This is a genomic window from Pseudomonas sp. M1 (genome assembly GCF_022760135.1).
Lineage (GTDB): Bacteria > Pseudomonadota > Gammaproteobacteria > Pseudomonadales > Pseudomonadaceae > Pseudomonas > Pseudomonas citronellolis.
In genome coordinates, this window is sequence record NZ_CP094343.1 from 4,256,938 (window position 1) to 4,313,294 (window position 56,357).

At 67.1% G+C, this 56,357-nt stretch carries 50 protein-coding genes (1 of these 50 running past the window's edge); 8 read left to right on the top strand and 42 right to left on the bottom strand.

Features of this window, described 5'->3' with window-relative positions; genetic code table 11:
* Positions 1-375: 375 nt before the first annotated feature.
* The 9 genes from sucD to sdhC all read right to left on the bottom strand — a co-directional run bounded on the left by sucD (position 376) and on the right by sdhC (position 11,705).
* A complete protein-coding gene (gene sucD, locus PM1_RS18615) occupies positions 376-1,257 on the bottom strand; it encodes a succinate--CoA ligase subunit alpha (RefSeq protein WP_009619384.1) in 882 nt (293 codons plus the stop codon).
* Positions 1,257-2,423: an ADP-forming succinate--CoA ligase subunit beta gene (gene sucC, locus PM1_RS18620; protein WP_009619383.1), complete on the bottom strand. Its 1,167-nt coding sequence runs from the start codon at positions 2,421-2,423 to the stop codon at positions 1,257-1,259. Before sucC ends, sucD begins: the two co-directional genes overlap by 1 nt.
* A gap of 161 nt (positions 2,424-2,584) precedes the next feature.
* On the bottom strand, positions 2,585-4,021 hold the full coding sequence (gene lpdA, locus PM1_RS18625) for a dihydrolipoyl dehydrogenase (RefSeq protein ID WP_009619381.1): 1,437 nt from the start codon (positions 4,019-4,021) through the stop codon (positions 2,585-2,587).
* An 81-nt stretch (positions 4,022-4,102) separates the two neighbouring features.
* Complete coding sequence (odhB, locus tag PM1_RS18630; RefSeq protein ID WP_009619379.1) at positions 4,103-5,338, bottom strand: 2-oxoglutarate dehydrogenase complex dihydrolipoyllysine-residue succinyltransferase; 1,236 nt, start codon at positions 5,336-5,338, stop codon at positions 4,103-4,105.
* 42 nt (positions 5,339-5,380) lie between these two features.
* Positions 5,381-8,212, bottom strand: a complete 2,832-nt coding sequence (locus PM1_RS18635; RefSeq protein ID WP_009619378.1) for a 2-oxoglutarate dehydrogenase E1 component — start codon at positions 8,210-8,212, stop codon at positions 5,381-5,383.
* 249 nt (positions 8,213-8,461) lie between these two features.
* A complete protein-coding gene (locus PM1_RS18640) occupies positions 8,462-9,169 on the bottom strand; it encodes a succinate dehydrogenase iron-sulfur subunit (protein WP_009619377.1) in 708 nt (235 codons plus the stop codon).
* Between the two features lie 11 nt (positions 9,170-9,180).
* Complete coding sequence (gene sdhA / locus PM1_RS18645; RefSeq protein WP_009619376.1) at positions 9,181-10,953, bottom strand: succinate dehydrogenase flavoprotein subunit; 1,773 nt, start codon at positions 10,951-10,953, stop codon at positions 9,181-9,183.
* 3 nt (positions 10,954-10,956) lie between these two features.
* Entirely contained in the window at positions 10,957-11,325 is a 369-nt protein-coding gene (sdhD, locus tag PM1_RS18650; RefSeq protein WP_009619375.1) for a succinate dehydrogenase, hydrophobic membrane anchor protein, read from the bottom strand.
* A complete protein-coding gene (gene sdhC, locus PM1_RS18655; protein WP_009619374.1) occupies positions 11,319-11,705 on the bottom strand; it encodes a succinate dehydrogenase, cytochrome b556 subunit in 387 nt (128 codons plus the stop codon). Before sdhC ends, sdhD begins: the two co-directional genes overlap by 7 nt.
* A gap of 356 nt (positions 11,706-12,061) precedes the next feature.
* Here sdhC and gltA point away from each other — a divergent pair, with 356 nt between their 5' ends.
* Positions 12,062-13,348, top strand: coding sequence for a citrate synthase (gene gltA, locus PM1_RS18660; RefSeq protein ID WP_009619373.1), 1,287 nt, complete (start codon positions 12,062-12,064; stop codon positions 13,346-13,348).
* A gap of 797 nt (positions 13,349-14,145) precedes the next feature.
* Here gltA and PM1_RS18665 read toward each other — a convergent pair.
* Both PM1_RS18665 and PM1_RS18670 read right to left on the bottom strand, forming a co-directional pair.
* Positions 14,146-14,754 (bottom strand): START domain-containing protein, encoded by a 609-nt coding sequence (locus PM1_RS18665; protein WP_009619372.1) that lies wholly within the window; start codon positions 14,752-14,754, stop codon positions 14,146-14,148.
* A 136-nt stretch (positions 14,755-14,890) separates the two neighbouring features.
* On the bottom strand, positions 14,891-15,145 hold the full coding sequence (locus PM1_RS18670) for a YkgJ family cysteine cluster protein (RefSeq protein ID WP_009619371.1): 255 nt from the start codon (positions 15,143-15,145) through the stop codon (positions 14,891-14,893).
* Positions 15,146-15,319: 174 nt separating this feature from the next.
* Here PM1_RS18670 and PM1_RS18675 point away from each other — a divergent pair, with 174 nt between their 5' ends.
* On the top strand, positions 15,320-15,661 hold the full coding sequence (locus tag PM1_RS18675) for a DMT family protein (RefSeq protein WP_009619370.1): 342 nt from the start codon (positions 15,320-15,322) through the stop codon (positions 15,659-15,661).
* 1 nt (position 15,662) lies between these two features.
* Here the strand turns inward: PM1_RS18675 and PM1_RS18680 are convergent, their stop codons facing one another.
* The gene (locus PM1_RS18680) at positions 15,663-16,535 is read right to left on the bottom strand and encodes an NAD(P)-dependent oxidoreductase (RefSeq protein WP_009619366.1); all 873 of its coding nucleotides are present in this window, start codon (positions 16,533-16,535) and stop codon (positions 15,663-15,665) included.
* Positions 16,536-16,668: 133 nt separating this feature from the next.
* On the opposite strand from PM1_RS18680, the gene PM1_RS18685 reads away from it, so the two are divergent.
* Both PM1_RS18685 and ppnP read left to right on the top strand, forming a co-directional pair.
* Entirely contained in the window at positions 16,669-17,208 is a 540-nt protein-coding gene (locus tag PM1_RS18685; RefSeq protein ID WP_009619365.1) for an exonuclease domain-containing protein, read from the top strand.
* 87 nt (positions 17,209-17,295) lie between these two features.
* Complete coding sequence (gene ppnP / locus PM1_RS18690; protein WP_009619363.1) at positions 17,296-17,577, top strand: pyrimidine/purine nucleoside phosphorylase; 282 nt, start codon at positions 17,296-17,298, stop codon at positions 17,575-17,577.
* Between the two features lie 315 nt (positions 17,578-17,892).
* Here the strand turns inward: ppnP and PM1_RS18695 are convergent, their stop codons facing one another.
* The gene (locus tag PM1_RS18695) at positions 17,893-18,903 is read right to left on the bottom strand and encodes an AraC family transcriptional regulator (RefSeq protein ID WP_009619361.1); all 1,011 of its coding nucleotides are present in this window, start codon (positions 18,901-18,903) and stop codon (positions 17,893-17,895) included.
* A 339-nt stretch (positions 18,904-19,242) separates the two neighbouring features.
* On the opposite strand from PM1_RS18695, the gene antA reads away from it, so the two are divergent.
* Genes antA through antC form a run of 3 tightly spaced genes read left to right on the top strand, consistent with a single transcriptional unit; the run spans position 19,243 to position 22,152 of the window.
* Entirely contained in the window at positions 19,243-20,637 is a 1,395-nt protein-coding gene (antA, locus tag PM1_RS18700) for an anthranilate 1,2-dioxygenase large subunit (RefSeq protein WP_009619359.1), read from the top strand.
* The gene (gene antB, locus PM1_RS18705) at positions 20,634-21,125 is read left to right on the top strand and encodes an anthranilate 1,2-dioxygenase small subunit (RefSeq protein WP_009619357.1); all 492 of its coding nucleotides are present in this window, start codon (positions 20,634-20,636) and stop codon (positions 21,123-21,125) included. Before antA ends, antB begins: the two co-directional genes overlap by 4 nt.
* A 10-nt stretch (positions 21,126-21,135) precedes the next feature.
* Positions 21,136-22,152, top strand: coding sequence for an anthranilate 1,2-dioxygenase electron transfer component AntC (gene antC, locus PM1_RS18710; RefSeq protein ID WP_009619355.1), 1,017 nt, complete (start codon positions 21,136-21,138; stop codon positions 22,150-22,152).
* Between the two features lie 250 nt (positions 22,153-22,402).
* Here antC and PM1_RS18715 read toward each other — a convergent pair whose 3' ends face one another.
* The 19 genes from PM1_RS18715 to PM1_RS18800 form a co-directional block, all read right to left on the bottom strand.
* The gene (locus PM1_RS18715) at positions 22,403-23,359 is read right to left on the bottom strand and encodes a LysR substrate-binding domain-containing protein (protein WP_009619353.1); all 957 of its coding nucleotides are present in this window, start codon (positions 23,357-23,359) and stop codon (positions 22,403-22,405) included.
* Positions 23,360-23,379: 20 nt separating this feature from the next.
* Positions 23,380-23,505 carry a hypothetical protein gene (locus tag PM1_RS31135; RefSeq protein WP_009619351.1) on the bottom strand — a complete coding sequence of 42 codons (126 nt, stop codon included), beginning with the start codon at positions 23,503-23,505 and terminating at the stop codon, positions 23,380-23,382.
* 68 nt (positions 23,506-23,573) lie between these two features.
* A complete protein-coding gene (locus tag PM1_RS18720) occupies positions 23,574-25,253 on the bottom strand; it encodes an arylsulfatase (RefSeq protein ID WP_009619349.1) in 1,680 nt (559 codons plus the stop codon).
* A gap of 47 nt (positions 25,254-25,300) precedes the next feature.
* Complete coding sequence (locus tag PM1_RS18725) at positions 25,301-26,641, bottom strand: MFS transporter (protein ID WP_009619347.1); 1,341 nt, start codon at positions 26,639-26,641, stop codon at positions 25,301-25,303.
* Positions 26,642-26,674: 33 nt separating this feature from the next.
* On the bottom strand, positions 26,675-27,937 hold the full coding sequence (locus tag PM1_RS18730; RefSeq protein WP_009619344.1) for an OprD family porin: 1,263 nt from the start codon (positions 27,935-27,937) through the stop codon (positions 26,675-26,677).
* An 87-nt stretch (positions 27,938-28,024) separates the two neighbouring features.
* Positions 28,025-29,020: an MBL fold metallo-hydrolase gene (locus PM1_RS18735; RefSeq protein ID WP_009619342.1), complete on the bottom strand. Its 996-nt coding sequence runs from the start codon at positions 29,018-29,020 to the stop codon at positions 28,025-28,027.
* Positions 29,021-29,210: 190 nt separating this feature from the next.
* The gene (locus PM1_RS18740; RefSeq protein WP_009619340.1) at positions 29,211-30,197 is read right to left on the bottom strand and encodes an amidohydrolase family protein; all 987 of its coding nucleotides are present in this window, start codon (positions 30,195-30,197) and stop codon (positions 29,211-29,213) included.
* The gene (locus PM1_RS18745; protein ID WP_009619338.1) at positions 30,194-30,766 is read right to left on the bottom strand and encodes a 3-hydroxyanthranilate 3,4-dioxygenase; all 573 of its coding nucleotides are present in this window, start codon (positions 30,764-30,766) and stop codon (positions 30,194-30,196) included. Before PM1_RS18745 ends, PM1_RS18740 begins: the two co-directional genes overlap by 4 nt.
* 20 nt (positions 30,767-30,786) lie before the next feature.
* Positions 30,787-31,212: a RidA family protein gene (locus tag PM1_RS18750; protein WP_009619337.1), complete on the bottom strand. Its 426-nt coding sequence runs from the start codon at positions 31,210-31,212 to the stop codon at positions 30,787-30,789.
* On the bottom strand, positions 31,209-31,997 hold the full coding sequence (locus PM1_RS18755) for a 2-keto-4-pentenoate hydratase (protein WP_009619334.1): 789 nt from the start codon (positions 31,995-31,997) through the stop codon (positions 31,209-31,211). The genes PM1_RS18750 and PM1_RS18755 overlap by 4 nt, the downstream gene beginning before the upstream one ends.
* A gap of 193 nt (positions 31,998-32,190) precedes the next feature.
* Positions 32,191-33,204: a 4-hydroxy-2-oxovalerate aldolase gene (gene mhpE / locus PM1_RS18760; protein ID WP_009619332.1), complete on the bottom strand. Its 1,014-nt coding sequence runs from the start codon at positions 33,202-33,204 to the stop codon at positions 32,191-32,193.
* The gene (locus tag PM1_RS18765) at positions 33,201-34,133 is read right to left on the bottom strand and encodes an acetaldehyde dehydrogenase (acetylating) (RefSeq protein WP_009619324.1); all 933 of its coding nucleotides are present in this window, start codon (positions 34,131-34,133) and stop codon (positions 33,201-33,203) included. The genes mhpE and PM1_RS18765 overlap by 4 nt, the downstream gene beginning before the upstream one ends.
* A gap of 148 nt (positions 34,134-34,281) precedes the next feature.
* Entirely contained in the window at positions 34,282-35,088 is an 807-nt protein-coding gene (locus PM1_RS18770) for a 2-keto-4-pentenoate hydratase (RefSeq protein ID WP_009619322.1), read from the bottom strand.
* 15 nt (positions 35,089-35,103) lie between these two features.
* On the bottom strand, positions 35,104-36,564 hold the full coding sequence (locus PM1_RS18775) for a 2-hydroxymuconic semialdehyde dehydrogenase (protein WP_009619320.1): 1,461 nt from the start codon (positions 36,562-36,564) through the stop codon (positions 35,104-35,106).
* Between the two features lie 177 nt (positions 36,565-36,741).
* Positions 36,742-38,001 carry an OprD family porin gene (locus PM1_RS18780; protein ID WP_009619318.1) on the bottom strand — a complete coding sequence of 420 codons (1,260 nt, stop codon included), beginning with the start codon at positions 37,999-38,001 and terminating at the stop codon, positions 36,742-36,744.
* A 199-nt stretch (positions 38,002-38,200) separates the two neighbouring features.
* Positions 38,201-39,400 carry a benzoate/H(+) symporter BenE family transporter gene (locus tag PM1_RS18785; RefSeq protein WP_009619315.1) on the bottom strand — a complete coding sequence of 400 codons (1,200 nt, stop codon included), beginning with the start codon at positions 39,398-39,400 and terminating at the stop codon, positions 38,201-38,203.
* A 281-nt stretch (positions 39,401-39,681) separates the two neighbouring features.
* Positions 39,682-40,611: a catechol 1,2-dioxygenase gene (gene catA, locus PM1_RS18790; protein ID WP_009619313.1), complete on the bottom strand. Its 930-nt coding sequence runs from the start codon at positions 40,609-40,611 to the stop codon at positions 39,682-39,684.
* A 54-nt stretch (positions 40,612-40,665) separates the two neighbouring features.
* Positions 40,666-40,956 carry a muconolactone Delta-isomerase gene (gene catC, locus PM1_RS18795; protein ID WP_009619311.1) on the bottom strand — a complete coding sequence of 97 codons (291 nt, stop codon included), beginning with the start codon at positions 40,954-40,956 and terminating at the stop codon, positions 40,666-40,668.
* A gap of 21 nt (positions 40,957-40,977) precedes the next feature.
* On the bottom strand, positions 40,978-42,099 hold the full coding sequence (locus PM1_RS18800) for a muconate cycloisomerase family protein (protein ID WP_009619309.1): 1,122 nt from the start codon (positions 42,097-42,099) through the stop codon (positions 40,978-40,980).
* 154 nt (positions 42,100-42,253) lie between these two features.
* Between PM1_RS18800 and PM1_RS18805 the strand changes: the two genes are divergently transcribed.
* Positions 42,254-43,126, top strand: coding sequence for a LysR family transcriptional regulator (locus PM1_RS18805; RefSeq protein ID WP_009619307.1), 873 nt, complete (start codon positions 42,254-42,256; stop codon positions 43,124-43,126).
* A 9-nt stretch (positions 43,127-43,135) separates the two neighbouring features.
* Here the strand turns inward: PM1_RS18805 and PM1_RS18810 are convergent, their stop codons facing one another.
* From PM1_RS18810 to PM1_RS18855, 10 genes are all read right to left on the bottom strand, one after another.
* Positions 43,136-44,482, bottom strand: coding sequence for an OprD family outer membrane porin (locus PM1_RS18810; protein ID WP_009619305.1), 1,347 nt, complete (start codon positions 44,480-44,482; stop codon positions 43,136-43,138).
* A gap of 46 nt (positions 44,483-44,528) precedes the next feature.
* Complete coding sequence (locus tag PM1_RS18815) at positions 44,529-46,034, bottom strand: amidase (RefSeq protein WP_009619303.1); 1,506 nt, start codon at positions 46,032-46,034, stop codon at positions 44,529-44,531.
* A gap of 81 nt (positions 46,035-46,115) precedes the next feature.
* Complete coding sequence (locus PM1_RS18820; RefSeq protein WP_009619301.1) at positions 46,116-47,444, bottom strand: MFS transporter; 1,329 nt, start codon at positions 47,442-47,444, stop codon at positions 46,116-46,118.
* Positions 47,445-47,609: 165 nt separating this feature from the next.
* Positions 47,610-48,383, bottom strand: coding sequence for a 1,6-dihydroxycyclohexa-2,4-diene-1-carboxylate dehydrogenase (locus tag PM1_RS18825; protein WP_009619299.1), 774 nt, complete (start codon positions 48,381-48,383; stop codon positions 47,610-47,612).
* Positions 48,384-48,619: 236 nt separating this feature from the next.
* Positions 48,620-49,633, bottom strand: a complete 1,014-nt coding sequence (benC, locus tag PM1_RS18830; protein WP_009619298.1) for a benzoate 1,2-dioxygenase electron transfer component BenC — start codon at positions 49,631-49,633, stop codon at positions 48,620-48,622.
* Positions 49,634-49,643: 10 nt separating this feature from the next.
* Positions 49,644-50,129: a benzoate 1,2-dioxygenase small subunit gene (benB, locus tag PM1_RS18835; RefSeq protein WP_009619296.1), complete on the bottom strand. Its 486-nt coding sequence runs from the start codon at positions 50,127-50,129 to the stop codon at positions 49,644-49,646.
* Entirely contained in the window at positions 50,129-51,493 is a 1,365-nt protein-coding gene (benA, locus tag PM1_RS18840; RefSeq protein ID WP_009619294.1) for a benzoate 1,2-dioxygenase large subunit, read from the bottom strand. The genes benB and benA overlap by 1 nt, the downstream gene beginning before the upstream one ends.
* Positions 51,494-51,853: 360 nt before the next feature.
* Positions 51,854-52,807, bottom strand: a complete 954-nt coding sequence (locus PM1_RS18845; RefSeq protein ID WP_009619292.1) for an AraC family transcriptional regulator — start codon at positions 52,805-52,807, stop codon at positions 51,854-51,856.
* Between the two features lie 232 nt (positions 52,808-53,039).
* On the bottom strand, positions 53,040-53,453 hold the full coding sequence (locus PM1_RS18850) for a type IV pilin protein (protein WP_009619290.1): 414 nt from the start codon (positions 53,451-53,453) through the stop codon (positions 53,040-53,042).
* An 11-nt stretch (positions 53,454-53,464) separates the two neighbouring features.
* Positions 53,465-56,357: the 3' portion of a pilus assembly protein gene (locus tag PM1_RS18855; RefSeq protein ID WP_009619289.1), read on the bottom strand. 1,463 nt of this gene lie beyond the right edge of the window; only the last 2,893 of its 4,356 coding nucleotides appear in the window; the start codon falls outside the window, past its right edge; it ends in the stop codon at positions 53,465-53,467.

Here is a 56,357-nt window from a genome sequence, read left to right on the forward strand (position 1 = left end):
CACGGCGCAGCCGCATCGGGGATGCCTGCGTTCATACCTGCACGGGAGATTGTTCTTGGAAGTCCGATAGCAGAGGTTTTCCATGGGCTCGTGGCCCCTTTGCTCCTGCATTCTGGTTGTCCCGCCATCCATGACGGTCCGGAATAGCCGCCGCTCCGGGTAGGAGTTGGCGGTTAGCACGCCTTCCCTTGTGGGGAACGCAGTGCTGGGGATAGTTGCTAGCCTAACGATCTATCCCGATGAACTGTACTGACGTATGTCAGCTCGTCGGCGGGATGAAAGGGCGTGTCGCCTGAACGACACTTCTTGCGACGCCTCGCCAAAACAAGAGGCCACCCGAAGGTGGCCTCTCGCGACGAGCAATAAGCGAAACGCTTACTTGGTCGCCCAGCCGGTCAGCTCGGCCAGGGCCTTGCCGATGTCGGCCAGGGAACGCACGGTCTTCACACCGGCGTCCTGCAGGGCGGCGAACTTCTCGTCCGCGGTGCCCTTGCCACCGGAGATGATGGCGCCGGCGTGGCCCATGCGCTTGCCGGGCGGTGCGGTGACGCCAGCGATGTAGGACACCACCGGCTTGGTCACGTTGGCCTTGATGTAGGCAGCGGCTTCTTCTTCAGCCGAACCACCGATCTCGCCGATCATGACGATGGCTTCGGTTTTCGGGTCTTCCTGGAACAGCTTCAGGATGTCGATGAAGTTGGAGCCCGGGATCGGGTCGCCACCGATGCCCACGCAGGTGGACTGGCCGAAGCCGGCGTCGGTGGTCTGCTTCACGGCTTCGTAGGTCAGGGTGCCGGAACGCGACACGATGCCCACTTTGCCCGGCAGGTGGATGTGACCGGGCATGATGCCGATCTTGCACTCGCCGGGGGTGATCACGCCCGGGCAGTTCGGGCCGATCAGGCGCACGCCCAGCTCGTCGCACTTGACCTTGGCGTCCAGCATGTCGAGGGTCGGGATGCCTTCGGTGATGCAGACGATCAGCTTGATGCCACCGAAGGCGGCTTCCAGGATCGAGTCCTTGCAGAACGGAGCCGGAACGTAGATCACCGAGGCTTCGGCGCCGGTGGCTTCGACGGCTTGCTTGACGGTGTCGAACACCGGCAGGCCCAGGTGGGTGGTGCCGCCCTTGCCGGGGGTCACGCCGCCGACCATCTTGGTGCCGTAGGCGATGGCCTGTTCGCTGTGGAAGGTGCCCTGCGAGCCGGTGAAGCCCTGGCAGATGACCTTGGTGTCTTTGTTGATCAGGATGCTCATTACTTACCCTCCGCGGCCTTGACGACTTGCTGGGCAGCGTCGGTCAGGCTGGTCGCCGCGATGATGTTCAGACCGCTTTCGGCCAGTACCTTGGCGCCGAGTTCGGCGTTGTTGCCTTCCAGACGGACGACAACCGGAACCTTCACGCCGACTTCTTTAACGGCACCGATGATGCCTTCGGCGATCATGTCGCAGCGGACGATGCCGCCGAAGATGTTCACCAGTACGGCAGCGACGTTGCTGTCGGAGAGGATGATCTTGAACGCTTCGGTCACGCGCTCTTTGGTCGCGCCGCCGCCAACGTCGAGGAAGTTGGCCGGCTTGCCGCCGTGCAGGTTGACGATGTCCATGGTGCCCATGGCCAGGCCGGCGCCGTTGACCATGCAGCCGATGTTGCCTTCCAGCGCGACGTAGTTCAGCTCCCACTTCTGCGCATGGGCTTCACGGGCGTCGTCCTGGGACGGGTCGTGCATGGCGCGCAGCTTGGGCTGACGGTACAGGGCGTTGGAGTCGATGTTGATCTTGGCGTCCAGGCAGTGCAGGTTGCCGTCTTTCTTGATCACCAGCGGGTTGACTTCGAGCAGGGCCAGGTCGTAGTCCTGGAACAGCTTGGCCAGGCCGACGAAGATGTGCACGAACTGCTTGATCTGGTCGCCTTTCAGGCCCAGCTGGAAGGCCAGCTCGCGGCCCTGGAACGGCTGGGCGCCGACCAGCGGGTCGATGGTGGCCTTGAGGATCTTCTCGGGAGTGTCGTGGGCGACCTTCTCGATGTCCACGCCACCTTCGGTGGAGGCCATGAAGACGATACGGCGGCTGGAACGGTCGACGACGGCGCCGAGGTACAGCTCCTTGTCGATGTCGGTGCAGGATTCCACCAGGATCTTGCTGACCGGCTGGCCATTGGCGTCGGTCTGGTAGGTCACCAGACGCTTGCCCAGCCAGTTGGCGGCGAACGCCTTGGCGTCCTCCTTGCTCTTGACCAGCTTCACACCGCCCGCCTTGCCGCGGCCACCGGCGTGCACCTGGGCTTTCACGACCCACTCGGTGCCACCGATTTTCTCACAGGCTTCTGCGGCCTCTTCGGGTGTGTCGACGGCGAAGCCCTTGGATACGGGCAGGCCGTACTCAGCGAACAGCTGCTTACCCTGATACTCGTGGAGATTCATGCTTGTCTACCGTTTTTCGTCTTGGGTATTGCGCATTCGGCGCAGCGCTCGTGGCGCCGCACCACCTGTGATTCCCGCGCCGCGGCGCGGGAATCCGGCGGGGTGGTCACGACAGCCCCTCGCGAATGACTGCCGCCCTGCCCCGCCGTGGTCCTACCGCCTCAGCGCTTCTTGCGGTTGGCGATGTGGATGGCGTGGCCATTCACCGCCAGGGCCGCTTCGTGCAGCGCCTCGGACAGAGTCGGGTGGGAGAAGACCATCATGCCCAGGTCTTCGGCGCTGGTGCCGAATTCCATGGCGATCGCGCCCTGCTGGACCAGCTCGGCGGCGCTCGGGCCGATCACGTGGACGCCCAGGACGCGGTCGGTCTTGGCATCGGCGATGACCTTGACCAGGCCGGTGGTGTCGTTGGCAGCCATGGCGCGGCCGCTGGCGGCGAACGGGAAGGTGCCGACGTTGACTTCGACGCCTTCGCCCTTGAGCTGCTGCTCGGTCTTGCCGACCCAGGCGATTTCCGGGTGGGTGTAGATGACCGACGGGATCAGGTCGTAGTTCATCTGCGCCTTGTGGCCGGCGATGCGCTCGGCGACCATCACGCCCTCTTCCGAGGCCTTGTGCGCCAGCATGGCGCCGCGGACCACGTCACCGATGGCGAACACGCCCGGAACGCTGGTCTTGCACTGGTCGTCGACGAAGATGAAGCCACGCTCGTCGAGGGTCACGCCGCTGTCGGCGGCCAGCAGGTCGGTGGTCACCGGGCGACGGCCCACGGCCACGATCAGCTTGTCGAAGGTTTCCTTCTGCTCGCCATTGGCGTCGGTGAAGGTCACGGTGACCTGCTTCTTCTTCACCTCGGTGCCGGTGACGCGGGCGCCCAGGCGGATGTTCAGGCCTTGCTTGGTCAGGACCTTCAGGGCTTCCTTGGCGATCTGCTCGTCGGCGGCCGGGAGGAACTTGTCCAGGGCTTCCAGGACGGTGACTTCGGCACCCAGGCGGGCCCAGACCGAACCCAGCTCCAGGCCGATGACGCCGGCGCCGATCACGCCCAGCTTCTTCGGCACGGCCTGGAATTCCAGGGCGCCGGTGGAGTCGACGATGATGTCGTCGGTCAGCGGAGCCGGCGGGATCTCGACCGGCTTGGAACCGGAAGCGATGATGATGTTCTCGGCTTCCAGGACCTGCACCTTGCCGTCCAGGCCGGTGATTTCGACCTGCTTGTTGGCCAGCACCTTGCCGTGGCCTTCGAAGGAGGTGACGCCGTTGGCCTTGAACAGGGTGGCGATGCCGCCGGTCAGGTTCTTAACGATGTTGGCCTTGCGCGCGACCATGGCCGGTACGTCGATGGTGACGCCCTTGGCTTCGATACCATGGACGGCGAAGGCTTCCTTGGCCTCGTGGTACTTGTAGGAGCTGTCCAGCAGCGCCTTGGACGGAATGCAGCCTACGTTCAGGCAGGTACCGCCGAGGGCGACCTTGCCCTCCTTGCCGATGTACTTCTCGATGCAGGCGGTCTTCAGGCCGAGCTGGGCGGCACGGATGGCAGCCACGTAGCCGCCGGGGCCGGCACCAATCACAACCACGTCGAATTTCTGGCTCATATCTCAATCCTTATTCCGGTGAAGCGGACGGCCCCTCGCGGGGCCGTCGTGTAGTACGGGGCCGTCAGGTGAAATGACGAATCAGACGTCCAGCAGCAGACGAGCCGGGTCTTCCAGCAGGTCCTTCATGGCGACCAGGAAGCTCACCGCTTCCTTGCCGTCGATCATGCGGTGGTCGTAGGACAGCGCCAGGTACATCATCGGCAGGATCACCACCTGGCCGTTAACGGCCATCGGGCGTTCCTGGATCTTGTGCATGCCGAGGATGGCGGTCTGCGGCGGGTTGACGATCGGAGTCGACAAGAGGGAACCAAATACGCCACCGTTGGAAATGGTGAAAGTACCACCGGTCATGTCTTCGATGGACAGCTTGCCGTCCTTGGCCTTCTTGCCGAAGGTGGCGATGCCGTTCTCGATCTCGGCCAGGCTCATGAACTCGGCGTTGCGCAGTACCGGTACCACCAGGCCGCGGTCGCTGGACACGGCGACACCGATGTCCTGGTAGCCGTGGTAGACGATGTCGTTGCCGTCGATCGAGGCGTTGACGCCGGGGAAGCGCTTCAGGGCTTCGGTGGCGGCCTTGACGAAGAAGGACATGAAGCCCAGGCGCACGCCGTTGTGCTTCTTCTCGAACAGGTCCTTGTACTTGTTGCGCAGGTCCATGATCGGCTTCATGTTGACTTCGTTGAAGGTAGTCAGCATGGCCATGGAGGACTGGGCTTCGACCAGGCGCTCGGCGACCTTGGCGCGCAGGCGGGTCATCGGCACGCGCTTCTCGACGCGGTCGCCGGCGGCGAACACCGGGGCCTCGGCGGCCGGAGCGGCCGGCTTGGCGGCGGCCGGAGCGGCTGCCGGGGCGTTCTTCTTGGCCTCGACGGCGGCAACCACGTCTTCCTTGGTCACGCGACCGCCCTTGCCGGTGCCGGCGATGCTGTTCGGGTCGATGCCGTTCTCTTCGGCCAGCTTGCGCGCGGCCGGCGAGAGGATGGCGTCTTCGCCGGCGGCGGCCGGAGCGGCAGCGGCAGCCGGGGCAGCAGCCGGAGCGGCGGCGGCCGGGGCCGGAGCGGCGGCAGCGGCGCCGCCTTCGCTCAGCTTGCCGAGCAGTTCGTTGGAGAGGACGGTGTCGCCTTCGTTCTTGACGATCTCGGCCAGTACGCCGTCGGCCTCGGCCAGCACCTCGATGACCACCTTGTCGGTCTCGATGTCGACGATCAGTTCGTCACGCTTGACGGCTTCACCGACCTTCTTGTGCCAGGTGGCGACGGTGCCGTCGGCAACCGATTCCGGGAAGGTTGGGGCTTTGATTTCGATAGCCATTCTGTGTGTTTCCTTAAATTCGGTATCTACTGCGCGTTGGCGTTAAACAGTGAAGGCGTCTTGCAGCAGTTTTTCCTGCTGCTCGGCGTGCATCGAAGCGTAGCCGCAAGCCGGGGCGGCCGAGCCGTCGCGGCCGGCGTATTCCAGGTTGAGGCCCTTCTTGTGCGCGGCGATGACACGGCGCATGTGGTGCTGCGAGCAGTACCAGGCACCCTGGTTCATCGGCTCTTCCTGGCACCAGACGATGTGCTTGAGGTTCTTGTACTGCGACAGGACCTCGGCCAGGTCGTCTTCCGGGAACGGGTAGAGCTGTTCCAGGCGGACGATCGCGATGTTCTCGCGGCCTTCGGCGCGGCGCTTCTCCAGCAGGTCGTAGTACACCTTTCCGCTGCACAGGACGATGCGGTCGACCTTCTTCGGATCCAGGCTGTCGATCTCGTTGATGACGGTCTGGAACGAGCCGTTGGCCAGCTCTTCCAGGGTCGAGATGGCCAGCTTGTGGCGCAGCAGCGACTTCGGCGTCATGACGATCAGCGGCTTGCGCAGCGGACGGATCACCTGGCGGCGCAGCATGTGGTAGACCTGCGCCGGAGTGGTCGGTACGCAGACCTGGATGTTCTGCTCGGCGCACAGCTGCAGGTAACGCTCCAGACGCGCGGAGGAGTGCTCCGGGCCCTGGCCTTCGTAGCCGTGCGGCAGCAGCATGGTCAGGCCGCACAGGCGCTGCCACTTGGTCTCGCCGCTGGTGATGAACTGGTCGATCACCACTTGCGCACCGTTGGCGAAGTCGCCGAACTGGGCTTCCCAGATCACCAGCGCGTTCGGCATGGTGGTGGCGTAGCCGTATTCGAAGGCCAGCACCGCTTCTTCCGAGAGGAAGGAGTCGTACAGGCTGACGCGCGGCTGGCCGTCGAACAGGTGGGCCAGGGGGATGTAGACCGAGTCGTCCTTCTGGTTGTGCAGCGCCGCGTGGCGGTGCGAGAAGGTGCCGCGGCCGACGTCCTGACCGGTCATGCGCACCGGGTGGCCTTCGAACAGCAGGGTGGCGTAGGCCAGGTTCTCGGCGAAGCCCCAGTTGATCGGCATGCCGCCGGCCGACATCTTGGCGCGGTCTTCGTAGATCTTCTGCACCTGGCGCTGCATGACGAAGCCGTCCGGAGTCTCCAGCAGCTTGTTGGACAGCTCCTGCAGGGTCTTCAGGTCGAAGCGGGTGTCGTGACGCGCGGTCCAGGCATGGCCGACGTACGGACGCCAGTCGACGAACAGCTCCTTGTTCGGCTCCTTGACCAGGCTCTTCACCACGTGCAGGCCGTTGTCCAGGGCGTCGCGGTATTCGTCGACCTTCTCCTGGGCCTGCTCGGCGGTCTGCACGCCGGCGGCGATCAGCTCGTCGGCATACAGGTCGCGGGTGGTGCGCTGCTTGGCGATCTGCTGGTACATCAGCGGCTGGGTGCCGCTCGGCTCGTCGGCCTCGTTGTGGCCGCGGCGGCGGTAGCAGACCAGGTCGATGACCACGTCACGCTTGAACTGCATGCGGTAGTCGACGGCCAGCTGGGTAACGAACAGCACCGCTTCCGGGTCGTCGCCGTTCACGTGGAAGATCGGCGCCTGGATCATCTTGGCAACGTCGGTCGCGTACTCGGTGGAGCGCGCGTCGTCCTGGCGGCTGGTGGTGAAGCCGACCTGGTTGTTGATCACGATGTGGATGGTGCCGCCGGTCTTGTAGGCACGGGTCTGGGACATCTGGAAGGTTTCCATGACCACGCCCTGCCCCGCGAAGGCGGCATCGCCGTGGATGGAAATCGGCACCACCTTGTCGCCGCTGCCGTCCTTGCGACGGTCCTGGCGGGCGCGTACCGAGCCCTCGACCACCGGGGAGACGATTTCCAGGTGCGAGGGGTTGAACGCCAGCGCCAGGTGGACTTCGCCGCCCGGGGTCATGACGTTGGAGGAGAAGCCCTGGTGGTACTTCACGTCACCGGAACCCAGCTCGACCAGCTTCTTGCCCTCGAACTCGTCGAACAGGTCGCGCGGGTTCTTGCCGAGGGTGTTGACCAGGACGTTCAGACGGCCACGGTGGGCCATGCCGATGACCACTTCCTTGACGCCGTAGGAGCCGGAGCGCTGGATGATCTCGTCGACCATCGGGATCAGGCTCTCGCCGCCTTCCAGGCCGAAACGCTTGGTGCCCGGGTACTTGGTGCCCAGGTACTTCTCCAGGCCCTCGGCCGCAGTCAGGCGCTCCAGCAGGTGGGCGCGCGCCTCGGTGGAGTACGCCGGACGACCGCGCACGCTTTCCAGGCGCTGGGCGAACCAGTGGCGCTGCTCGGAATCGACGATGTGCATGAACTCGGCGCCGATGGTGCTGCAGTAGGTCTGCTTCAGGGCGTCGATGATCTCGCGCAGGGTCGCCTCTTCCTTGCCGATGTAGAGCTCACCGGTGCGGAAAGTGGTGTCGAGGTCGGCGGCGGTCAGGCCGTAGTGATCCAGCGACAGGTCCGAAGGCGCGGTACGCACCCAGAGGCCCAGCGGATCGAGCTTCGCGGCCTGATGCCCACGCAGCCGGTACGCCAGGATCAGGCGCAGGACTTCGACCTGCTTCTTCTCGTGCTCGGTGCTTACGCTGCCGGCGGAAACGGGCGCGGCGCGGCGCTGGTTCTTGGCCAGGAGCACGAAATGATCACGGATGGAGGAATGCGAGACGTCGGGAGCGGGATTGCCGTCGGCGGGGAGCTTCTGGAAGTATGTGCGCCACTCTTCTGGCACAGCGTTCGGGTCGTGCAGGTAGAGCTCGTAGAGCTCTTCGACGTAGGCAGCGTTCCCACCGGATAAATGGGCACTGTTCCACATCCGCTGCATTACGCTTTCGTGCATGCTTGGTCACCCTCGGTAAGGGGACTCCACCTGATGGAACTCTCGGGGGACCCAGCCCTGTGCAGCGACTGGTAGCCACAAAGGTTCCCGCAGATAGTCCGGGTACCAGCCCGGATGCCCCTGCTGGTCATATATACGTTTTCGAGTCAGACCCCGGCTTTGTGGGCTGGGGCCCGTTGCAACCGCACCGCCGGACAATGTTCCGGCGGCACGGGTATTGCTCTTGTCGCACGCGACGGCGAAGTGGGATCAGGTCCCGCTCTGCAGCAGCATGTTGCGAATGTGACCGATGGCCTTGGTCGGGTTCAGGCCTTTCGGGCAGACATTCACGCAGTTCATGATTCCACGGCAACGGAACACGCTGAACGGATCGTCCAGGCTGGCCAGGCGCGCCTGGGTTTCCGTGTCGCGGCTGTCGGCCAGGAAGCGATAGGCCTGCAGCAGCGCAGCGGGGCCGAGGAACTTGTCCGGGTTCCACCAGAACGACGGGCAGGAGGTCGAGCAGCAGGCGCACAGGATGCACTCGTACAGACCGTCCAGCTTTTCGCGCTCTTCGGGGGTTTGCAGGCGTTCGATCGCCGGCGCGGCATACTTGTTCTGCAGGTACGGCTTAACGCTCTCGTACTGCTTGTAGAAGATGCGCATATCGACGACCAGGTCACGGATCACCGGCAGGCCCGGCAGCGGGCGCAGCACCAGCTTGCCGCCCTTCAGGCCGGCGGCCGACAGCGGAGTGATGCAGGCCAGGCCGTTCTTGCCGTTGATGTTCATGCCGTCGGAGCCGCAAACGCCTTCACGGCAGGAACGACGGTAGGAGAAGCCCTCGTCCTGTTCCTTGATCAGCGCCAGCACGTCCAGGACCATCACGTCCTTGCCCTGGGTATCGACGTCGAAGTCCTGCATGTAGGGTGCAGAGTCCTTCTCCGGGTTGTAGCGGTAAACACTTACTTTCAACATGACGGGCACCCTTAGTAAGTACGAACCTTGGGTTCGAATGCCGGAACGGTCTTCGGCGCGAAGTTGACGGCACGCTTGGCAACGCGCTTCTCACCCGGGAAGTACAGGGTGTGGCACAGCCAGTTCTCGTCATCGCGCTCCTCGAAGTCTTCGCGGGCATGGGCGCCGCGGGACTCTTTGCGGTTTTCGGCCGCAATGGCGGTGGCTTCGGCCACCTCGAGGAGGTTCTGCAGTTCCAGCGCTTCGATGCGCGCCGTGTTGAAAGCCTGGCTCTTGTCGTTGATCTTGACGGTGGCGATACGCTCGCGCAGGTCAGCCAGTTGAGCGATACCCTTCTGCATGTATTCGCCGGTACGGAATACACCGAAGTAGTTCTGCATGCACTGCTGCAGTTCGCGCTTGAGCGGGGCGACTTCTTCGCCGCTGGTGCGCTCGTTCACGCCGTTCAGGCGCTTGAAGGAGGCTTCCAGGTCGGACTCGGAGGCGCCGCGGTGCTCGATGCCCTCTTTCAGGGCCTTTTCCAGGTGCAGGCCGGTAGCGCGGCCGAAGACCACCAGGTCGAGCAGCGAGTTGCCGCCCAGGCGGTTGGCGCCGTGAACCGATACGCAGGCGACTTCGCCGACCGCGAACAGGCCTTCGACGATCTGGTCGTTGCCGTTGGCGTCCATGGTCAGGGCCTGGCCATGGATGTTGGTGGCGACGCCGCCCATCATGTAGTGGCAGGTCGGGATGACCGGGATGGGCGCGACCACCGGGTCGACGTGGGCGAAGGTCTTGGACAGCTCGCAGATGCCGGGCAGGCGGCTGTGCAGGACTTCCTCGCCGAGGTGGTCGAGCTTCAGCAGCACGTGGTCCTTGTTCGGGCCCACGCCGTTGCCGGCGATCACTTCCTTGACCATGGAGCGGGCGACCACGTCGCGGCCGGCCAGGTCCTTGGCGTTCGGCGCGTAACGCTCCATGAAGCGCTCGCCATGGGCGTTGATCAGGTAGCCGCCTTCACCGCGGCAGCCTTCGGTGACCAGTACACCGGCGCCGGCGATGCCGGTCGGGTGGAACTGCCACATCTCGATGTCCTGCACCGGTACGCCGGCGCGCAGGGCCATGCCCACGCCGTCGCCGGTGTTGATCAGGGCGTTGGTGGTGGAGGCGTAGATGCGGCCTGCACCGCCGGTGGCCAGGACCACGGCCTTGGAGCGGATATAGATGGTGTCGCCGGTCTCGATGTCGATGGCGATGATGCCGACCACGTGGCCGTCCTGGTTCTTCACCAGGTCGACGGCGTACCACTCATTAAGGAAGGAGGTGCCGTTCTTCAGGTTGGCCTGGTACAGGGTGTGCAGCAGGGCGTGACCGGTACGGTCGGCCGCGGCGCAGGTACGGGCGGCCTGGCCACCCTTGCCGAAGTCCTTGGACTGGCCACCGAACGGACGCTGGTAGATGCGGCCCTGCTCGGTACGGGAGAACGGCAGGCCCATGTGTTCCAGCTCGAACACGGCTTCCGGGCCGACGGAGCACATGTATTCGATGGCGTCCTGGTCACCGATGTAGTCGGAGCCCTTGACGGTGTCGTACATGTGCCAGCGCCAGTCGTCGTTCGGGTCGGCCGAGGCGATGGCGCAGGTGATGCCGCCCTGGGCGGAAACGGTGTGCGAACGGGTCGGGAAGACCTTGGTCACCACGGCGGTCTTGTGACCACCCTGGGCCAGTTGCAGCGCGGCACGCATGCCGGCGCCGCCGCCACCCACGATGATGGCGTCGAAGGAGAGAGTGCGAATGCTTGCCATGGATCAGTTACCCCAGAGAATCTGCACACCCCAGACGAAGAATGCGAACATGGCCATGCCGCATACCGCCTGGACGAGGAAACGCACGATGGTCGCGGGCTTGCCCAGCGCCATCTGAGTCAGGTAGTCGGTGGTGATGGTCCACATGCCGACCCAGGCGTGCACGCTCAGGGCAACCAGCGTGAGAAGACTGAAGATCTTCATCAGGCCGTGGGAGAACAGACCATGCCACTCCTCGTAGGAGATGTTCGGGTGTGCGATCAGGTAACCCAGCAGGAAAAGCACATAAGCCGCGAGAACGACCGCAGAAACGCGTTGGGCCATCCAGTCGTAGAGGCCGGAACGCGAGAAGTTTGTGACGTTAGTTACCATACCCAGACCCCCGCCAGAACGATCAGCACCACGGCAATGGCGATGACGATTTTCGAACCACGCTTGCCACCTTCCAGCGTCTCGCCGATACCTGCGTCCATGACGAGGTGACGAATGCCGGCTACCAGGTGGTACAGCAGCGCGGAGAGCAGGCCCCAGATCACAAGCTTGGCCAACGGATGGGCCAGACACGCCTTCACCTGCTCGAAGCTGTCTTCCGATGCGAGGGACTTGTCGAGCGCGAACAGCAGCACGGCAATGCCCAGGAACAGGATGACGCCAGAGATGCGGTGGAGAATGGACGTGTAAGCAGTGACAGGGAGTTTGATGGTCCTTAGGTCTAGGTTTACAGGTCGTTTGCTATTCACGGCTTTTTTCACACTGAGAGCCCTTCGAACTGCAGGGCTAGTTGTCGGGAGGTGCACTTGTCAGGTACCCATCACCTTCGGGAGTGACAACCGCCTGTGGAGCGAGGCCTGGAGGGCCCCGGCGGCTGGTCGCCGAGTATAGACAGTTAGGCTCCTAATGACAACGGAATCGCCTTCGCCTAAGGACTTATTGCCGCACCCCCATAAAAGGCGTAAATAGGCGATTTTTTTCGCCAAAACAGGCAGTTGGAGGGGCTGTCCGCTACCGATTCTTGCAAATTGACAATCGGATTTATCTCTCTATAGTGGTGCGGGCCCTGCGTGGGGGGTCGTACAGATGATTTCAAGCATTAATAGGAGGCCTAATCATGGCTGACAAGAAAGCGCAGTTGATCATCGAGGGCGCAGCCCCCGTCGAACTGCCCGTCCTCTCCGGCACGCTGGGCCCCGATGTAGTGGATGTGCGGGGTCTGACCTCCACGGGCCACTTCACGTTCGATCCTGGCTTCATGTCCACCGCCTCCTGCGAGTCGAAGATCACTTATATCGACGGCGACAAGGGCGTGCTGCTGCACCGCGGTTATCCGATCGAGCAACTGGCCGAGAAATCCGACTACCTGGAAACCTGCTACCTGCTGCTCAAGGGCGAACTGCCCACCGCCGAGCAGAAGGAACAGTTCGTCGGCACCATCAAGAACCACACCATGGTTCACGAGCAGTTGAAGACCTTCTTCAACGGCTTCCGCCGCGATGCCCACCCGATGGCCATCATGTGCGGCGTGATCGGCGCCCTCTCCGCCTTCTACCACGACTCCCTGGACATCAATAATCCCAAGCATCGCGAGATTTCCGCGCATCGCCTGGTCGCCAAGATGCCGACCATCGCCGCCATGGTGTACAAGTACTCCATGGGTCAGCCGATGATGTATCCGCGCAACGACCTGAGCTACGCAGAAAACTTCCTGCACATGATGTTCAACACCCCCTGCGAGACCAAGCCGATCAGCCCCGTGCTGGCCAAGGCCATGGACCGCATCTTCATCCTGCACGCCGACCACGAGCAGAACGCCTCGACCTCGACCGTGCGCCTGGCCGGCTCCTCCGGCGCCAACCCGTTCGCCTGCATCGCCTCCGGCATCGCCGCCCTCTGGGGCCCGGCCCACGGTGGTGCGAACGAAGCGGTACTGCGCATGCTGGACGAGATCGGTGACGTTTCGAACATCGAGAAGTTCGTGGCCAAGGCCAAGGACAAGAACGATCCGTTCAAGCTGATGGGCTTCGGCCACCGCGTGTACAAGAACTTCGACCCGCGCGCCAAGGTCATGAAGCAGACCTGCGACGAGGTGCTCAGCGAGCTGGGCATCAACGATCCGCAGCTGGAACTGGCCATGAAGCTGGAAGAGATCGCCCGCCACGACCCCTACTTCGTGGAGCGCAACCTCTACCCGAACGTGGACTTCTACTCGGGCATCATCCTCAAGGCCATCGGCATCCCGACCAGCATGTTCACCGTGATCTTCGCCCTGGCGCGTACCGTGGGCTGGATCTCGCACTGGCAGGAAATGCTCTCCGGCCCGTACAAGATCGGCCGCCCGCGCCAGCTGTACACCGGCCACACCCAGCGCGATTTCGTCGAGCTCGGCGCTCGCAAGTAAGTTTCGCCGGGATACGGAAAAGGCTGCTTCGGCAGCCTTTTTTGTTGCCCTCCTTTCTCACTCCGCAACTCAAACCTGTCATTCCGCGAACGCGGGACGCGGCTCCATCGCGAACAGCGCTTGCGCTGACCCGAAGGGGAATAATCCAGTTGCCTTGGCTTGGGTGTTTCTGCGCCGCTCCGAGTTTGCCCGACCGTCTTGTTTCGCCCCCTCGGGCGAGTCACTTCTTTCAAACGCCAAAGAAGTAACCAAGAAGGCTTGCCCCGACATACGGGCCCGACACAGTCGGGCTACCCTCACGAATTCCCCCGCCACGGAGGCCCGCCCCGAGGGTACGTCCCTGTAGCCCATCGGGGCTCTCGCGACATCCATGTCGCATGACCTCCTGAGCGCGGGTTTCGCTCGGCCTTCTGAAGGGGCACTCCGGTGCGCTCGGCTATTTCTCTGGAAGTCCAAGAGCAAACGCGCTTTTGCTTTTGCTCTTCGTAGGAGCGAGCTTGCTCGCGAACCGCCCGTCACTGGGTTATTCCCCTTCGGGCCAGCGCAAGCGCTGTTCGCGATGGAGCCGCGTCCCGCGTTCGCGGGAATGGCGAGGGGAAGTGAGGAGTATCAGGATGACTCTGGGCTTCCCGGCAGCTCAGGACAGCCCCCTCTCCCTTCAGGGAGAGGGTTGGGGAGAGGGCGCTCTTAACCCCAACTCCGCAGCCACCGGCAAACCCCATTCACGAGCGAGCCCTCTCCCCTCCCCCTAAACACAAAAAAGGCCGCCCAGGCGGCCTTTTCCATAACACCAAGCCTCAGCGCTTCTCCGCCGCCGCACGCAGCCCCTTCAGGGTATTCATCGGCGCATCCACCACGAAGCTGTTGGCCAGCCAGGACGGAATGCTGCCGCCCGGCTCGGTCTGCACCTGGTAGGTCACCTCGGTGACGCCCGCGCCCTTGGGCACCAGTTTCCACTCGCCGACCAGCTTGGGCACGCGGATCTCGCCCTTCTCTTCCGGGATGTAGGTCGGCTCGGCCTGCAGGTGGCGGATGAGGCCGCCGTCGGCGGTCTTCTCGGTGGTCACGTGGATCACCACGTCGCGGCCGGTCACGGGCCAGGGCATGTCGATCTTCGAGTAGGTCCAGGAATTGTCGCCCTCGCTCTTGAGCAGGCGCATCTCGGCGCAGGCGTGGATCCACTTGCAGGAGCCCTTCACGTCTTCCTGCAGGGCATTGATGCTGGCCACGTCGGCCTTGATGTCGACCACGCCGCGGTAGGCCTTGTACTTGGAGCCCGGGACGCTGCTCAGGTAGACCTTGACGCCGTCCTCGTCCTTGGCCAATTGCCAGTCCTCGGCCATGGCGGCGCCGGAGGCGCCCAGCAGGGCGGCGCTCAACAGGGTCATACGCAGGATGCCACGCATCGTCATCTTCCTCTGGTTATTGTTGGTCTGGCCGGGCCGGCGAAGGGCCGTACCCGTTGCAAATCCGCGATCCTGAGCGGTTCGGCAGTCAGGATGGGCGCCAGTATGGCCCCTGTAAACGTGACTTCCAAGTCACTCAGGCGGCGGTGATCCGTTCCCATTCGGCGAGGATGCGCAGCGCCTCCTCGTTGCTGCTGCCGCAAGCCTCGGCGTCGGCGTCGAAGGCCGCGCACACCGCCGGGCGCTCGGGCCGGCCGAACAGGCGGCAGAGGTTGCGCTCGTCCAGTTGCACGCAGCGCACGCCCGCGGGCTTGCCGCCGGGCATGCCGGGGATGGGCGAGGAAATCGACGGCGCCACGCAGCAGGCGCCACAGCCGGCACGGCATTGCATCGTTGCTGGGCTCATAAAAAGGCACGGAGGAAGATCGCGCACCGCAGGGCCGGTGCGCGGCGCGAAGGATAAGCCCAGCGACGCCCGCCGCCAAGGGCCTTGCATCGCCCTCCCCCTTGGCGGCGCGAGCGCGGCGATTTAGGCTGGCGCCCTCCTCACCTCCGGGAGCTCCCCATGCCGGTCTGGGCCCAAACCGCCACCCTCCTGGCGTTCTCCAACCTGTTCATGACCTTCGCCTGGTACGGCCACCTGAAAACGCTGAACACCAAGCCCTGGATCATCGCCGCCCTGGTCAGTTGGGGCATCGCGCTGTTCGAGTACCTGCTGCAGGTGCCGGCCAACCGCATCGGCTATACCGCGCTGTCGGTGGGCCAGCTGAAGATCATGCAGGAGGTCATCACCCTGGCGGTGTTCGTGCCCTTCAGCGTGTTCTTCATGCAGCAGCCGCTGAAGCTGGACTACCTGTGGGCGGGCCTGTGCCTGCTGGGCGCGGTCTACTTCATCTTCCGCAGCTGATTCACCCGCGCGGCTTCAGCCGGGTGATCAGGCTGGAAGTGTCCCAGCGCCCGCCGCCGGCGGCCTGCACCTCGGCATAGAACTGGTCGACCAGCGCCGTCACCGGCAATTGCGCGCCGTTGTGCCGCGCCTCGTCGAGCACGATGCCGAAGTCCTTGCGCATCCAGTCCACGGCGAAGCCGAAGTCGAAGCGCCCTTCCAGCATGCTCTTGTGGCGGTTCTCCATCTGCCAGGACTGCGCCGCGCCCTTGCTGATGACCTCGATGGCGGCCTCGCCGTCCAGCCCCGCGCACTGGGCGAAATGCAGGGCCTCGGACAAGCCCTGGAGCAGGCCGCCGATGCAGATCTGGTTGACCATCTTGGTCAGTTGTCCGGCGCCGCTGTGGCCCATCAGCCGGACCATCCGCGCATAGGCGGCGATCAGCGGCTCGGCGCGCCGGTAGAAGACCTCCTCGCCGCCCACCATCACCGTCAGCACGCCATTCTCGGCGCCGGCCTGGCCGCCGGAGACCGGCGCGTCGAGGAAGCCCAGCTCGCGCTCGGCGGCCTGCACCGCCAGCTCCCGGGCCACCGCCGCCGAGGCCGTGGTGTGGTCGACGAACACGCTGCCCGGCTGCATCCCGGCGAGGGCGCCGTCCGGCCCCAGCACCACGCTGCGCAGGTCGTCGTCGTTGCCCACGCAGCACATCACGAATTCCGCCTGCGCCGCAGCCTCGCGCGGCGTGGGCGCACTGCTGCCGCCATGCTCGGCGCACCACTGCGCGGCGCGCGCCGGGGTACGGTTGTAGACGCAGACCTCATGCCCCTTGGCCTGCAGATGCCCGGCCATGGGATAGCCCATGACGCCCAGGCCGATGAACGCGACTTTCGCCATGGCTCGGTTCCCCCTGTTGTCGATCGGGCTAGCCTAGCAGCGGTTTGCCGAGCCCCGAAAGGCCTTCCATACTGCATGCCAGGCGCCGCGCACGCGGTCCGGACCGTCCCACTTCAGCGCACGAGCAGGCCCTATGCCCCACTGGCTGGTGATCGACCTGGAAGCCACCACCGAGGAAGGCGGCTGGCCGGTCGAGGAAATGGAGATCATCGAGATCGGCGCGAGCCTCGTGGCCGCAGCCGACGGCCGCGAGCTGGACCACTTCCAGCGCTTCGTGCGGCCGCAGCGCCGCCCGCTGCTGACCAGCTTCTGCCGCGAACTCACCCACATCAGCCAGGCCGACGTCGACGGCGCCGCACCGCTCACCGAGGTCTGGCCGCAGTTCGAGCGCTGGCTCGCGCAGCACAGCCCGCGCCTGGCCGGCTGGGCCAGCTGGGGCGACTACGACCGCCGCCAGCTGGAACTGGAATGGCGCCAGCAGCACATCGACAGCCACCTCAGCCAGGTGCCGCACCTGAACCTCAAGCAGCGCTTCGCCCAGGCCCGCCAGCTCAAGCGCCCGGTGGGCCTGAACACCGCGCTGCAACTGGCCGGGCTGCACTTCCAGGGCCAGCAGCACCGCGCCCTGGAAGACGCGCGCAACACCGCCCGGCTGCTGCCGCTGGCGCTGTGACGGCCGCGTAGTGACGCTGCCCATCGCCTTGGGCATACTGGCGCTCCTTTTTTCGCCCTCCCTACCCCCTGTTGCAGGAGCAGCCCCATGTTCAAGGTCAACGAGTACTTCGACGGCACCGTCAAATCCATCGCCTTCGGCATGACCGAGGGCCCGGCGACCATCGGCGTGATGGCCCCCGGCGAGTACGAATTCGGCACCGCCCAGCTGGAGATCATGCACGTGGTCGCCGGCGCCCTGACCGTCAAGCTGCCAGGCAGCGACGAGTGGGAAACCTTCGCCGCCGGCAGCCAGTTCACCGTGCCGGGGAACAGCAAGTTCCAGCTGAAGGTCGCGGTGGATACTGCTTACCTCTGCGAATATCGCTGAGGTCGCAATTGCGCCACGAAGAACCGGCCCCTGAGGCCGGTTTTTTATTGGTGGCTTGAGGAGGGAGTTTACCGGTGGCTGTGGTGTATCGGGTTGACGCCTTTCCCTCTCCCCAGCCCTCGGCTGCGCGCCCCGCCCTGAAGGGAGAGGGAGCCGTTCGGTGTGCTCTGGTAGTCAGGCTTACGCCGGAAGTTGCAGGAGTGCGCTGATGCTTCGATTGGCAGAGGACGGTCCCCTCTCCCTTCAGGGAGAGGGTTAGGGAGAGGGCGCTCTTCAGCATGACACCACAGCCCCAACAAACTCCCTTCCCCCCTCCTACACTCCCCCCCTCCCACCAAGCCTCTGCAACCGCTGCTGCGTTGCACTGGGCGTCTCCCCGAACAACTTGCGATAGTCCCCCGCAAAACGCCCCAGGTGAGCAAAGCCCCACCCCATCGCGATCTCGGAAATGCTGCGCGCCCCGCCCGCAAGAATGTCCTCGCGCACCCCATGCAGCCGGTAATGCTTCAGATAGGTCATGGGCGCACTGCCAAAGTACTTGCGAAACCCCTCGAACAGCTTGAACCGCGATACCCCGGCCGCTGCCTCCAGGTCATCCAGGCACAGGGCCTCGCGCGCATGGGCATGGATGTGTTCGCGGGCGCGCAGCAGATAGTGCGGCACCTTCTCGGCCAGGCAGCGGCGCAGCGCCTCGCTGTAGTTGTTCGGCTGGGCGAGGATCAGCCCCTTGAGCAGCGCGCGCTCCAGGTCGCGGCTGAAGAAGGCCTGGCCGAACAGCTCGCTCAGCGCCATCTCCTCGTTCAGGTGGCGGACCATGCGCCACCAGGCGGCCGCCGCGCCGTCATGGGCGTCCATCTCCGGCTCGAACACCAGGGGCTGCTCGGCCGGGCGCTGGAGCATTTCCTCCAGGGTCCGGCGCATGGCCAGCAGCGGGATCACCACCTGCAGCTTGCGGCAGTCGCCGGTGATGTTCAGCTCCTGGCTCTGGTTGGGCGAGACGATCACCCCGCGCTGCGGGTTCGACTGCAGGTAGCGCCCGGCCACGCTCAGCTCCTGCTCGCCCACCAGCGGCAGGCTCAGGCTGTAGCTGTTGAAGCGCTCGGTCTCGACGATGCCGATGGTCACCTCGGTGCCGTACTCGATGCAGCCCAGGGTGGTGGACATGCCCTTGAGCACGCTGCCGCTGTGCTGGAAGCGCACCGCCTCGGGGTGGCCGGCATGCAGGCGGTGGGGCCCGCAGATGGCCGACATCCAGTTGCGGGCGGCGGCAAGGTCGAGGCGATCGGCGTGGATGTCACGGAAGTGACCGGGGTTCTTCGGATTCATCGCTGGGCACTCACGGCTTGTTCGGGGCGGCTCTGACGGCGCTTGCGCCCAGTGTGCAGCAAGACGCGTACCCGCGGGCCACGGATCGTCGGCAAAGCCTCAGTATGCGGATAGTGTTCGACCATTTTCCGGACCATTCGCACCCCGCCGGCGCCCCACCCGCCCCCTCCGCCGCCGCCCGGCGCAGCGCGGCTGGGCAGCTTCTACCCAGCCCCCGCACCGCGGTGTTACCCCGCCGCCGCCAATTTTGCGGATCGCCTTCCCCCACTGGGCGGATAGACCGCCATGGCGCGCCGGCCGTGAAATGGCGCCACCGATCCGCCCGATGGGACAACAACAATGAACGCACCAAGCAAGAGCCTTGCGCAGTGGCAGGACTACATCCGTGGCTGCCTGGATTTCCGCCCCGCCGAAGGGGTGTACCGCATCGCCCGGGACATGTTCACCGAGCCGGAACTGTTCGACCTGGAGATGGAGCTGATCTTCGAGAAGCAGTGGATCTACGCCTGCCACGAAAGCGAAATCCCCAACCCCAACGACTTCATCACCCTGCGCGCCGGGCGTCAGCCGATGATCGTCACCCGCGATGCCGGCGGCCAGTTGAACGCCCTGGTCAACGCCTGCCAGCACCGCGGCGCCACCCTCACCCGAGTGTGCAAGGGCAACCAGTCCACCTTCACCTGCCCCTTCCACGCCTGGTGCTACAAGAGCGACGGGCGCCTGGTGAAGGTCAAGGCGCCCGGCGAATACCCGGCGGACTTCGACAAGGCCAGCCGCGGCCTGAAGAAGGCGCGCATCGACAGCTACAGGGGCTTCGTCTTCATCAGCCTGGACGCGAGCGCCACGGACAGCCTGGAAGACTTCCTCGGCGATGCGAAAGTGTTCTTCGACATGATGGTGGCGCAGTCCCCCACCGGCGAGCTGGAAGTGCTGCCGGGCCGCTCCGCCTACACCTTCGAGGGCAACTGGAAGCTGCAGAACGAGAACGGCCTGGACGGCTATCACGTCAGCACCGTGCACTACAACTACGTGGCCACCGTGCAGCACCGCCAGCAGGTCAACGTGGAGAACGGCACGGCCAGCGGCACCCTGGACTACAGCAAGCTCGGCGCCGGCGACGCGCAGACCGACGACGGCTGGTTCAGCTTCCGCAACGGCCACAGCGTGCTGTTCAGCGACATGCCCAACCCCGCCGTGCGCCCCGGCTACGCCAGCGTGATGCCGCGTCTGGTCGAGGAACACGGCCAGGCCAGGGCCGAGTGGATGATGCACCGCCTGCGCAACCTGAACATCTACCCCAGCCTGTTCTTCATGGACCAGATCAGCTCGCAGCTGCGCATCGTCCGCCCCATCGCCTGGAACCGGACCGAAGTCATCAGCCAGTGCATCGGCGTGAAGGGCGAGTCCGACCAGGACCGCGAGAACCGCATCAGCCAGTTCGAGGACTTCTTCAACGTCTCCGGCATGGGCACGCCGGACGACCTGGTGGAATTCCGCGAGCAGCAGCGCGGCTTCCAGGGCCGCCTGGAGCGCTGGAGCGACATCTCCCGCGGCCACGGCAAATGGGTCGAGGGCCCGACGCCGAACAGCCGGACGCTGGGCATCGCCCCCGTGCTCACCGGCACCGAGATCACCCACGAGGGCCTCTACGTCAACCAGCACCAGCACTGGCAGCGCTTCCTCCTCGACGGCCTGGAACGCAAGGCCCTGGCACTCAAGGAGGTGCAGGCATGAACGCGCAACTGCAATACCGGGTGGAACAGTTCCTCTACCGCAACGCCGAGGCCTGCGACGCCCAGGACTGGGACGCCTACCTCGACATGTTCAGCGAGGACAGCGAGTTCCACGTCCCGCAGTGGGATTCCGAGCACGTCTACACCACCGACCCCAAGCGCGGCATGTCGCTGATCTACTACCCCAGCCGCGCCGGCCTGGAGGACCGGGTGTTCCGCATCCGCACCGGCAAGGCCGCCTCGACCATCCCCATGCCGCGCACCCTGCACGGCATCGACAACGTGCGCATCCGCGAACTGGACGGCGGCGAGCTGGAGGTACGGGCCAACTGGCACACGCTGTTCTACCGCCTGGAGACGCCCGGGCAGTTCTTCGGCCACGCCACCTACCGCCTGCGCCCCCATGGCGAGAGCTGGCTGATCGCCCGCAAGCACGTGCTGCTGCTCAACGACCGCATCGATTCGGTGCTCGACTTCTACCACCTGTGAGGATGGCCCGATGAACCACAAGGTCGCCTTCAGCTTCGCCGACGGCAAGACGCTGTTCTTCCCCGTGCAGGGCAACGAAATCCTGCTCGACGCGGCGCTGCGCAACGGCATCAAGATTCCCCTGGACTGCCGCGAGGGCGTCTGCGGCACCTGCATGGGCCGCTGCGAATCCGGCAGCTACGCGATGGACTATGCCGACGAGGAAACCCTCTCCGCCGAGGACCTGGCCCAGCGCAAGATCCTCAGCTGCCAGACCCGCGTGCAGTCCGACGCCGCGTTCTACTTCGACTTCGACTCCAGCCTGTGCAGCGCCGCCGGCCCGGCCAGCCACCGCGGCGTGGTCAGCGGCGTCGAGCAGGTCTCGGCGAGCACCGCCATCCTGCGCCTGCAGGTCGAAGGCCCGGCGCTGGACTACCTGCCCGGCCAGTACGCGCGCCTGCGTGTGCCGGGCACAGACGCGGTGCGCTCCTACTCCTTCGCCAACCGGCCCAACGCGCAGAACCAGCTGCAGTTCCTCATCCGCCTGCTGCCCGACGGCGCCATGAGCGACTACATCCGCGAGCGCTGCCAGCCGGGCGACGAAATCCGCTTCGAGGCGCCGCTGGGCGCCTTCTACCTGCGCCACGTCGAACGCCCGCTGCTGCTGGTGGCCGGCGGCACCGGGCTGTCGGCCTTCCTCGGCATGCTCGACGAGCTGGCCGAGGCCGGCGGCTGCGGCCAGCCGGTGCACCTGTACTACGGCGTGCGCCAGGCGGCGGACCTCTGCGAACTGGAGCGCATCGCCGGCTACGCCGAGCGCATCCCGGGCTTCGCCTTCACCCCGGTGATCAGCGATGACGCCGGCTGGGATGGAAAGCGCGGCTACGTCACCGAGCACTTCGACGCCGCGGCCCTGCGCGATGCGCCCTTCGACATGTACCTGTGCGGCCCGCCGCCGATGGTCGAGTCGGTGAAGGAATGGTTGCAGGCGCAGGGCCTGGAGAACGGCCGGCTGTACCTGGAGAAATTCACCCAGAGCAACAATTGAACCCGTGAACGCTGCGGGTGGGCTGGGCGTAGGGCGAATAACCGTTCGCGGTTATCCGCCGTTGGCCCGGAACACCGCGGCCCTGCATTGTTTGGTAGGAGCGGGCCCTGCGCGCGAAATCGCGGGCAGGGCCCGCTACAGTTCCAGGAAGCACGGTTTTTCGTAGGATGGCGTTGAGCGAAGCGATACCCATCACCATGGCCCCATGGGTATCGCAAGCTCAACCCATCCTACGAAAGCGGCGGTGACTTCAGCCTTCCTCGCCCAGCTCCTCGCTGGCGGCGCGCAGGCATTCGCGGAACAGCCGCGCCGCCGGGCCCAGTTCGCGGCCGCTGGGGTGGAAGCAGCCGATGTCGCCGAAGCGCAGCGCGATGTCCAGCTCGAAGGCGCGGACGCCGCCGCCATCGGCCAGTTGCCGGGCGGTTTCCAGGGGCAGCAGGCCGACGGTCTGCTGGTCCTGCATCAGGGCGACGTTGGTGAGCACCGATAGCGACTCGATGACGTTGCCCGGCAGTGCCAGGCCGGCCTGGGCGAACAGGTGGTCCACCGTCTGCCGCAGCAGCGAGCCGGGCGGCGGCAGCACCCAGGGGTAGGCGTGCAGCTCGGCCAGGCCCACCGCGCCGCCGGCATGCAGCGGGTGGCCATGGCCGCCGACGATGCACAGGCGCTCGTCGTAGAGCACGTCCACGCCCAGCGCCCGCGCCTCGCCGCGGGCCTGCCAGTCGTCCGGCACGCGGCCCACCACCAGGTCCACCTCGCCGCCGATAAGGGCCGGGAACAGCTGGTCGAACTGGCCGATGCGCACCGACACCAGCACCCGCGGCGCACGGCTCTTGAGCAGGCGCAGGGCGCGCGGCAACAGCGAGGTGGAAGCGGAGATCAGGGTGCCCACCACCACGTGCCCGGAAGTGCCGTCGCGGAAGGCCTCCACCTCGTCGCTCAGGGCCCGCAGCTCGGCGAGCATCGAGCGCGCCCGGCGCAGCACCAGCTCGCCCAGTTCGGTGACCTTCACCCCGCGGTTGCTGCGTTCGAGCAGCGGCGCATCGAAGTACGACTCCAACTCGTGGATGACCTTGGTCACCGCCGGCTGGGTCAGGTTCAGCACCTGCGCCGCGCGCAGCAGCGAACCGCTCTGCACCACCTGGTCGAGCACCACCAGCTGGTAGAACTTCAGCTTGCGCGCGACCGATACCACACTCGACTTCATCGACTACCCCGACATCCAACTCAGAAACGGAAAGTACCACGCATCGACAGGCAGGCCGTGCCGTCGCCAGCCCGGGTGAGCGCCGGCAGGCCCGGCCAGGGAGTGAACGGAGTGGTTTTCTTCGGGATGCGGGCGAGCATCGGCATGGGCGGTCCTCATGTCGGAAATGGCAACGGAGGTGGCCCGGCCGTAATGGCCGGGCCTGCAAAGGGATTCATCGGCTGCTGGCGGCTTCCAGCAGCTGCGGCACCAGCGGCCTGCCCTGCGCGTCCAGGCGCAGGTTGTTGCGCTGGGCATAGGCGCGCCAGTCGCGCAGCAGTTCGGCCAGTGCCTGGGGCCACTGCGCGGCCAGGTCGTGGCGCTCGCCCGGGTCCGTGGCGAGGTCGTAGAGGCGCCAGCGCGCCTGGGCGTCCTTGACGTCGTAGAGCAGCTTCAGCGAGCCCTTGCGCAGGGCGGCGTTGCCATTGAGCTCCCAGCCCAGCGGCTCGTCGGCGGCATGCACACGCGCGTCGCGGCCGAACAGCAGCGGCAGCATCGACAGGCCCTGCGGCGGAATGACCTCGCGGCCCCGGTAGCGCGGCCCGGGCTGCTCGGCGCCGGCCAGCTCCAGCAGGGTCGGCAGCAGGTCATGCACCCGCGCCAGCTGCGTGTTGCGCCCGGCGGCAATGCGCTGGGGCATGTAGGCGAACAGCGGCACCCGGTAGCCACCCTGGTAGGTGGTCATCTTGTAACGCCGCCCCGGCAACGAGCTGACCTGCGCCCAGGCGCTGCCCTGCAACAGGAAGGAGTCGCGCCGGCCGTAGTTTTCCAGGCGATTGTCGAAATGCTCCGCCACCCACCTGGCGTCCATGCTGTCGCGCCCTTCCGGGCCGTTGTCGGACATGAACAGCACCAGGGTGTTGTCCAGTTGCCCGCTGCGGCGCAGGTGGTCGAGCAGGCGGCCGACCTCGGCGTCGAAGGCCTCGACCATGGCCGCGTAGACCTCCATGGTGCGCGCCGACTGGCGCTGCTGTTCGTCGCTCAGCGTGGACCAGGCCGGCACGCCCTCCAGTTGCGCCTGCGAGGGATAGCCCTCGGGGATCAGCCCCAGTTCGCGCTGGCGCGCCAGGCGCTGCTCGGCGATGGCCTGGTAGCCGGCGTCGTAGCGCCCGCGGTACTTCGCCAGGTAGGCATCCGGCGCCTGCAACGGCCAGTGCGGCGCGGTGTAGGCGGCGAAGGCGAAGAACGGCCGGCCGTCGCCGGCGCGGCGCTCGATCATCTCGATCAGGCGGTCGGTGTACCAGGTGCTGGAGTAGAAGTCGTCCGGCAGCTCGATGCCCTGGCCGTCGTGCAGGTAGGTGGTGCTGTAGTTGGGCAGCAGCGCCATGTTGGCCTGCTTGAAGTTGGCCGCGCCGCCTTCCAGCAGCACGTAGGATTCCTCGAAGCCCCGCTTCTGCGGTTGCAGCTCCGGCTGCTTGCCCAGGTGCCACTTGCCGGCGATGTAGGTGTGGTAGCCGGCATCGCCCAGCAGCTCGGCGAGGGTCGGCACCCTGGCCGCCAGCACGCCCTCGTAGCCGGGGCGCAGGCGTTCGCGCTGCGCAGGTGGCAGGCGGCCGCGCCATTCGGCCATCATGCCGACGCCGACCAGGTGCGGGTCGTTGCCCGAGAGCAGCGCCGAGCGCGTGGTGGAGCAACTGGGCGTGGCGTGGAAGTCGAGGAAGGTCATGCCCTGGCGGGCCAGGCGGTCGAGGTTGGGGGTGGCGATTTCGCCACCCAGCGCGCCTATGTCGGAAAAGCCCAGATCGTCGGCGACGATCAGCAGCACGTTGGGCCGCTGGCTGCCCCCGGCGGCCTGGGCGAAGGGTAATGCGCTGGCCAGCAGCGCAGCGGCCAGCCACTTGAGCAAGGTATGCATGGGAATGAGGCCCTCCTTCCTGTCGTTGTCGGCCAGCCGCGGGCGCCTCAGGCGAGTTCACCCCGCGCGGCGCCCGGTGCGCGGCGCAGGGCCATGACGAACAGCGCCAGGCTGGCCAGCAGCGCCGGCGCGGCGAGCCAGACGAAGAACACCTGCAGGCCGCCGGCGGCCTCGAACAGCCAGGCGCCGAGCAGCGAACCGATGATCGAGCCGGCGCGCCCGGCGCTCAGCGCCCAGCTCACGCCGGTGGCGCGGGCGTGGGTCGGGTACAGGGTGGCGGCGAGGATGCTCAGGTTGTTCAGCGCGCCGGTGAGGGTGAAGCCCACGGCGAAGACCATCAGCAGCAGCGCCAGGCCGTTGCCCAGCTGGGTGCCGGTCAGCGCCAGGGCCACGGCGGCGCACAGGCACAGCGGCGGCAGCAGGCGCTGGGCGCCGAAACGGTCCATCAGCAGGGCCATGACGATGCCGCCGATCACCCCGCCGAAGGGGATCATCGCGGCGATGTGCGAGGTCTCCTGGGTGCCGTAGCCGCTGCCGCGGAGGATGGTCGGCAGCCAGCTGGTCAGCAGGTAGAAGACGAACAGGCAGCAGAAGAAGGTCAGCCACAGCATCAGGGTGCGCAGCGCCCGGCCCTCGGCGAACAGGGTCGAGGCCGGCGAGCGCTGTTGCGCGGCGGCGACGTCGCCGACCAGGGTCACTTCGTCCAGGTCCTGGCGAGCGCTGATGCGCCCGAGGATCGCCCGCAGCCGCTGGGCGTGCGCCGGACTGCCGGCCATGAAGCAGGTGGACTCCGGCAGCGCCAGGATCAGCGCCGGCAACAGTACCAGCGGCGTCAGGCCGCCGCACAGCAGCAGGCCCTTCCAGCCCACCAGCGGCAGCAGCAGGCCGGCCACCCAGCCGCCCAGGGCCAGGCCCAGGGTGAAGCCGGAATAGCTCAGGGTCACCAGCAGCATGCGCCGCCGCGCCGGCGAGTATTCCGAGCTGAGGGTGATGGCGTTGGGCAGCACCCCACCCAGGCCCAGGCCGGTGAAGAAGCGCAGCGCGGTGAGCACCTCGATGTTCGGCGCCAGGGCGCAGGCCAGGGTGCCCAGGGCGACTATGCCCAGGCTGAGCAGCAGGACGAACTTGCGCCCCTTGCGGTCGGCCACCGGGCCGAAGCCGACGCTGCCCACCAGCATGCCGAACAGCCCGGCGGCGAAGGCCGGGGCCAGTTGGCCGCGGGTGATGCCCCAGTCGCGGATCAGTTCGGGGGCGATATAGCCGATGGCGGCGGTGTCGAAGCCGTCGAGCACCACCACCAGGAAGCACAGCAGCAGCACGCGGATCTGCAGGGCGGACAGCGGACTGTTGTCGATCAGGTCGCTGACGCGCAGGGTTTGTCTGTTCATGGCGTTCTTCTCGTTGCTAGGGGGTGGGCCGGCTCAGAAGAGCTTCCAGGTGTAACTGAGGATCAGGCGGTTCTCGTCGACGTCGGTGAGGTAGTTGGAGCGGGCCACGGCGTTGCGCAGGCGGACGTTCAGCCCGGCCAGCGGGCCGCCCTGCAGCGTGTAGGCCAGCTCCAGGTCGCGCTCGCGGTCGCGGCCCTCGAAGCCCCTGCCGGTGTCGACGTTGCTGCCGCGCAGGTAGCGCAGCGTGGTGCTCAGGCCGGGGATGCCGAGAGCGGCGAAGTCGTAGTCGTGGCGCACCTGCCAGGAGCGCTCGTCGGCCGAGGCGAACATGAAAGTGGGCACCTCGTTGCCCAGCGGCGCGACGTTGGGGAACACCCGCGGGAAGCCGTCGTCGCCGAACATGCCCTGGTAGCCGACGTAGAAGCTGTGCCCGCCGCGCCTGGCCGAGAGCAGCGCGTAGAAGGCGCGGTTGTCCAGGTTGCCGAGCAGGCGCTTGCCGTCCTCGTTGGCGTCGTAGTAGCCGAGGTTGCCGCCCAGCACCCAGTCGCCGACGCTCTGGCTGTGCTTGAGGCCGACAAAGCCCTGGCGGTAGATGTCTTCCAACTGGCCGTACCACAGGCTGGCGCGGGTGCGCTTGGCGTTGAAGTCGTAGTCGCCACCGGCGAAGTTGAAGGCGTCGCTTTCCACCTGGCGGTAGGGCGTCGCGCCGACCATCGCCTGCAGGTCGCTGGTGCCGGCCTCGTTGCGCATGCTGTAGGACTTCAGCCGGCCCGCCTGCAGGGCCAGGCCGGGAATCTCCGCGGAGGCCAGCATGGCGCCCTGGTAGGTCGGCGGCAGCAGGCGGTTGTCGCTGGCCGGCAGCACCGGCAGGTTGGGCTGCAGTTCGCCGAGCTTGAGTTCGCTGTGCGAGACCTTCGCCTTCAGCGCCACGCCCAGGCGGCTGTAGTCGTCCGGCGCGCGGCCGTCGCCGTCCACCGGCAGCAGGCCGGTGTTGGCGCGGTCCGGGCTGCTGTCCAGCTTCAGGCCGAGCAGGCCGATGGCGTCCACGCCGAAGCCCACGGGCCCCGCCGTGTAGCCGGAACGGAAGTCGAGGATGAAGCCCTGGGCCCACTCCTCCGCCTTCGATTGCCGGCTGGCGCCGACGATGTCCGAATAGTCGCGGCTGAAGTAGTAGTTGCGCGCCTGCAGGGTGGCGCTGGCGCCCTCGACCAGGCCCTCGCCGGCCTCGACCTGGGGCAGCGCCGCCAGGGTTCCGGAGGCGAGCACCGCCAGGGACAGTTTGGGGTGATTGCTCATGCTGCTTGCACTCTTCTCGTTGTTGTAGGCAAAGCGTCCCCTGCCACCGGCAGCCCGGCGGCAGGGAATGAGTCGGTAGCGGAGTCGTCAGTTCACCGGTTCGCGCTGGCGCAACGCGGCGTCGTAGGGCTCGCGCACTACGCCCTTGGGCGTCAGCTCGAAGGCCATCAGGTCCTGGCCGATGACGAAGGAACCGTCGTAGCCCTGGGCCACGCGCGAACGGATGTCCTCTTCGGAAGCGCGGCCGATGTCGCTGCGGCTGTACAGCGAGATGTGCGAGAACACCGCATCGCGCGGGCGCGTTTCGCTGAGCACCTTCGCCACCGTCTCCGGGTTGGCCAGGTAGTCGTAGAAGTGCTTCACGTAGTCGGGGTAGGCCTTTTCCAGCTGATGGCTGGCGATCGACAGGGAGTGCACCAGCAGGTCCACGCCCTTGGCCTGGCGGACCAGGTTGGGGGCGTAGGTGGTGTCGCCGGAGAGCACCACCGACCGCCCCGCATAGTCGATGCGATAACCGTAGGCCGGCTTCACGTAGCCGTGGTCCACCAGGAACGCGGTGACCTTCACCCCCTCCTTGTCGAAGACCACGCCGCCGTCCGCCGCTATGGCCTGGTCGGCGATGCGCGCGGCCTGCGCGTTGGTCTCCTTGCCGCGGATGCGGTTGTTCTCGCTGAACATCTGCTCGATGCCCCGCGCCACGCTGTCGATGCCCTTGGGCCCATAGACCGGCAGGGCCAGGGTGCGCCGGCCGTCGTCGGTGGGCAGCGGCGCGGTGGCGTACAGGTCCGGCAGGCCGGTGAGGTGATCGGAGTGCAGGTGGGTGATGAACACCGCCTCGATATCGCGCAGCGGCACCTGCAGCTGGTGCAGGCGGATGGCCGCGCCGCGCCCGGCGTCGAACAGCAGTTTGTGCGGGCCGGCCTCGACCAGGGTGCTCATGCCGAAGCGGTTGACGTTGAGGATGGGGGTCCCGGTGCCCAGCAGGGTCACCTTGATGCTGTCTTCCGCCGCCGCGGAGACGGGGGCGCCATGCAGCGCCAGCAAGGCGGCGCCGACGGCGCCCAGGATGCGCAGAGCTTTCATCGTGTTCTACCTTCTATTGTTGTTATGGGTCACTTGGCCGGTACCGGCCCGGCACGCCCAGCCATTACCGGCCGCCGCGCCCTGCCGGTCTATCCGCATAGTCGGCGGCTTCGATCCGCTGAGTGCCGCTGCGCTCGCCGCGCCGCCCGGCTCGCGGCCGCCGGGTCGGAAGCCGCTGCCGTATCCCCTTTCAAAGACCGAAGAAAGCCTGGGCGTTGCCGGCGCAGATGCGCGCCTTGTCCTGCTCGCTGAGCTGCGGGTGCTCCAGCACGCCGGCGCCGATGCTCTGTTCGCCCAGCGGGAAGGGCGAGTCGGAGCCGAGCATCACGCGGTCGGCGCCCATCACGTCCACCAGCAGGCGCAGCGCGCCGGGGTCGAATACCGCCGAGTCGACGAAGAAACGCTTGACGTAGCTGGACGGCAGCTGCGGGCAGTCCTCGCGGACGATGTCGCGGTGGCGCCAGGCGTTGTCCACCCGCCCGAGCAGGAAGGCGAAGCCGCCGCCGCCGTGGGCGAAGCAGATGCGCAGCGACTCGGGCAGGCGCTCGAAGGCGCCGGAGAGGATCAGCGAGAGGATGCCCAGCTGGGTTTCCGCCGGCATGGCCACCAGCCAGGGCAGCATCCACTTCTTCATGCGCTCGCGGCCCATCATGTCCCAGGGGTGCACCAGCAGCGGGATGCCTTCGTTGGCGCAGTGGCGCAGGAAGATCTCCAGGCCGGAGTCGTCCAGGTCGCGCTCGCCGACGTGGTTGCCGATCTGCACGCCGACGTGGCCGCAGGCCATGGCCCGGCTGGCTTCGCGGCAGGCGGCGTCGATGTCCTGCAGCGGCACCTGGGCCAGCACCTTGAGGCGCTCCGGGGCGATGGCGGTCATCTCCAGGGCGCGGTCGTTCATCAACTGCGCCCAGGGCAAGGCGCGCTCGATGGGCTGGTCGTAGCCGAACATCACCGGGGTGGCGCACATCACCTGGGCGTCCAGGCCCTGCTCGTCCAGGTGCTCGATGCGCCGCTGGGCGTCCCAGAGCACGTCGTGCACCGGGCGGAACGGCTTGTCGCCGAGCATGATCTGCCCGTGGCGGCCCTCGGTGTGCAGCCAGGGCGCGCGTTGCGGGTGCAGGCGCGCGGCCTCGGCCTGGGTGATGCGCGGGAAGAAGTGCGAGTGGATGTCGATCTTCATGGGCGATGGAACTCGTTGAGTGTCTGGTGCCAGGCCTGCCAGTCGCGGCCGGGGTGAATCTCGCCGCATTCGTGGCAGCGGCGTTCCTCGTCGGAGGTGGCGTAGAACTGCTCGTACACCGGCGGCAGGTCGGCGACGATGCTCTGCAACTGCATTTCGTAGCGCTTGATCAGGCAGCCGCAGCGCGCGCAGGACCACTGCAGGGCATCGTGCTGGCCCGCCGGGCGGCGGTGCTCGATGACCAGGCACAGGCTGCCGGGCTCGGGGCGCTGCGGCGAATGGATGACGTGCGGGGCCATCAGGTAGATGTCGCCTTCCTTGAGGTCCACCCGCTCGTAGCGGCCGCGGTCCCAGATGTTCAGGTAGGCGTTGCCCTTGAACTGGTAGAAGAACTCTTCCACCGGGTCGTCGTGGAAGTCGGTGCGCTGGTTGGGGCCGCCGACCACGGTGACCATGTAGTCGCTGTCCTGCCAGATCTGCTGGTTGTTCACCGGCGGCTTGAGCAGGTGGGCGTGCTCGTCGAGCCAGCGGTTGAAATTGAAGGGTGCGCTGAAGTGGTGCTTGTCCATTGTTGTTGTCTCCCAGCGGTTCAACGGGTGCGGGGGGCGTAGGCCACCACCTTGATCTCGATGCGCAGGTGCGGGTGCGGCAGTTGGTGCACGGCCACGGTGGTGCGGGTCGGGCCGTTCTCGTCGAAGAACTCGGCGTAGACCTGGTTGTAGCCGCCGAAGTCGTTCATATCGACGAGGAAGCTGCTGATCTCCACGACGTCCGCCAGGCTGGCGCCCTCGCTGGCGAGGATGTCGCGGATGTTCTCGATCACCGCGCGGGTCTGGGCGCGGATGTCGAGATTGGTGGTGCCCATGGCGTCCACCTCGACGCCGACGAAGCTGTTGTCCGGGCGCCGCGAGCTGGTGCCGGAGACGAAGAGGAAGTCGCCGGCGCGCTTGATGTGCGGGAAGCGCCCGCGCGGGGTGGCCTTGCCGGCGACCACGGTGGATTTGGTTTCGCTCATGCTGCTGCTCCTTGAGGGTTGCGGACGCTGAAACTGCTCTGCCCCAGGCCCTGGACTTCGACGCTGACGTGCATGCCGGGGCGCAGCGCCTCGGCGGCGGTGGCGGCGCCGGCCATCACCAGGCTGCCGGCGGGCAGTTCGATCTGCGCCTGGTGCAGCAGGCGCGAGGCCTGCACCAGGCTGCGCAGCGGGTTGCCGAGGATGGCCGCGGTGGAGCCGGCCTGGACCACGCGGCCATCCAGGCGCAGCACCACGCCGGCATTGGCCAGGGCGCCGAAGTCCCGCGACCAGGGGCCGACGGTGAGGCCGGCGGAGGAGCAGTTGTCCGCCACCACGTCCTCGAGGCTGAACTTGAAGGCCTGGTAACGCGAGTCGATGATCTCCAGCGCCGGAGCCACGGCCTCGATGTAGTCGGCGGCTTCCAGCAGCGTCAGCGGGCGGTCGATGGCGCGGCGGGTGAGGAAGCAGACTTCCGGCTCGACGCGCGGGTGGATGTAGCGGGCCAGGTCGACCAGGCCGCCGTCCTCTTCCAGCATGGCGTCGGTGAGCCAGCCCCAGATCAGGCTGTCGACGCCCATCTGGACCATCTTGGCGCGGCTGGTGAAGCCCAGCTTGACGCCGATGCTGCGTTCGCCGTCGTCGTAGCGGCGCTGCATGGAAGCGCGCTGGATGCGGTAGGCGTCATCCAGGCTGAAGGGCGTGCTGGCGCTGAACTGCGCCAGGGGTTCGGCATGCCGCGCGGCCTGGTCGAGGGCCTGGGCGATGCGGGGGATGTCGGTGCTCATGTGCACTACTCCTGCGATTTAGGCTTTTCGTAGGATGGGTTGAGCCTGCGAAACCCATCGGGCATGGCGATGGGTATCGCTTCGCTCAACCCATCCTACGGAGGTGTTTCTCCTGCGCCTCCGCCACGTCGTTCCCCTGTAGGAGCGCGCCCTGCGCGCGAATCGCAGGCAGGGCCTGCTCCTACAGTCGAGGTCAGGCGCGGGCGGCCAGCAGGTCCAGGGCCACGTCGACGATCATGTCTTCCTGGCCGCCGACCATGCGGCGTTTGCCCAGTTCGACGAGGATGTCCACGGCCTTGATGCCGTACTTGGCCGAGGCCACTTCTGCATGACGCAGGAAGCTGGAGTAGACGCCGGCATAGCCCAGGGCGAGGGTTTCGCGGTCGACGCGTACCGGGCGGTCCTGCAGCGGGCGCACCAGGTCGTCCGCCGCATCCATCAGCGCATAGAGGTCGGTGCCGTGGTGCCAGCCGAGCTTGTCGGCGGCGGCGATGAACACTTCCAGCGGCGCATTGCCGGCGCCCGCGCCCATGCCGGCCAGGCTGGCGTCGATGCGGTTGCAGCCCTCCTCCACCGCGGCGATGGAATTCGCTACACCGAGGCTGAGGTTGTGGTGGGCGTGGATGCCGGTTTCGGTTTCGGGCTTCAGGACCGCTTTCACGGCGCGGAAGCGCGCGCGGATATCGTCCATGTTCATCGCGCCGCCGGAATCGACCACGTAGATGCAGGTGGCGCCGTAGCTCTCCATCAGCTTCGCCTGTTGCGCGAGCCCTTCCGGCGTCTGCATGTGGCTCATCATCAGGAAGCCGACGGTGTCCATGCCCAGCTCACGGGCGTATTCGATGTGCTGCTTGGAGACGTCGGCCTCGGTGCAGTGCGTCGCCACGCGAACCACGCGAGCGCCGGCGTTGTAGGCGTTCTTCAGGTCATGGATGGTGCCGATGCCCGGCAGCAGCAGCGTGGCGATCTTGGCGTGCTTCACCACGTCCGCCGCCGCTTCGATCCACTCCAGATCGGTATGGGCGCCGAAACCATAGTTGAAGGACGAGCCTTGCAGACCATCGCCGTGAGCCACTTCGATGGAGTCCACCTTGGCGAGGTCGAGGGCGGCGGCGATGGCCCGCACGTCTTCCAGGCTGTACTGGTGACGGATCGCGTGCATACCGTCACGCAGCGTCACGTCGGAGATATAGAGTTTCTGGCTCATGCCGAAGCCTCCATTGCCTGTGCCATGCGCTCGGCGGTGGCCAGCGCGGCGGAGGTCATGATGTCGAGGTTGCCGGCGTAGGCCGGCAGGTAGTGGGCGGCGCCTTCCACTTCGAGGAACACCGAGGTCTTCAGGCCGCTGAAGCTGCCGTGGCCGGGGATGTTCAGGTCGGTCACCAGGTCGAACTGGACCTTCTGCTTCAGGCGATAGCCGGGGACATAGGCCTGCACGGCGGCGGCCATTTCCTCGATGCTAGCCTCGACCTTGGAGGGGTCCACCGCTTCGCTCAGCACGTACACGGTGTCGCGCATGATCAGCGGCGGCTCGGCCGGGTTCATGATGATGATCGCCTTGCCCTTCGCCGCGCCGCCGATCACCTCGATGGCTTTCGAGGTGGTCTCGGTGAACTCGTCGATATTGGCGCGGGTGCCGGGGCCGGCGGATTTCGAAGCGATGGAAGCGATGATTTCCGCGTAGTGGACCTTGGCCACCCGCGAAACCGCCGCCACCATCGGAATGGTCGCCTGCCCACCGCAGGTCACCATGTTCACGTTGCTGGCCGTGAGGTGCTGCTCCAGGTTGACCACCGGCACGCAATAGGGACCGATCGCGGCCGGGGTCAGGTCGATCATCCGCAGCCCGGGCTTCACGCCGAGCAGGAAGGCGTCGTTCTTCACGTGGGCGCTGGCGGAAGTGGCATCGAAAACGAAGTCGATGTCGGCGAACACCGGCAGTTTCACCAGCCCTTCGACACCCTCGTGGGTGGTGGCCACGCCCATGCGGGCGGCGCGGGCCAGGCCGTCGGAGGCCGGGTCGATACCGACCATGGCGGCCATTTCCAGATGCTGCGCGTTGCGCAGGATCTTGATCATCAGGTCGGTGCCGATGTTGCCGGAACCGATGATGGCGGCTTTTCTCTTCTTACTCATAAACACCCCTCGAAAAGCATTCGATCAAGAGCAAAGAGCTCGATTAAGAGCGCTGGAGGCTGAAGGCTGGACGAAAGAGCACCGACCTCCGCCGTGGCAGGGATCGCTTGTCGTTCAGCCTCCAGCCTCCAGCGCTTTTTTCGGCTTTTTAGCTCTGCCCGAAGGAGGCGCTGACGCGCCCCAACCCCTGGATTTCGGCGCTGAATACATCGCCCGGGCGCACCGCCACCATCGGCCCTAGGGCGCCGGTGAGCACCACGTCGCCGGCGCGCAGCGGCTCGCCCAGGCGGGCCATGGTGTCGGCCAGCCAGAGCGCGGCGTTCAGCGGGTTGTCCAGGCAGGCGGCGCCGGCGCCGACGGATACCGGCTCGCCGCGCAGGCTCAGGCTCATGCCGCAGTTCACCAGGTCCAGCCGGTCCAGGCGCACCGGGCGGCTGCCGAGGACGAAGAGCCCGGAGGAGGCGTTGTCCGCCACGGTGTCGAGCAGGCTGATGTCCCAGTTGGCGACACGGCTGCCGACGACCTCGATGGCCGGCAGGGCGAAGGCGGTGGCGCGGATGATGTCGGCCAGGGTGTGGCGCTCGTGGCACAGGTCGTGTTCCAGGACCAGGGCGATTTCCGCCTCCACCTTGGGCTGCTGGCAGTCCGTCCAGGCGATGGGCTGGCCGTCGCCGCGGGCCATCTGGGCGAACAGGCGGCCGAAGTCCGGTTGGTCGACACCCAGCTGGCGCTGCACGGCGCGGGAGGTCAGGCCGATCTTGTGGCCCACCGGGCGCCAGCCGGCGGCGATGTCGGCGACGTTGTTGCGTTGCTGTACGGCGTAGGCCAGGTCGAGGGCAGCGGCCCCCTGTTCGTTGGCGGCCTGCTGGACGAGGTCGCGCACCGGCGCGCACGGCTGGCCCTGTTCACGGGCCTGGCGCAGGCGCGCGGCGGCTTCGGCGATGGCTGGATGCATGGGCTTCTCCTGGCCTCAGGGGTTGACGCAGATGGTGGTGAGTTCGGAATAGAAATCCAGCGAGTGGCGGCCGCCCTCGCGGCCCAGGCCGGACAGCCGGGCGCCGCCGAAGGGCGTGCGCAAATCGCGCAGGAACCAGGTGTTGACCCACACCATGCCCACGTGGATGCGCCGCGAGACGCGGTGCGCACGGCCCAGGTCGCGGGTCCACAGCGAGGCGGCCAGGCCGTAGGCGGAGTCGTTGACGCGGCGCAGCACTTCCTCGTCGCTGTCGAAGGGCGCGATGTGGCAGACCGGGCCGAAGACTTCCTCGCGCATGCAGCGGGCGTCGTCGGCGAGGCCGGTCCAGATGGTCGGCTGGACGAAGGCGCCGTTGTCGCGCGCATCGCCGAACTTCGGCACGCCGCCGCCGCTGACCACCGTGGCGCCCTCCTCGCGGGCCAGCTGGAAATAGCCCAGTACCTTGTCGCGGTGCTTGTGGGAGATCAGCGAGCCCATGTTCACGCCGTCTTCGTCGGGGTAGCCGATCTTCAGTTTCTCGGCGCCCGCCTTGAGCGCGGCGACGAAGCGTTCGTAGATCGGCCGCTCGACGTAGACGCGCTCGGAGCACAGGCAGACCTGCCCGGAGTTGGTGAAGCTGGAACGCAGCACCCCGGCCACGGCGGCGTCGAAGTCGCAGTCGGCGAAGACCACCGCGGCGTTCTTGCCGCCCAGTTCGAAGGAGACTTCGCGCACGCCTTCGGCGGCGGCGCGCATGATGGTCGAGCCGGTGCGCGACTCGCCGGTGAAGGTGATGGCGTCGACTTCCGGGTGGCGGGTGAGGAACTCGCCGGCGGAGTTCGGCCCGAAGCCGTGGACCAGGTTGAAGGCCCCGGCGGGCACGCCCACCTCGTGCATCACCTCGGCCAGCAGGGTAGCGCTGGAGGGCGTGTCTTCCGAGGGCTTGACCACCACCGAGTTGCCGCAGGCCAGGGCCGGCGCGACCTTCCAGGTGAGCAGCAGCAGCGGCAGGTTCCACGGCGAGATGATCGCCACCACGCCATGGGGCTTGCGCACCGTGTAGCTGAACACGTCGCTGCCGTCGCCTGTGCGCATCTCGAAGAATTCGCTGCCGCCCTGGCGCACCAGGTCGGCGAAGGTGCGGAAGTTCTGCACGCCACGGGCCACGTCGAGGCTGCGGGCCTGGTGCACGGGGCGGCCGGTGTCGGCCACCTCGGCGGCGACGAAGTCTTCGAAGCGCCGCTCGATGCCGTCGGCGATGCGTTCTAGCAGTTCGGCACGCTGGGCGGCGCTGTAGCTGGCCCAGGGGCCGTTCTGCGCCTGCGCGGCGGCGCTGACCGCGGCATCGACCTCCACCTCGCCGGCCTCGCAGACCTGGCCGAGGACGCGGCCATCCACCGGGGAGACGTTGTCGAAGGTGCGGCTGCTGGCTACGAAAGCTCCGGCGATGTAGTGGCGGAGCAAGGAATGGGACACGGCGACCTCCTGCATGGGCTTGTTTTTCGCCGAGTCTAGGGAGACCGCCTATAAGCGGATAATCAAAAAAGCGCTCTCAGGTATCCCTTACAGGAATACCGGAAATACCCTCGGGCGCCCTCCTCCATCCGCCCCGGTAGCCGGGGCGGACAGGGGGCCAAGCGGCCCCGGAGAGGTTCAGAACAGCTTCCAGGTGTAGCTGAGGATCAGGCGGTTCTCGTCGATGTCGCTGCGGTAGTTGGAGCGCGCCATGACGTTGCGCACGCGCACGTTGAGCCCGGCCACCGGGCCGCTCTGCACGGTGTAGCCGATGTCCAGGTCGCGCTCGCGGTCCTTGCCCTCGAAGCCCAGCCCGGTGTCGACGTTGTTGCCGCTGATGTAGCGCAGGGTGGTGGTCAGGCCGGGCACGCCGAGGGCGACGAAGTCGTAGTCGTAGCGCGCCTGCCAGGAGCGCTCGTCGGTGGAGGCGAACTCGTAGGTCGGCACCTCGTTGCCCAGCGGCGAGACGTTGGCGAACACCCGGGGGAAGGCGCTGTCGCCGAACAGGCCCTGGTAGCCGAGGTAGAAGGTGTGCCCGCCATGCCTGGCCGAGAACAGCGAGTAGAAGGCGCGGTTGTCGATGTCGCCGAGCAGGTGCTTGCCGTCCTCGCTGGCGTCGAAGTAGCCGAGGTTGGCGCCCAGCACCCAGTCGCCCAGCGGCTGCGCGTGCTTGAGGCCGAGGAAACGCTGCTTGTAGATGTCCTCCAGCTGGCCATACCAGGCGCTGACGCGGGTGCGCTTGCCGTTGAAGTCGTAGTCGCCGCCGGCATAGTTGAAGGCATCGCTCTCGGCCTGGCGCTGCGGCTGGTAGCTGAGCATGGCGAGCATCTTCTCGTCGCCGCCCTCGTTGCGCAGGTGGGTGGAGGTGAGGTGTCCGGCCTGGAGGGTCAGCCCAGGGATTTCGCTGGAAGTCAGCGAGGTACCCTGGTAGCTGGGCGGCAGCAGGCGGATGTCGCTGAACACCAGCACCGGCAGGTTGGGCTGCAGCTCGCCGATTTTCAGCTCGGTCTTGGAGAACTTCATCTTGCCGGCCACGCCCAGGCGGCTGTAGTCGTCCGGCGCGCGGCCGTCGCCGCCCACCGGCAGCAGGCCGCTGTTGGTGCGGTCGGGGCTGCTGTCCAGCTTCAGGCCCAATACGCCGATGGCGTCCAGGCCGAAGCCGATGGGCCCCGGGGTGTAGCCGGAACGGAAGTCGAGGATGAAGCCCTGGGCCCACTCCTCCGCTTTGGACTGCCGGTTGGGCCCGACGATGTCGGAGAAGTCGCGGCTGAAGTAGTAGTTGCGTGCCTGCAGGGTGGCGCTGGCACCTTCGATCAGCCCTTCGGCCGCGGCCGCCGGCTGGGCGGCGGCCACGCCGATGCCCAGCGCGACGGCGGTCACGCATACGCGATTGCTCATGGTTTTCTCTTGTTCTTATGGTTGTGCGATCCCCTGCCGAGCGACCGGAGGGCCGCGGCTTGGCGCTGGGCGGGGAGTCATGTATCGGCGACGGGGGCCCGGGGCTGTCCGCTTCGATCAGCCACCCTGCCCTGCTTCCGCTGCCGTGTTGCCTTGGGCGGGCGCCCCGGCCGGGCGCCCGCTTGCCGTTGCCCGGTGGTCAGGCGCGCACGGCGCGCGCCTCGCGTCGAGGAGCGCGGCGGCGCACCAGCAGCAGGTGCGCGGCCAGGCCGAAGATCAGGCCCCAGAAGGCCGCCGACAGGCCGAGGAAGGACATGCCCGAGGCGGTGACCAGGAAGGTGATCAGCGCCGCCTCGCGGTCCTCCGGCACGCCCATGGCGCCGGCCAGGGCCCCGCCGATGGCGCCGAACAGCGCAAGGCCCGCCAGCGCGGCGATCAGCTCGCGGGGGAAGGCGCTGAACAGCGACACCAGGGTGGCGCCGAACAGCCCCAGCAGCAGGTAGGCGACGCCGCCCACCACCCCGGCGACGTAGCGCCGCGCCGGGTCCTCGTGGGCCTCGCGGCCGGTACAGATGGCCGCGGTGATAGCGGCGAGGTTCAGGCCGTGGCAGCCGAAGGGCGCCAGCAGCAAGGTGCCCAGGGCGCTGCTGGCGATCAGCGGACGCGCCGGGGTCTGGTAGCCGTCGTTGCGCAGCACGGCGATGCCCGGCACGAACTGCCCGGTGAGCGCCACCACCACCAGCGGCAGGGCGATGTTGAGTAGCGCATGGAGGCTGAATTCAGGGGCGATCCATTGCGGCGTGGCCAGGCCGATCACCAGCGCCGAGGCGTTCAGCTCGCCGCCGCCGATGGCCATGGCACAGCCCACCAGCAGCACCAGGGCCACCGCATAGCGCGGCGCCAGGCGCTTGCCCAGCAGGTAGGCGACGAACATCGCCAGCACCAGCGCCGGCTTGGCCTGCAGCGAGACGAACAGCTGGGTGCCGAAGCTGAACAGGATGCCGGCCAGCATGGCCGCGGAGATGGCCGGCGGCAGCTTGCCGACCACGCGGTCGAAGGCGCCGGAGATGCCCACCAGGAAGATGATCAGGCTCGACGCCAGGTAGGCGCCCACCGCCTCGTTCAGGCTGATGCCCGGCAGCAGCGCCACCAGCAGCGCCGAACCGGGCGCCGACCAGGCGATCACCAGCGGCACCTTGTAGCGCAGGCTGAGGAGGATGCCGAGCACGCCGCTGCCGATGGAGATCGCCCACACCCAGGACGACACCGCGGTGTCCGGCAGGCCGGCGCTCTTGGCCGCCTGGAAGATGATCACCAGGGGGCCGGCGTAGGAAATCAGGGTGGCGATCAACCCGGCCACCAGGGCGGACAGCGAGAAGTCGCGGATGAGGTCTTTCATGGCGCCTCACTTTTTCTTGTTCTGCACGCAAGGCTTCGCCGTGCCGGCAAGCCGGCTCGGGACGATGCCTGGGGGTAACACCGTAGCGGATCTCATCCGCGATTCGCGCCGGTGGTTCCGGCTATCGCGGACAAGGTCCTACGGTTCCAGGAAGCACGGCTTTTCGTAGGATGGCGTTGAGCGAAGCGATACCCATCCTACGAAGAGCGCTTCGGCGCAAGACAGTTGCTCCTACGCTGTTTCTGGGTCTCCGCGCACGCGGGAACCCAGTGGACAGCGCCTCAGGCGCCCTGCACCTGCAGCGCGCGCGGGCGGTGGCTGCGCTGTTCGTCTTCGGCGCTGGCGGCCTTCTGCAGCTGGAAGCTGAATTCCAGCTCGGCCACGCGGCCGTCGATGCCGCGGACGTTCTCGGCGAACTTCACTTCGCCGACCAGGCCGTCGCGGGTGGCGTAGGCGAAGTCGTCCCACAGGTACTGGTCGCCGGACAGGTTGATCTGAGTGGTCAGGTGGCGGTAGCCCGGCGCCGAGATGAAGAAGTGGATGTGCGCCGGGCGCTGGCCGTGGCGGCCGAGCTGGTCCAGGCATTCCTGGGTCGGGCCCTGCGGGTCGCAGCCGTAGCCGCTGGGGACGATGCTGCGGGCGCGGTAGCGGCCCTCGGCGTCGGTGATGATGCGGCGGCGCAGGTTGTACTCGGACTGGCTCTGGTCGAAGTAGGAGTAGTTGCCCTTGGTGTTGGCGTGCCACAGGTCGACGGTGGCGCCGGCGATGGGCTTGCCGTCCAGGTCCAGCACCTGGCCTTCGAGGAACATCACGGTGGCCACGCCGTCTTCGCTGCCGTCGTCCATGCGCGCCTCGCCCTCGACGATGGGCGCACCGGCCACGTACAGCGGGCCTTCGATGGTGCGCGGGGTGCCGCCGGTCTTGCCGATCTGCGCGTCCTTGGCGTCGTTGAGCAGGTCGATGAAGTGCTCGATGCCCAGGCCCGCCACCAGCAGGCCGGCTTCGCCGCGGCCGCCCAGGCGGTTCAGGTAGTCCACGGCGGTCCAGAATTCGTCGTCGGTGACTTCCAGGTCCTCGATGATCTTCGCGGTGTCCTGCAGCACGCGCAGGACGATCTGCTTCAGGCGCGGGCTGCCGTTGTCGTTGCCGTAGCCGGCGGCTTCTTCGAAGAACTTCTGGATCTCGGCAGTCTGGGAAATCTTCACGGTCATGATGTTCACCTCGTCTTGTTCTTATACAAGGGTTTCGTCGTTGGGGTTCAGGGCTCAGCGGTCGTCGGCATGGATGGAGGACGGATGGCGGCAGAGCCCGTCGACCTCGATGTCCATGTAGGGGAACAGCGGCAGTTGCATCAGGGTGTCGTGCAGTTCCTCGACGCTGGCGACGTCGAAGACGCTGTAGTTGGCGTAGTGCCCGGCGATGCGCCACAGGTGGCGCCACTTGCCCTCGCGTTGCAGGCGCTGGGCCAGTTCCTTCTCGTCGGCCTTGAGCTGGGCGGCGCGGGCCGGGTCCATGTCGACGGGCAGTTTCACCGTCATCTTCACGTGGAACAGCATGGGGCTTCTCCTCTCTCTAATTCAGGGGCGCCGGAAGCGCTTGAGGCGCTCCTCGTCCAGGCTCAGGCCGAGGCCCGGGGCGTTGGGCACCAGCAGTTGGAAGTCGCGGTACACCGGCGGCTCGCTGACGATCTCCTCGGTCAGCAGCAGCGGGCCGAACAGTTCGGTGTGCCAGGTCAGTTGCCTGAGGGTGAGGAAGGCGTGGGCCGAGGCCAGGGTGCCGATGGCGCCTTCGAGCATGGTCCCGCCGTACAGGGCGATGCCGGCCGCCTCGGCGATCTGCGCGGTGCGCAGCACGGCGCGCGGGCCGCCGTTCTTGGCGATCTTCAGGGCGAAGATGCTGGCGGCGCCGTCGGCGGCCAGGCTGAAGGCGTCCTCGACGCTCTCGATGGATTCGTCGGCCATGATCGGCGCCGGGCTGCGCAGGTTCAGGCGCACCTGGCCGGCGCGGTTGATCCGCGAGATGGGCTGTTCGACGAGGTCGATGCCGTTCTCGCCGAGCACCTGGCAGCCGCGGATGGCCTGGGATTCGTCCCAGTACTGGTTGACGTCCACGCGCACGCTGGCGCGCTCGCCCAGGGCGCGCTTGATCGCCACCACGTGCTTGAGGTCCTGCTCCAGCGCATTGGCGCCGATCTTCAGCTTGAAGATGCGGTGACGGCGCAGGTCGAGCATGCGCTCGGCTTCCTCGATGTCGCGGGCGGTGTCGCCGCTGGCCAGCGTCCAGGCCACTTCCAGGCCGTCGCGCACGCGGCCGCCGAGCAGTTCGCTGACGGCCAGGCCCAGGCGCTTGCCCTGGGCGTCGAGCAACGCGGTTTCCACCGCCGAGCGGGCGAAGGTGTTGCCCTTGATGGCCTTGTCCAGACGCTGCATGGCGGCGTTGATGTTGCAGGCGTCCTGGCCGATCAGCAGCGGCGCGAAGTGCGCTTCCAGGTTGGCCTTGATGCTTTCCGGGCTTTCGTTGCCGTAGGCCAGGCCACCGATGGTGGTAGCCTCGCCGAGGCCTTCGATGCCGTCGCTGCAGCGCAGGCGCAGGATCACCAGGGTCTGCTGCTGCATGGTGTGCATCGCCAGCTTGTGCGGGCGGATGGTCGGCAGGTCGACGATGATCGCTTCGAGGCGTTCGATCAGGGCTTGGGTCATCTCGGGTTCCATATCACGCTAGGCTGCTTGTCGAGGCCCGGCCGTCTGGTGCGGCCGATACCTTCCAGGTCTTTTGTTGCACACCGAAGGATTGCGCCAGCGGTGGCGAGCAGTCCAATATCATTGCCCTCTCGTTCCATACCCTGGAGGTATTATGGAGCTTCGACACCTGCGGTACTTCCAGGCGGTCGCCGAAACCCTCAACTTCACTCGCGCCGCCGAGCGCCTGCACATCGCCCAGCCGCCGCTGAGCCGGCAGATCCAGCAGCTGGAGGAACTGCTCGGCGTCGAGCTGCTGGAGCGCGGCCGGCCGCTGCGCCTGACCGAAGCCGGGCGCTTCTTCTACGAGCAGAGCGGCACCCTGCTGGAACAGCTGCAGAACATCTGCGACAACACCCGCCGCATCGGCCTGGGCCAGCGCCAGTGGCTGGGCATCGGCTTCGCGCCTTCGACGCTCTACGCGGTGCTGCCGGAACTGATCCGCGAGCTGCGCGGCGACACCGAACTGGAGCTGGGCCTGCAGGAGATGACCACCCTGCAGCAGGTCGAGGCGCTGAAGAGCGGGCGCATCGACATCGGCTTCGGGCGCATGCGTTTCGACGACCCGGCCATCCACCAGCAGGTGCTGCGCGAGGACCCGCTGGTGGCGGTGCTGCCCACCGGGCACCCGCTGCTGGGCGCGCCGGTGAGCCTGCAGCGGCTGTCCCGCGAGCCCTTCGTGCTGTACCCAGCCAACCCGCGGCCGAGCTATGCCGACCACGTGCTGGCGCTGTTCGCCAACCATGGCCTGGGCATCCGCGTGGCGCAGTGGGCCAACGAGCTGCAGACCGCCATCGGTCTGGTCGCCGCCGGCCTGGGCGTGGCCCTGGTGCCGGCCTCGGTGCAGCAGCAGCACCGCCCGGACATCGGCTACGTCGCCGTGCTGGAGCCCGAGGCGGTATCGCCGATCGTCCTCAGCCGCCGCGCCGGCGACGTCAGCGCCATGGTCCAGCGCTGCCTGGCGCTGATCGAGCAGGTCAACCGCTGAGCGGGCCACTCAGAGCAGCCTCAGGGGCGCGTCGATGATCAGGCGGAACTCCTCCAGGTTGCCCTCGATCTGCCCCGCGCTGGCGCGGTGCCAGATGTAGCCGGTCGACAGGCCGACGCCGCGCAGCGGCCCGGATTGCACGGCGTAGCTGAGCAGGCCGCCGACCTCGTAGTGGCTCTCGCCCTTCTGCCCCAGCACCGAGTTGTAGGCCGCGCGGGGGCCGCCGTTATAGCCGCTGCCGTCGATGCCCCAGCCCTTGACGTACCAGAACAGGCTCTTGAACCCCGGCAGGCCGTAGGGCGTCCAGTCGGTGCCGTAGCTGACCTGGAAGGAGCGCTCGTTGGGCCCGTTGTAGTACGAGAGCATGGCGTTGGGCAGGTCGAAGGCGTTGGACTCGGCGGGGAAGTCGAAGTACTCGTCGCCGTCGATCTGCTGGAAGGCCAGCTTCAGCGTGTGGTTGGCGTAGCCCGGCGCGACGCTCGCGCCGTAGGCTTGCTGGCTGATGCGCCCGGCGCTCTCGCGGCCGCTGGAGCGGGTGTCGTAGAAGTCCAGGCGCAGGCCCAGGTCCAGTTCGCCCAGGCGGTAGCGCTGCGCCCAGCCGGCGTAGGTGCGGTCCCAGACGTCGTCGAAGCGCGACAGGTAGAGGCTGGCCCGACCGCGCTCGCCGAGGCGGTAATCGCCGCCGGCATAGGCGATCCAGTCGCTTTCCACCAGGCGCGTAGTGAAGGTCAGGCTCAGGTCCTGGCTGCCGGCGCCGGTGCGCGGCGTGGCGCGCTGGAAGTGCCCGGCCTTGAAGGTCAGCCCGGGCAGGTCATGGCTCTCCAGCGAGAAGCCATCGAAGGAGGCCGGCAGGGTGCGGGTGTCGGCGTAGCTCATCACCGGCGTGCGGATCTGCTGGCGGCCAAGCTTCGCCTCGGTGGCGCCGGCTTTCAGCTTGAGCGCGGCGATGCCCACCTTGCCCCACTGGTCCACCACCTCGCCGTCGCGCTCCACCAGCAGGCGGGTGCTGCCGCCGGCCACCGCTTCGCGGCTGCGTTCCAGGGCTACCGCGCCGTACAGCGAGAAGTCCATGCCCAGGCCCTGCTCGCCCTGGCTGTAGCCGGACCGGTAGTCGAGCTTCAGGCCCTGCAGCCAGGCCACGCGGTCGCGCACCGGGCGCCCTCCCTCGTCGTCGGGCACCCGGAAGTAGCTGTCCTTGCGGGCGATTTCATGGGAGTACCAGTGGCGGGTGTTCAGCACCAGCGAGCTGTCTTCGAACAGGCGGCGCTCGTCGGCCAGGGCCAGTTCGGCGGTGAAGGGCGCCAGCAGCGCCAGGGGGCCGGCGAAGCGCCGGGCCCGGGTTTCGCTTATGTGCATCGGGTCATGCCTCTTCATTATTGTTGTCGTCGTCTGGCATGGGCGCTCAGGCGGGCCCGGTCTGGTAGGCGCGCGGCATCCGCGCCGCCGCCTCGATCACGGCGGCCACCTGGAAGCAGCGGTCCTCGCGGTAGTGGTCGGCGATGACCTGCACGCCGGCCGGCAGGCGCTCGCCCTGCAGGCCGCTGGGCACGCTGAGCGCCGGCAGGCCGCTGAGCGCGACGCTCATCAGGATCGCCTGCTGGCGCATGATCTGTGCCATGGCCGCGCCGCCCTGGGCATCCAGGCCCCAGGGCAGCGGCGCGCTGGCGGACACCGGGGCGATCATCGCGTCGTAGCGCTGGAACAATGCGCGCCACTTCACCCGCAGGTTGTTACGGGTGGCCAGCGCGGCGACGTATTCGTCCAGGCCGGTCTCCGGCGTCGCCTCCAGCATGCCCTGCACGGCCGCCTGCAACGCCTCGCTGCCCTCGCGCTGCATGACCGGCAGCAGTTGCAGGCGGATCTCGGTCATGACGATGCGCAGCCAGGTCTGGGTGGCCAGCTCGTGGTCCGGCAGGCTCACCGGCTCGACGCGGTAGCCGGCGTCCTCGAGCATCTTCGCCACCGCCGCCAGGTTGTCCCGCACCGAAGCGTCGAGGGGGATGCCGGGCAGTTCGTTGACCAGGCCGATCACCCGCTTCTCGCGCGCCTCGGGCTTCGCCAGCGCCGGCACCCAGTTGGGGTCGGCGCCGCCGCTGCTGGCCATCGCCAGGAAGGCCAGGCGCGCATCGGCCACGCTGCGCGCCAGCGGCCCCTGGGTGGCGATCTGCTGCCCGGCGAAGCCCAGGCCGAGCCCGGTGGGAATGCGCCCGACGCTGGGGCGCAGGCCGACCACGCCGCAGGCATAGGCCGGGTAGCGGATGGAGCCGGCGATGTCGTTGCCGTGGGCGATCGGGCACATGCCCGCGGCCACGGCCGAGGCCGCGCCGCCGCTGGAGCCGCCCGGGGTGATGTCGGCGCGCCAGGGGTTCAGCGTGCGGCCGTACAGCGGGCTTTCGGTGTACCAGCGGAAGGAGAACTCCGGCGTGCTGGTCAGGCCGATGATGACCGCGCCGTTGTCCAGCAGGTTCTGCACCACCGGGCTGTTGTCGGCGGCGATGTTGTCGCGGCGCGCCAGAATCCCGTTGGTGTTGGGCTGGCCGGCGACGTTCTGGTTGACCTTGACGGTGACCGGCACCCCGTGCAGCGGCGGCAGCGCGTCGCCACCCCGCCGCTGGTCGGCGCGCTGCGCCGCGCGCAGGGCTTCGTCGCGCATCTCGTGGACCACCGCCTTGAGCCCGGGGTTGGCCTCGGCGATGCGCCCGAGGCAGCTTTCCACCGCCTCCCGGCTGCTGATGGCGCCGCTGGCGATGCCGGCGGCCAGTTCGCTGGCCTGCCACTGCCACAGCGGCGCATCCGGCAGCGCGAGCGCCGCCTGCCCTTGCTTCACGCTGGCGGCCAGCGCGTTCCTGCCGAGCAGCAAGCCGGCGGACAAGGCCGCGGCACCGGTCATGAAATCTCTGCGTTGCATGCTGTTCCCTCCTTGGCTCCCGTCAGCGCGGAAGCCTGCGGCGGGCGCCGGAGTGGCCGGCCCCGCCCTTGCGTTGTCGGTTCAGGCCCGGGCTTCGGCCAGGGGCGCGAGCACCCGCTCGCTGCGGCTGACCAGGTACATGGCCAGGGCCGCCAGCGCGCCGGGGATGGCGAAGGCCATGAAGTTCAGGTGCAGCGGCAGCTCGATGGCCAGCAGCGAGCCGCCCAGCAGCGGGCCGACGATGGCGCCGTTGCGGCCGATGCCCGAGGCCCAGCCCAGGCCCGTGGAGCGGATGGCCAGGCCGTAGAACTGCGCGGCGCTGGCGTAGAGCAGGATCTGCGTGCCGATGGTGGTGGCCCCGGCGATGCCGATCAGCAGGTAGAGCACCGGCATCGGCGTGTTGAAGCCCAGCAGGGTGATGGAAACGGCAGCGGCGACGAAGAACAGCGCCACCACCTTGGGCAGGTTGAAGCGGTCGCCCAGCCAGCCGCCGAAGATGGCCCCGAACATGCCGCCGAAGTTCAGCGCCAGCAGGAACGAAAGGCTCGAACCCAGGCTGTAGCCGGCGTTGGCCATCAGCTTCGGCAGCCAGGAGCTGAGCGCGTAGACCATCAGCAGGCAGCAGAAGAACGCCACCCAGAGCATCAGGGTGCGCAGCGCGCGGCCCTCGCGGAACAGCTCGAGCACCGGCGCGCCCTGCGGCTTGCTCTCGCCCAGGTGCAGCTCGGCGGCGGCCTCCAGGGTGGTTTCCGGGGAAATGCGGCGAAGGATGGCGCGGGCCTGTTCGGTACGCCCCTGGCGCAGCAGGAAGCCCACCGACTCCGGCAGTTGCCAGAGGATCAGCGGCAGCATCAGCAGCGGCAGCAGCGCGGCGAAGAACATCGCCTCCCAGCCGAAGCGCGGCAGCATGTAGATGCCCACGCCGGCGGAGAGCATGCCGCCCAGCGAGTAGCCGCTGAACATCACCGCCACCAGGGTGCTGCGCAGTTTCTTCGGCGCGTATTCGTTCATCAGCGCCACCACGTTGGGCATCAGCCCGCCGATGCCGAGGCCGGCCATGAAGCGGCAGATGCCGAACTGCGTGGGGTTGCTGGCGAAGCCGTTGACCACGGTGAAGCCGGAGAAGAGCACGAAGCAGATGGCGATGCCCTTCTTGCGCCCGACCTTGTCGGCCAGCGGGCCGAAGAACAGCGCGCCGGCCATCATGCCGAACAGCGCGTAGCTGCCCAGGGCGCCGGCCTGCAGCGGGGTCAGGCCCCACTCCTTCATCAGCACCGGCAGCACCACGCCGTAGATGAACAGGTCGTAACCGTCGAAGATCAGCAGCAAGGCGCACCAGGCCATGACCATCCAGTGGAAGCGGCCGAAGCGCGCGTTGTCGATGACGTCGTGTACGTCGATTTTCCGCATGGCATCACTCTCTTTTTTGTTGTTGTGCGAGAAGCCGTTGGGGCCGCGTCGTGGGCGGTCCGTCTTTGCGTGGGATGGCGTTGGGCCGGAGGCGATACCCATCGCCTCAGGTGATGGGTATCGCTGCGCTCAACGCCATCCTACGGGTTGGTTCGGGTCGGGTTTTCAGCCCAGGTCGCCACCGCCTACCGGCAGGGTCACGCCGGTGATGTAGGAGGCTTCGTCGGAGGCCAGGAAGAGGATGGCGCCGACCTGTTCGTCGATGCTGCCGTAGCGCTTCATCAGGCTGCTGTTCACGGTCTGGTCGACGATCTGCTGGTACCAGACCTTCTCCTGCGGGCTCTGCTCGGCGGCGTTGCGCGGGATGCGCCGCGGCGGCGCCTCGGTGCCGCCCGGCGCGGTAGCGTTGACGCGCACGCCGCGCTCGGCGGTCTCGAAGGCCAGGCAGGCGGTCAGCGCGTTCACCCCGCCCTTGGCCGCGCCGTAGGGCACGCGGTTGACGCCGCGGGTGGCGATGGAGGAGACGTTGACGATGGCCCCGGCGCCCTGCTCCAACATCGGCACCAGGGCAGCGCGGCAGCACCATAGGGTGGGGAACAGCGAGCGGCGCACCTCGGCCTCGATCTCGTGCTCGGCGTAGTGCTCGAAGGGTTTGGCCCAGATGGTGCCGCCGACGTTGTTGACCAGGATGTCCAGGCGGCCGAAGCGTTGCACGGCTTCGTTGACCACGCGCTGGGCTTCGGCGAATTGCTCCAGGTCGGCGGTGAGGGTCAGCACTTCGGCGTGTTGGCCGAGTTCGTCCTGCAGTTCGTGGACCAGTTCGGAGCGGTCCACGGCGACCAGGCGGGCGCCCTCTTCCGCCAGGCGCTCGGCGACGCGGCGGCCGATGCCCTGGGCGGCGCCGGTGACCAGGGCGACTTTGTGGGGGAATCTGTTCATGGCATATCTCCGTAAGGAGTGCGTTCCGGGAAGTGGGTGCGTGGGGCGGCTACCCTCTCCCCCCGCCCTCTCCCTGAAGGGAGAGGGAGCTATTCGAGCTCCCCGGCTGAGTTCGATGCTCGGGCCAATATCGGTGCTTCGTGATAGCCGGCTAACATCGAACTCCGCCGCGGTACGGACGGTCCCCTCTCCCTTCAGGGAGAGGGTTAGGGAGAGGGGCTCTTACAGCTCCCCCATCAAGCCGCACTGGCCGCAAACTTCTCGTAGTAGAAATTCGCCGGCGTAATCCCCTGCTCGCGGATGTACGCGCTCACCGCCTCGACCATCGGCGGCGGGCCGCACAGGTAGATGTCCACCTCGCCTTCGTTGAGGTGCGCAGGCGTGATGTGCTGGGTGACGTAGCCCTTGTGCGGGTAGCTGCTCTCGGGGTTGGCCACGCAGGCGCTGAAGCTGAAGTTGGGGATGCGCGCGGCGAAGGCTTCGAGCTTGTCCAGCTCCACCAGGTCGAAGTCGTTGGTCACCCCGTAGATCAGGTGCAGCGGGTGCTCGCTGCCCTGTTCGGCGATCTTCTCCAGCATCGCGGTGAAGGGCGCCAGGCCCGTGCCGCCGGCCAGCAGCAGCAAGGGCCGCCTGATGTCGCGCAGGTAGAAGCTGCCCAGAGGGCCGGCCAGTTCCAGGCTGTCGCCGGCCTTGGCCAGGCTGGTGAGGAAGCTGCTCATCAGCCCGCCGGGCACGTTGCGGATCAGGAAGCTGACCTCGCCGCCCTTCTGCAGCGAGCTGAAGGAGTAGGCGCGGCTCTGGCCGCTGCCCGGCACCTGCAGGTTGACGTACTGCCCCGGCAGGAAGGCCAGCTTGCTCAGCGACTCGCCCTTGACCGACAAGGCGATGGTGCTCTCGGACAGCTGGCGCACCTCGCTGATAGCGGCCTGGTAGCTGGCCTGCTGGGTCTTGCACACGTCCGAGGCCGCCGGCACGCGCACCACGCAGTCGCTTTCGGCGCGCATCTGGCAGGTCAGCACGTAGCCCTGCTCGGCTTCCTCCTCACTCAGCGCGTCCTCGATGTAGTCCTGGCCCAGGTCGTAGCGGCCGGCCTCGGCGAAGCACTTGCAGGTGCCGCAGGCGCCGTCGCGGCAGTCCAGCGGGATGTTCACGCCCTGGCGGTAGGCCGCATCGGCGACGGTTTCGCCGGGGTTGGCGTCGATGAAGCGGGTGACGCCGTCTTCGAAGTTCAGTGCGATCGAATAGCTCATGGCGGCCACCTCAGATGTGGTAGATGTCGATGACCTGGCGGACGTAGTCGTTCTTCAGCACCACTTTCTTCGCCTTGATCAGCGGGTTCTCGCCGCGCAGGTCGAGGGTGTAGAAGCTGGTGCCGAAGTAGCTGTCGGTGGTCTTGTAGCGGAAGCTCAGGGTGTGCCAGTTGAAGCGCACCTGGCAGAGGCCGTCTTCCTCGCCCAGCACTTCGATGTTGCTGATGTTGTGCGAGGTGCGGGTGTCCGGCATGGTCGCGCTGGAGCGTTCGGTCTTGATGCGGAACACGCGGTCTTCCAGGCCGCCGCGGTTGCCGTACCAGATCAGCGAGATTTCCCGCTGCGGGTCCTGGGTCAGCTCGTCGCGGTCGTCCCAGGCCGGCATCCAGAAGCTGGCGTCGCTGGCGTACAGCTCCAGCCAGGCATCCCAGTCCTTGTCGTCGAGGTAGCGGGCTTCGCGGTAGAGGAAGTCGCGAACGGTTTCGTAGCGGCTCATCACACGGCCTCCTCGAGCGGAATGCGCCTGGCTTCTTCGGCGGCCAGGGCTTCGCTCATCGCCTGCAGCCAGTACTTGTGCTGCAGCACGAACAGGCCTTCGTCCTCGGTGCGCACGCCGGACAGCTGCGGGTGCAAGTCGATTTCCTGCGCGGCGGCGTCGGCGCCGTCGATCCAGTGCGCGGCCCCGCGGGACATGTCGTTCCAGCCTTCGGCGCTGCCCTGGTAGGCCTGCTGGCAGGAGCGGAACTCCTCCAGGTCGTCCGGGGTGGCCATGCCGCTGACGTTGAAGAAGTCCTCGTACTGGCGGATGCGCTGGGCGCGGGCCTCGGCACTCTCGCCCTTGGGCGCGATGCAGTAGATGGTGATCTCGGTGCGGTTGACGTCGATCGGCCGGGCGATGCGGATCTGCGAGCTGAACTGGTCCATCAGGTAGACGTTGGGGTACAGGCAGAGGTTGCGCGAGTTCTGGATCATCCAATCGGCGCGGGCCTGGCCGAAGTCGGCGGCGAGTTGCTCGCGGCGCTCGAAGGCCGGGCGGTCCTCGGGGTTGGCCCAGCGCGTCCAGAGCAGCATGTGGCCATGCTCGAAGGAGTAGAAGCCGCCGCCGTGCTTGGCCCAGCCGCCGGCGCTCATGGTCTTCACTTCCTCGCCGGCCTCGCGCTGCTTGCGCTGGTTCTGGGTGGCGGCGTAGTTCCAGTGCACGGAGCTGACGTGGTAGCCGTCGGCGCCGTTCTCGGCGGTGAGCTTCCAGTTGCCTTCGTAGATGTAGCTGGAGGAGCCGCGCAGCACTTCCAGGCCCTCGGGGGACTGGTCGACGATCATGTCGATGATCTTCGCCGACTCGCCCAGGTGCTCGACCAGCGGGCGCACGTCGGGGTTGAGGCTGCCGAAGAGGAAGCCGCGGTAGGACTCGAAGCGGGCGACCTTGGTCAGGTCGTGGGAGCCTTCGCAGTTGAAGCTCGACGGGTAGCCGGCCTCGGCCGGGTCCTTGACCTTGAGCAGTTTGCCGGAGTTGTTGAAGGTCCAGCCGTGGAACGGGCAGGTGTAGCTGGAGCGGTTGCCCGACTTGTGCCGACAGAGCATGGCGCCCTTGTGGCTGCAGGCGTTGAGGAAGGCATTGAGCACGCCATCCTTGTTGCGCGCGATGAAGATCGACTGGCGACCGATCAGGGTGGTCAGGAAGTCGTTCTTCTCGGGAATCTGGCTTTCGTGGGCGAGGTAGACCCAGTTGCCTTCGAAGATGTGCTTCATCTCCAGTTCGAACAGGCGTGGGTCGGTGAACATTTCGCGCTTGCAGCGGTAGACGCCCTTGGCGGGGTCTTCTTCGAGCAGGGAACGCAAGTAGTCGATACCCAGGGTCATGGCCGGGGCCTCCGTTGTTATTGTTCAGGCAGGCTCAGGTTAGGGCTGGGTCGGCGGGGGCAATATCCGCTTTGTGCAGAGCGTTATCCGGTTTTTGCAGGCGGGGTTGCGGGGTGTTTCGGGGGGCTTGCGGGGGCGCGCGGAGATTTCCCTGGAAATCCGTAGGGCATGAGCGAGCGTGGCTTTTCGTAGGATGGGTTGAGCTTGCGAAGCCCATGCGGTTGCGGTGATGGGTATCGCTTCGCTCAACGCCATCCTACGAAAAGCACTCCGGTGCAGGGCGCATAACCGTTCGCGGTTATCCGCCGTAGGCGTTATGCGCCCTACGCAGAAGGTCAGGAATGTGCGGGTCGCTCGGGCTCAGCCGCGGCGCTTGAGGGTTTCCGAGGGCAGTTCGCCGAACTGCTGGCGATAGCTTTCGGAGAAGCGCCCCAGGTGCAGGAAGCCGTAGTCCAGCGCCAGTTCGGTGACGCTGCGCACGTTGCAGCTGGGGTCGGCGAGGCAGGCGCGGATGCGTTCGAGCTTGCGCCGGCGGATGTACTGGCGCGGGGTGGCGCTGGCGTGGCGTTCGAACAGGGCGTAGAGCGAGCGCAGGCTCATCTTCGCCTGGCGGGCCAGTTCCTCGATGTCGATGTCCTGCCGCAGGTTGCGCCCTATGTAGTCGTCGATGCGCTCGAAGCAGGCCATGGGCGCGGCCAGGCATTCGCGGCTGACGTTGGTCTGCAGCAGGGTCAGCAGCTTGCTGGCGACGATCTGCTGGTAGTGCTCCTCGATGCGCGGCAGGCGCTGGCTGGATTCGGCTTCCATGCAGACCATGCCCAGCAGGTTGACGAAGCCTTCCAGCTCGCCCAGGCGGTAGCGGCTCTCGGTGAAGCGCGGGCCCTGGCGCGGGTGGGCCCAGCGCTGTTCGGCGCAGATGCCTTCGAGCACCGCGGTGGGAATCTTGATGATGAATTTCTCGCAGTCGTCCGAGTAGGTCAGGTCGACCGGGTCGTCCGGGTTGATCAGCAACAGTTCGCCGGGCTCCAGGTAGTGTTCCCGGCCCTGGCCGCGCCACAGGCAGTGGCCGTGCAGCAGTACCTGCAGGTGGTAGATGGTCTCCAGCGCCGGCGAGGTGACGCGCACGGCGGCGCCGTAGCGGATGCGGCAGAGGTCGAGGCTGGCGAACTTGCGGTGGTTGAGGCTGGCCTCGGGGCGGCCGTGGGCGGGCATGCGCAGGGCGTGGTTGCCGACGTGCTGGTTGACGTAGCCGGACACCGCGTAGGGGTCGGCTCGCTCGAATACCCGGCTGCGCTCGCTCAGCAGGTTCTGCATACAGGCACTCACTCTTGTTGTTGTCGTCCGCGCTCTTCGTCGCGGCTCGTGCCCGTCCAGTCTATGCCGGGGCCGGGATGGCAGGGCCCGGCAGAGATGGACGGTCGTGCAGGCCACCCCGGATCGGGGACGGCTGGCCCGCCTGCCGTCCGGCCACCCTAAAGGCCGGAAGGCGGGCGGCGCAATTCGACCTGTGGCGCAGTGTTCGCTTATCGCACGCTTTCGCCCCGGCTCATTGCCAGCAGCTGCTGGCCGTGCCGGTGCCGGTGGCGCCGCGGGTGCCGGCCTGGTCGAGGGTGAGCGTCAGGCATTCGCTGTCCCTGGCCTGGCTGCCGGTGGCCGTGGCGGTCAGGGTGTAGGTCGAGGCGCTGACGTTGGAAATGGCCAGGCCGTAGTACTGCAGGCTGGCGACGTAGCTGGTCATGTTCAGCGCCGCGGCGCTGCTGGCGTAGCTGTTGTTCTGCGCGAAGTAGCGCTCCTGCCGCGCCGCGGCCTCGCTGAGCAGCGCCTGGCCTTCGGCGCGGTGGCTGCGCAGCACGTACTTCTGGTAGCTGGGCAGCGCGATGGCCGCGAGTATCGCCAGGATGACCACGACGATCATCATTTCTATCAGGGTGAAGCCGCGGCTTCGCTGTGCAGGTTTCATCGCTGGCCCTTTCAGTTGGAATCGCTCGGCAGCACCTGCCAGCTGCGCCGGCCGCTGACCGTGCCGGTGTTGGTGGCCACGCCGTCGAGGGTATTTTCGGAGTTGCCCCAGGTGTAGCCGCCGGACAGGGTGATGTCGCCGCCGTCGGTGACGAAGCCGGATATCGACTCGTAGGTGCCGTCGCTGTTCAGGTCGAAGACGTTGTAGTCGGTCTTGCCGCCGCTCTCCGGGTCCACCGCGTAGACGGTGCCGGACAACCCCGCGGCGCAGGTGCCGGTCTGCGGCGTGGAGCTGGCGAAGATCAGGCTGGAGCCGTACAGCGTCATGTCGTAGATCAGCCGCTCGCCAGTGCGCGGGAAGTCGAAGTACCAGCCCCAGGTGGCGACGTTGGCGTCGGCGGTGTTGCCGCTGCTGTCGTACCAGGCGACGTCGCTCTCGCTCAGGGTATAGGTGGTGGCGCCGTCGGTGGTGCCGGCGGTCAGCGTCTGCTGTTGCAGGTCGCTGCGCGTCCTGGCCGCGGTCAGCGAGGCGCTGGTGGCTTCGCCGGCGGTCTTGCGGTCCCAGATGCCGTAGACGCTCTGGGTGGCGGTGGAGGTCTTGTCCGAGGTGGTCAGGTAGCGGCCGCTGCCGAAGGCGACGATGTAGCCGGTGCCGCTGGGATGTTCGACCAGGCTCGGCGCCGCGGTGATCGGCTGGCGCACGTTGCTGGCGTTGCGCGCCACGTACAGCGGGTTGCCGCCAAAGGCCACGGCGAACTTGGCGTCGGCGGCGCTGGCGGTGAGCGGGCTGCTGGCGCTGGTGTCGATCAGGTCGAAGCGCCAGAGGTCGCCCAGCAGGTCGCCGGCATAGGCGTAGTCGGCGATGCCGTCGCTGTTCACGTCGGCCACGTAGAGCCGCGACAGGCCGTTAGCCAGGCTGTCGAGCGCGCCAGTGTCGGTGGTGGTCAGGCTGGGGGTGGCGGTGATCTTCTTCAGCAGGGCGCCGCTCTGGATGTCGATGATCAGCAGCGAGGCGCTGTTGCTGCCGCTCTCGTAGCCGTTGGGCACCAGGGCCACCCACTTGCCGTCGTGCAGGCGGGCGATGCTGGGCTTGGCGGCGGTGTAGCCGAGGCTGGAGTCGTTGTCGCTGGTGAACTCCCAGAGCAGGCTCGGCGAGGCCGGATCGGTGATGTCCAGGGCGAACACCTCGCGGCCGCCGGCGCCGAGGCTGCCGAGCAGCACCTTGTGCCAGGCCGAGCCGTAGTAGACGTCGGCCACCACCGGGGTGCCGTCGACGAAGTAGCGGTGCTCGGTGCCTTCGTCCTGGCCGTAGTCGCTGGCGGTGAGGATGTTCAGGTTGGCGATCACCGCGCTGGGGATGAAGGCGAACAGCTCGGCCCCGGTGCTGGCATTGAAGGCGTGCAACATGCCGTCGTTGGCGCCGACGTAGACCGCCGCCGGCTTGGCGGCCTGCTCGCTAGCGTAGGCGGCATAGCTGGTGCTGCCTTCCAGGGCGTCGGCCCGCGCGGTGATGTAGTCGGCGCCGCTGACCAGCACCGGCGAGGAGTTGACGATGTCGCCGAGCAGCGAGGAACGGCTGCGGAAGCTGGTGTTGCTGCCGCGCAGGAAGTCCACGCGGGTCGAGCCCTTGCTGTCGACCACGCCGGCGGCGGTGCGGTTGAGCGCGGTCTGCTGGGCGCTGCTGAGGTTGGCCCAGGTGAACGAGGTCAGGCTGCCGTTCTTGGCGAAATAGATGTTGCGGCTGCTGGGCAACTGCGCCGAGGCCTTCCACAGGGTGGTGGTGGTCGTGCTGGTGGCGCCGCTGCTGGAGGTGGTCTTGATCTTCTGTTTCTTGATCAGGTCGCCGGTCCAGTCGCTGGAGCTGAAGTTGGTGCTGTAGACGTAGTCGCCGTCGTCCAGCGACTGCGAGTCCACCGCCACCGCGGTGACCGAGGCGTTGAGCTGGAGGATGTCGTCGAAGGCCGACTTCAGCTGGCTGGCCAGCTTGCTCGGGTTGCTCACCAGGAAGTAGTTGTCCGGGGTGCCATCGCCGTCGGTATCCCAGGTGCTGAGGTCGCTCTTGCCGTACTTGGCGGCGTACCACAGGGGGTCCTGCAGGGTGGTGACGGCGGTGGAGCTGCTGGCGGTGAAGTAGCGGGTGTGCGAGGAGCCGGCGCTCAGCGCCTTGTTCCCGCCCGAGCGCCCGGGCAGCCGCGAACAGCTGTTGGTGTTGCTCACGCAGCCGCCGGCATCGGTGCCCTCGGGCGTGTCGAACTTGAAGCGCGTTGGTGTAGAACTCGCCGTGCCGCTGGTCCCCCCCACGCCACCGGCAACCTCCAGGTAGATACCATCCTTGGTGGTACCGGCAATGGTGTAGCCCATGTGCGACTCGGAACCGGATACCGAATACTCGTTTTCGCTGGTGACCGACACGCGCCCGTCGGCGCCCAGTTGGACGGTGTAAAGGATGATGGAGTCCATGTCGAAGTCGGCGTTCTGCCCGGCGTCGTCGTACACCACGCGGAACTTGTAGTAGGGCCGCCCGCCATTGATCGACGAGTCCAGGTTGGCGCTGGAGGTGTTGGCCATGCTGTCGATGTAGAAGCCGGTGATCTGCATCACGATGCCGCTGGAATCGGCCACCATCCCGTAGGGCTTGAAGGTCACGGTACTGGAGTTCACCGGCACCTGGATGTTCGGCAACGTCGAAGACAACGCCACGGAGAACGACTGCACCGGGTGCGAACCGGTGGCGGAGAGGCCGTTCTGGCTGCCGAAATAAGTGACTGCGGCGGTGCTATAGCTACCCTGCCGGGTAGGCTCCTCGGGCAGCCCGCGAATGGTCGAGAAGCTGCTGGCGGTCTTCGCCGTCGGTGCGGAATCGCTGGTGCTGCCGGACTGGCCGATGTTCACCGAAACGCTCTTG

Excerpts from the sequence above, each read along its gene's own strand:
- sucD (WP_009619384.1), bottom strand. The coding sequence starts at position 1,257 with ATGAGCATCCTGATCAACAAAGACACCAAGGTCATCTGCCAGGGCTTC.
- sucC (WP_009619383.1), bottom strand. The coding sequence starts at position 2,423 with ATGAATCTCCACGAGTATCAGGGTAAGCAGCTGTTCGCTGAGTACGGC.
- lpdA (WP_009619381.1), bottom strand. The coding sequence starts at position 4,021 with ATGAGCCAGAAATTCGACGTGGTTGTGATTGGTGCCGGCCCCGGCGGC.
- odhB (WP_009619379.1), bottom strand. The coding sequence starts at position 5,338 with ATGGCTATCGAAATCAAAGCCCCAACCTTCCCGGAATCGGTTGCCGAC.
- PM1_RS18635 (WP_009619378.1), bottom strand. The coding sequence starts at position 8,212 with ATGCACGAAAGCGTAATGCAGCGGATGTGGAACAGTGCCCATTTATCC.
- PM1_RS18640 (WP_009619377.1), bottom strand. The coding sequence starts at position 9,169 with ATGTTGAAAGTAAGTGTTTACCGCTACAACCCGGAGAAGGACTCTGCA.
- sdhA (WP_009619376.1), bottom strand. The coding sequence starts at position 10,953 with ATGGCAAGCATTCGCACTCTCTCCTTCGACGCCATCATCGTGGGTGGC.
- sdhD (WP_009619375.1), bottom strand. The coding sequence starts at position 11,325 with ATGGTAACTAACGTCACAAACTTCTCGCGTTCCGGCCTCTACGACTGG.
- gltA (WP_009619373.1), top strand. The coding sequence starts at position 12,062 with ATGGCTGACAAGAAAGCGCAGTTGATCATCGAGGGCGCAGCCCCCGTC.
- PM1_RS18665 (WP_009619372.1), bottom strand. The coding sequence starts at position 14,754 with ATGCGTGGCATCCTGCGTATGACCCTGTTGAGCGCCGCCCTGCTGGGC.
- PM1_RS18670 (WP_009619371.1), bottom strand. The coding sequence starts at position 15,145 with ATGCAATGCCGTGCCGGCTGTGGCGCCTGCTGCGTGGCGCCGTCGATT.
- PM1_RS18675 (WP_009619370.1), top strand. The coding sequence starts at position 15,320 with ATGCCGGTCTGGGCCCAAACCGCCACCCTCCTGGCGTTCTCCAACCTG.
- PM1_RS18680 (WP_009619366.1), bottom strand. The coding sequence starts at position 16,535 with ATGGCGAAAGTCGCGTTCATCGGCCTGGGCGTCATGGGCTATCCCATG.
- PM1_RS18685 (WP_009619365.1), top strand. The coding sequence starts at position 16,669 with ATGCCCCACTGGCTGGTGATCGACCTGGAAGCCACCACCGAGGAAGGC.
- ppnP (WP_009619363.1), top strand. The coding sequence starts at position 17,296 with ATGTTCAAGGTCAACGAGTACTTCGACGGCACCGTCAAATCCATCGCC.
- PM1_RS18695 (WP_009619361.1), bottom strand. The coding sequence starts at position 18,903 with ATGAATCCGAAGAACCCCGGTCACTTCCGTGACATCCACGCCGATCGC.
- antA (WP_009619359.1), top strand. The coding sequence starts at position 19,243 with ATGAACGCACCAAGCAAGAGCCTTGCGCAGTGGCAGGACTACATCCGT.
- antB (WP_009619357.1), top strand. The coding sequence starts at position 20,634 with ATGAACGCGCAACTGCAATACCGGGTGGAACAGTTCCTCTACCGCAAC.
- antC (WP_009619355.1), top strand. The coding sequence starts at position 21,136 with ATGAACCACAAGGTCGCCTTCAGCTTCGCCGACGGCAAGACGCTGTTC.
- PM1_RS18715 (WP_009619353.1), bottom strand. The coding sequence starts at position 23,359 with ATGAAGTCGAGTGTGGTATCGGTCGCGCGCAAGCTGAAGTTCTACCAG.
- PM1_RS31135 (WP_009619351.1), bottom strand. The coding sequence starts at position 23,505 with ATGCCGATGCTCGCCCGCATCCCGAAGAAAACCACTCCGTTCACTCCC.
- PM1_RS18720 (WP_009619349.1), bottom strand. The coding sequence starts at position 25,253 with ATGCATACCTTGCTCAAGTGGCTGGCCGCTGCGCTGCTGGCCAGCGCA.
- PM1_RS18725 (WP_009619347.1), bottom strand. The coding sequence starts at position 26,641 with ATGAACAGACAAACCCTGCGCGTCAGCGACCTGATCGACAACAGTCCG.
- PM1_RS18730 (WP_009619344.1), bottom strand. The coding sequence starts at position 27,937 with ATGAGCAATCACCCCAAACTGTCCCTGGCGGTGCTCGCCTCCGGAACC.
- PM1_RS18735 (WP_009619342.1), bottom strand. The coding sequence starts at position 29,020 with ATGAAAGCTCTGCGCATCCTGGGCGCCGTCGGCGCCGCCTTGCTGGCG.
- PM1_RS18740 (WP_009619340.1), bottom strand. The coding sequence starts at position 30,197 with ATGAAGATCGACATCCACTCGCACTTCTTCCCGCGCATCACCCAGGCC.
- PM1_RS18745 (WP_009619338.1), bottom strand. The coding sequence starts at position 30,766 with ATGGACAAGCACCACTTCAGCGCACCCTTCAATTTCAACCGCTGGCTC.
- PM1_RS18750 (WP_009619337.1), bottom strand. The coding sequence starts at position 31,212 with ATGAGCGAAACCAAATCCACCGTGGTCGCCGGCAAGGCCACCCCGCGC.
- PM1_RS18755 (WP_009619334.1), bottom strand. The coding sequence starts at position 31,997 with ATGAGCACCGACATCCCCCGCATCGCCCAGGCCCTCGACCAGGCCGCG.
- mhpE (WP_009619332.1), bottom strand. The coding sequence starts at position 33,204 with ATGAGCCAGAAACTCTATATCTCCGACGTGACGCTGCGTGACGGTATG.
- PM1_RS18765 (WP_009619324.1), bottom strand. The coding sequence starts at position 34,133 with ATGAGTAAGAAGAGAAAAGCCGCCATCATCGGTTCCGGCAACATCGGC.
- PM1_RS18770 (WP_009619322.1), bottom strand. The coding sequence starts at position 35,088 with ATGCATCCAGCCATCGCCGAAGCCGCCGCGCGCCTGCGCCAGGCCCGT.
- PM1_RS18780 (WP_009619318.1), bottom strand. The coding sequence starts at position 38,001 with ATGAGCAATCGCGTATGCGTGACCGCCGTCGCGCTGGGCATCGGCGTG.
- PM1_RS18785 (WP_009619315.1), bottom strand. The coding sequence starts at position 39,400 with ATGAAAGACCTCATCCGCGACTTCTCGCTGTCCGCCCTGGTGGCCGGG.
- catA (WP_009619313.1), bottom strand. The coding sequence starts at position 40,611 with ATGACCGTGAAGATTTCCCAGACTGCCGAGATCCAGAAGTTCTTCGAA.
- catC (WP_009619311.1), bottom strand. The coding sequence starts at position 40,956 with ATGCTGTTCCACGTGAAGATGACGGTGAAACTGCCCGTCGACATGGAC.
- PM1_RS18800 (WP_009619309.1), bottom strand. The coding sequence starts at position 42,099 with ATGACCCAAGCCCTGATCGAACGCCTCGAAGCGATCATCGTCGACCTG.
- PM1_RS18805 (WP_009619307.1), top strand. The coding sequence starts at position 42,254 with ATGGAGCTTCGACACCTGCGGTACTTCCAGGCGGTCGCCGAAACCCTC.
- PM1_RS18810 (WP_009619305.1), bottom strand. The coding sequence starts at position 44,482 with ATGCACATAAGCGAAACCCGGGCCCGGCGCTTCGCCGGCCCCCTGGCG.
- PM1_RS18815 (WP_009619303.1), bottom strand. The coding sequence starts at position 46,034 with ATGCAACGCAGAGATTTCATGACCGGTGCCGCGGCCTTGTCCGCCGGC.
- PM1_RS18820 (WP_009619301.1), bottom strand. The coding sequence starts at position 47,444 with ATGCGGAAAATCGACGTACACGACGTCATCGACAACGCGCGCTTCGGC.
- PM1_RS18825 (WP_009619299.1), bottom strand. The coding sequence starts at position 48,383 with ATGAACAGATTCCCCCACAAAGTCGCCCTGGTCACCGGCGCCGCCCAG.
- benC (WP_009619298.1), bottom strand. The coding sequence starts at position 49,633 with ATGAGCTATTCGATCGCACTGAACTTCGAAGACGGCGTCACCCGCTTC.
- benB (WP_009619296.1), bottom strand. The coding sequence starts at position 50,129 with ATGAGCCGCTACGAAACCGTTCGCGACTTCCTCTACCGCGAAGCCCGC.
- benA (WP_009619294.1), bottom strand. The coding sequence starts at position 51,493 with ATGACCCTGGGTATCGACTACTTGCGTTCCCTGCTCGAAGAAGACCCC.
- PM1_RS18845 (WP_009619292.1), bottom strand. The coding sequence starts at position 52,807 with ATGCAGAACCTGCTGAGCGAGCGCAGCCGGGTATTCGAGCGAGCCGAC.
- PM1_RS18850 (WP_009619290.1), bottom strand. The coding sequence starts at position 53,453 with ATGAAACCTGCACAGCGAAGCCGCGGCTTCACCCTGATAGAAATGATG.